Source organism: Kitasatospora sp. NPDC058184, from assembly GCF_042883725.1.
GTDB lineage: Bacteria > Actinomycetota > Actinomycetes > Streptomycetales > Streptomycetaceae > Kitasatospora.
Map to the genome: position 1 here is coordinate 198,673 of NZ_JBHVVE010000002.1, position 55,325 is coordinate 253,997.

50 protein-coding genes (1 of these 50 running past the window's edge) are annotated in these 55,325 nt (G+C 74.2%); 18 read left to right on the plus strand and 32 right to left on the minus strand.

Features of this window, described 5'->3' with window-relative positions; all coding sequences use genetic code 11:
- The 4 genes from allB to ACFVXH_RS04110 form a co-directional block, all read right to left on the minus strand.
- Nucleotides 1–1,193, minus strand: the 5' portion of a protein-coding gene (allB, locus tag ACFVXH_RS04095) for an allantoinase AllB (protein ID WP_387820057.1). It extends 214 nt beyond the left edge of the window; only the first 1,193 of its 1,407 coding nucleotides appear in the window; the start codon lies at nt 1,191–1,193; its stop codon lies beyond the left edge, outside the window.
- A gap of 147 nt (nt 1,194–1,340) precedes the next feature.
- Nucleotides 1,341–2,483 carry a glycerate kinase gene (locus ACFVXH_RS04100; protein WP_380738581.1) on the minus strand — a complete coding sequence of 381 codons (1,143 nt, stop codon included), beginning with the start codon at nt 2,481–2,483 and terminating at the stop codon, nt 1,341–1,343.
- A 441-nt stretch (nt 2,484–2,924) separates the two neighbouring features.
- The gene (locus ACFVXH_RS04105; protein ID WP_375873446.1) at nt 2,925–3,812 is read right to left on the minus strand and encodes a 2-hydroxy-3-oxopropionate reductase; all 888 of its coding nucleotides are present in this window, start codon (nt 3,810–3,812) and stop codon (nt 2,925–2,927) included.
- Nucleotides 3,813–3,919: 107 nt separating this feature from the next.
- Nucleotides 3,920–4,765, minus strand: a complete 846-nt coding sequence (locus ACFVXH_RS04110) for a TIM barrel protein (RefSeq protein ID WP_117492631.1) — start codon at nt 4,763–4,765, stop codon at nt 3,920–3,922.
- Nucleotides 4,766–5,037: 272 nt separating this feature from the next.
- On the opposite strand from ACFVXH_RS04110, the gene ACFVXH_RS04115 reads away from it, so the two are divergent.
- From ACFVXH_RS04115 to ACFVXH_RS04145, 7 genes are all read left to right on the plus strand, one after another.
- Nucleotides 5,038–5,292: a thiamine-binding protein gene (locus ACFVXH_RS04115; RefSeq protein ID WP_063780213.1), complete on the plus strand. Its 255-nt coding sequence runs from the start codon at nt 5,038–5,040 to the stop codon at nt 5,290–5,292.
- Entirely contained in the window at nt 5,289–5,669 is a 381-nt protein-coding gene (locus tag ACFVXH_RS04120; RefSeq protein ID WP_049653753.1) for a helix-turn-helix domain-containing protein, read from the plus strand. The genes ACFVXH_RS04115 and ACFVXH_RS04120 overlap by 4 nt, the downstream gene beginning before the upstream one ends.
- A gap of 248 nt (nt 5,670–5,917) precedes the next feature.
- Nucleotides 5,918–6,421 carry a 2-oxo-4-hydroxy-4-carboxy-5-ureidoimidazoline decarboxylase gene (gene uraD / locus ACFVXH_RS04125; RefSeq protein ID WP_053112152.1) on the plus strand — a complete coding sequence of 168 codons (504 nt, stop codon included), beginning with the start codon at nt 5,918–5,920 and terminating at the stop codon, nt 6,419–6,421.
- Between the two features lie 105 nt (nt 6,422–6,526).
- Nucleotides 6,527–6,862 carry a hydroxyisourate hydrolase gene (uraH, locus tag ACFVXH_RS04130; protein WP_049653752.1) on the plus strand — a complete coding sequence of 112 codons (336 nt, stop codon included), beginning with the start codon at nt 6,527–6,529 and terminating at the stop codon, nt 6,860–6,862.
- Between the two features lie 32 nt (nt 6,863–6,894).
- Nucleotides 6,895–7,815: a factor-independent urate hydroxylase gene (pucL, locus tag ACFVXH_RS04135; RefSeq protein ID WP_074004302.1), complete on the plus strand. Its 921-nt coding sequence runs from the start codon at nt 6,895–6,897 to the stop codon at nt 7,813–7,815.
- A 333-nt stretch (nt 7,816–8,148) separates the two neighbouring features.
- Nucleotides 8,149–9,699, plus strand: a complete 1,551-nt coding sequence (locus ACFVXH_RS04140; RefSeq protein ID WP_387820062.1) for a nucleobase:cation symporter-2 family protein — start codon at nt 8,149–8,151, stop codon at nt 9,697–9,699.
- A gap of 67 nt (nt 9,700–9,766) precedes the next feature.
- Nucleotides 9,767–11,152 carry an 8-oxoguanine deaminase gene (locus ACFVXH_RS04145; protein ID WP_387820064.1) on the plus strand — a complete coding sequence of 462 codons (1,386 nt, stop codon included), beginning with the start codon at nt 9,767–9,769 and terminating at the stop codon, nt 11,150–11,152.
- A gap of 289 nt (nt 11,153–11,441) precedes the next feature.
- Here ACFVXH_RS04145 and ACFVXH_RS04150 read toward each other — a convergent pair whose 3' ends face one another.
- Complete coding sequence (locus ACFVXH_RS04150) at nt 11,442–11,843, minus strand: gamma-glutamylcyclotransferase (RefSeq protein ID WP_074004300.1); 402 nt, start codon at nt 11,841–11,843, stop codon at nt 11,442–11,444.
- A gap of 133 nt (nt 11,844–11,976) precedes the next feature.
- Complete coding sequence (gene aceB / locus ACFVXH_RS04155; RefSeq protein ID WP_387820066.1) at nt 11,977–13,629, minus strand: malate synthase A; 1,653 nt, start codon at nt 13,627–13,629, stop codon at nt 11,977–11,979.
- 202 nt (nt 13,630–13,831) lie between these two features.
- Between aceB and ACFVXH_RS04160 the strand changes: the two genes are divergently transcribed.
- Together ACFVXH_RS04160 and ACFVXH_RS04165 are read left to right on the plus strand one after the other, a co-directional pair.
- The gene (locus ACFVXH_RS04160) at nt 13,832–14,629 is read left to right on the plus strand and encodes an IclR family transcriptional regulator (RefSeq protein WP_380738594.1); all 798 of its coding nucleotides are present in this window, start codon (nt 13,832–13,834) and stop codon (nt 14,627–14,629) included.
- Nucleotides 14,630–14,803: 174 nt separating this feature from the next.
- Nucleotides 14,804–15,586 carry a hypothetical protein gene (locus ACFVXH_RS04165; protein WP_387820068.1) on the plus strand — a complete coding sequence of 261 codons (783 nt, stop codon included), beginning with the start codon at nt 14,804–14,806 and terminating at the stop codon, nt 15,584–15,586.
- A gap of 138 nt (nt 15,587–15,724) precedes the next feature.
- On the opposite strand, the gene ACFVXH_RS04170 is transcribed toward ACFVXH_RS04165, so the two are convergent.
- Nucleotides 15,725–17,023, minus strand: coding sequence for an esterase/lipase family protein (locus tag ACFVXH_RS04170; protein WP_387820070.1), 1,299 nt, complete (start codon nt 17,021–17,023; stop codon nt 15,725–15,727).
- Between the two features lie 210 nt (nt 17,024–17,233).
- Here ACFVXH_RS04170 and ACFVXH_RS04175 point away from each other — a divergent pair, with 210 nt between their 5' ends.
- Entirely contained in the window at nt 17,234–17,563 is a 330-nt protein-coding gene (locus tag ACFVXH_RS04175) for a MoaF N-terminal domain-containing protein (RefSeq protein WP_049658181.1), read from the plus strand.
- A 147-nt stretch (nt 17,564–17,710) separates the two neighbouring features.
- Here ACFVXH_RS04175 and ACFVXH_RS04180 read toward each other — a convergent pair whose 3' ends face one another.
- Together ACFVXH_RS04180 and ACFVXH_RS04185 are read right to left on the minus strand one after the other, a co-directional pair.
- The gene (locus tag ACFVXH_RS04180; RefSeq protein WP_049658183.1) at nt 17,711–18,853 is read right to left on the minus strand and encodes an esterase family protein; all 1,143 of its coding nucleotides are present in this window, start codon (nt 18,851–18,853) and stop codon (nt 17,711–17,713) included.
- A gap of 261 nt (nt 18,854–19,114) precedes the next feature.
- On the minus strand, nt 19,115–19,735 hold the full coding sequence (locus ACFVXH_RS04185; RefSeq protein WP_387820073.1) for a TetR family transcriptional regulator: 621 nt from the start codon (nt 19,733–19,735) through the stop codon (nt 19,115–19,117).
- 137 nt (nt 19,736–19,872) lie between these two features.
- On the opposite strand from ACFVXH_RS04185, the gene ACFVXH_RS04190 reads away from it, so the two are divergent.
- Nucleotides 19,873–20,637 carry an SDR family NAD(P)-dependent oxidoreductase gene (locus ACFVXH_RS04190; RefSeq protein WP_117492648.1) on the plus strand — a complete coding sequence of 255 codons (765 nt, stop codon included), beginning with the start codon at nt 19,873–19,875 and terminating at the stop codon, nt 20,635–20,637.
- A 132-nt stretch (nt 20,638–20,769) separates the two neighbouring features.
- Here ACFVXH_RS04190 and ACFVXH_RS04195 read toward each other — a convergent pair whose 3' ends face one another.
- From ACFVXH_RS04195 to ACFVXH_RS04220, 6 genes are all read right to left on the minus strand, one after another.
- Nucleotides 20,770–21,261, minus strand: a complete 492-nt coding sequence (locus tag ACFVXH_RS04195) for a GNAT family N-acetyltransferase (protein ID WP_387820075.1) — start codon at nt 21,259–21,261, stop codon at nt 20,770–20,772.
- Between the two features lie 127 nt (nt 21,262–21,388).
- Entirely contained in the window at nt 21,389–22,333 is a 945-nt protein-coding gene (locus ACFVXH_RS04200; protein WP_387820077.1) for a phosphotriesterase, read from the minus strand.
- A complete protein-coding gene (locus ACFVXH_RS04205; RefSeq protein ID WP_387820079.1) occupies nt 22,330–22,857 on the minus strand; it encodes a carboxymuconolactone decarboxylase family protein in 528 nt (175 codons plus the stop codon). The genes ACFVXH_RS04200 and ACFVXH_RS04205 overlap by 4 nt, the downstream gene beginning before the upstream one ends.
- 17 nt (nt 22,858–22,874) lie before the next feature.
- Nucleotides 22,875–23,468: a DUF4865 family protein gene (locus ACFVXH_RS04210; protein ID WP_375873433.1), complete on the minus strand. Its 594-nt coding sequence runs from the start codon at nt 23,466–23,468 to the stop codon at nt 22,875–22,877.
- A 122-nt stretch (nt 23,469–23,590) separates the two neighbouring features.
- A complete protein-coding gene (locus tag ACFVXH_RS04215; protein WP_375873432.1) occupies nt 23,591–24,157 on the minus strand; it encodes a TetR/AcrR family transcriptional regulator in 567 nt (188 codons plus the stop codon).
- Between the two features lie 269 nt (nt 24,158–24,426).
- A complete protein-coding gene (locus ACFVXH_RS04220; RefSeq protein WP_375873431.1) occupies nt 24,427–25,446 on the minus strand; it encodes an LLM class flavin-dependent oxidoreductase in 1,020 nt (339 codons plus the stop codon).
- Nucleotides 25,447–25,939: 493 nt separating this feature from the next.
- Between ACFVXH_RS04220 and ACFVXH_RS04225 the strand changes: the two genes are divergently transcribed.
- Nucleotides 25,940–26,932 (plus strand): aldo/keto reductase, encoded by a 993-nt coding sequence (locus ACFVXH_RS04225; RefSeq protein ID WP_049652191.1) that lies wholly within the window; start codon nt 25,940–25,942, stop codon nt 26,930–26,932.
- A 138-nt stretch (nt 26,933–27,070) separates the two neighbouring features.
- Here the strand turns inward: ACFVXH_RS04225 and ACFVXH_RS04230 are convergent, their stop codons facing one another.
- The 6 genes from ACFVXH_RS04230 to ACFVXH_RS04255 form a co-directional block, all read right to left on the minus strand.
- Entirely contained in the window at nt 27,071–28,159 is a 1,089-nt protein-coding gene (locus ACFVXH_RS04230; protein WP_387820082.1) for an LLM class flavin-dependent oxidoreductase, read from the minus strand.
- A 3-nt stretch (nt 28,160–28,162) separates the two neighbouring features.
- A complete protein-coding gene (locus ACFVXH_RS04235; RefSeq protein WP_387820084.1) occupies nt 28,163–29,068 on the minus strand; it encodes an ABC transporter substrate-binding protein in 906 nt (301 codons plus the stop codon).
- 87 nt (nt 29,069–29,155) lie between these two features.
- Nucleotides 29,156–29,932, minus strand: a complete 777-nt coding sequence (locus ACFVXH_RS04240; protein ID WP_387820086.1) for an ABC transporter ATP-binding protein — start codon at nt 29,930–29,932, stop codon at nt 29,156–29,158.
- Complete coding sequence (locus ACFVXH_RS04245; protein ID WP_259316971.1) at nt 29,929–30,795, minus strand: ABC transporter permease; 867 nt, start codon at nt 30,793–30,795, stop codon at nt 29,929–29,931. Before ACFVXH_RS04245 ends, ACFVXH_RS04240 begins: the two co-directional genes overlap by 4 nt.
- Complete coding sequence (locus ACFVXH_RS04250; protein ID WP_387820088.1) at nt 30,792–31,832, minus strand: NrtA/SsuA/CpmA family ABC transporter substrate-binding protein; 1,041 nt, start codon at nt 31,830–31,832, stop codon at nt 30,792–30,794. Before ACFVXH_RS04250 ends, ACFVXH_RS04245 begins: the two co-directional genes overlap by 4 nt.
- A gap of 59 nt (nt 31,833–31,891) precedes the next feature.
- Nucleotides 31,892–33,001 carry an ABC transporter substrate-binding protein gene (locus ACFVXH_RS04255; RefSeq protein WP_387820090.1) on the minus strand — a complete coding sequence of 370 codons (1,110 nt, stop codon included), beginning with the start codon at nt 32,999–33,001 and terminating at the stop codon, nt 31,892–31,894.
- 431 nt (nt 33,002–33,432) lie between these two features.
- On the opposite strand from ACFVXH_RS04255, the gene ACFVXH_RS04260 reads away from it, so the two are divergent.
- Nucleotides 33,433–34,215: an IclR family transcriptional regulator gene (locus ACFVXH_RS04260; RefSeq protein WP_049652177.1), complete on the plus strand. Its 783-nt coding sequence runs from the start codon at nt 33,433–33,435 to the stop codon at nt 34,213–34,215.
- A gap of 205 nt (nt 34,216–34,420) precedes the next feature.
- Here ACFVXH_RS04260 and ACFVXH_RS04265 read toward each other — a convergent pair whose 3' ends face one another.
- The 6 genes from ACFVXH_RS04265 to ACFVXH_RS04290 all read right to left on the minus strand — a co-directional run bounded on the left by ACFVXH_RS04265 (nt 34,421) and on the right by ACFVXH_RS04290 (nt 41,193).
- Nucleotides 34,421–35,356: a winged helix-turn-helix domain-containing protein gene (locus ACFVXH_RS04265; protein ID WP_369808300.1), complete on the minus strand. Its 936-nt coding sequence runs from the start codon at nt 35,354–35,356 to the stop codon at nt 34,421–34,423.
- 504 nt (nt 35,357–35,860) lie between these two features.
- Nucleotides 35,861–36,019, minus strand: a complete 159-nt coding sequence (locus ACFVXH_RS04270; protein WP_375873423.1) for a hypothetical protein — start codon at nt 36,017–36,019, stop codon at nt 35,861–35,863.
- Nucleotides 36,020–36,433: 414 nt separating this feature from the next.
- Nucleotides 36,434–37,108 (minus strand): ATP/GTP-binding protein, encoded by a 675-nt coding sequence (locus tag ACFVXH_RS04275; protein ID WP_079272453.1) that lies wholly within the window; start codon nt 37,106–37,108, stop codon nt 36,434–36,436.
- Entirely contained in the window at nt 37,089–37,736 is a 648-nt protein-coding gene (locus ACFVXH_RS04280; RefSeq protein WP_387820093.1) for a DUF742 domain-containing protein, read from the minus strand. Before ACFVXH_RS04280 ends, ACFVXH_RS04275 begins: the two co-directional genes overlap by 20 nt.
- Before the next feature lie 8 nt (nt 37,737–37,744).
- On the minus strand, nt 37,745–38,164 hold the full coding sequence (locus ACFVXH_RS04285) for a roadblock/LC7 domain-containing protein (protein WP_049652175.1): 420 nt from the start codon (nt 38,162–38,164) through the stop codon (nt 37,745–37,747).
- On the minus strand, nt 38,161–41,193 hold the full coding sequence (locus ACFVXH_RS04290; protein ID WP_387820095.1) for a nitrate- and nitrite sensing domain-containing protein: 3,033 nt from the start codon (nt 41,191–41,193) through the stop codon (nt 38,161–38,163). Before ACFVXH_RS04290 ends, ACFVXH_RS04285 begins: the two co-directional genes overlap by 4 nt.
- A gap of 549 nt (nt 41,194–41,742) precedes the next feature.
- Here ACFVXH_RS04290 and ACFVXH_RS04295 point away from each other — a divergent pair.
- Both ACFVXH_RS04295 and ACFVXH_RS04300 read left to right on the plus strand, forming a co-directional pair.
- Nucleotides 41,743–43,569, plus strand: coding sequence for an AMP-dependent synthetase/ligase (locus ACFVXH_RS04295; RefSeq protein WP_375873420.1), 1,827 nt, complete (start codon nt 41,743–41,745; stop codon nt 43,567–43,569).
- Nucleotides 43,570–43,780: 211 nt separating this feature from the next.
- Nucleotides 43,781–44,962 (plus strand): polysaccharide deacetylase family protein, encoded by a 1,182-nt coding sequence (locus ACFVXH_RS04300; RefSeq protein ID WP_387820575.1) that lies wholly within the window; start codon nt 43,781–43,783, stop codon nt 44,960–44,962.
- Nucleotides 44,963–45,069: 107 nt separating this feature from the next.
- On the opposite strand, the gene ACFVXH_RS04305 is transcribed toward ACFVXH_RS04300, so the two are convergent.
- Nucleotides 45,070–45,462, minus strand: coding sequence for a hypothetical protein (locus ACFVXH_RS04305; protein ID WP_387820096.1), 393 nt, complete (start codon nt 45,460–45,462; stop codon nt 45,070–45,072).
- 370 nt (nt 45,463–45,832) lie between these two features.
- On the opposite strand from ACFVXH_RS04305, the gene ACFVXH_RS04310 reads away from it, so the two are divergent.
- The gene (locus tag ACFVXH_RS04310) at nt 45,833–46,798 is read left to right on the plus strand and encodes a nitroreductase/quinone reductase family protein (protein WP_380738631.1); all 966 of its coding nucleotides are present in this window, start codon (nt 45,833–45,835) and stop codon (nt 46,796–46,798) included.
- Nucleotides 46,799–46,986: 188 nt separating this feature from the next.
- Here the strand turns inward: ACFVXH_RS04310 and ACFVXH_RS04315 are convergent, their stop codons facing one another.
- The 3 genes from ACFVXH_RS04315 to ACFVXH_RS04325 all read right to left on the minus strand — a co-directional run bounded on the left by ACFVXH_RS04315 (nt 46,987) and on the right by ACFVXH_RS04325 (nt 50,490).
- Nucleotides 46,987–47,784 carry an SGNH/GDSL hydrolase family protein gene (locus tag ACFVXH_RS04315; RefSeq protein WP_053112220.1) on the minus strand — a complete coding sequence of 266 codons (798 nt, stop codon included), beginning with the start codon at nt 47,782–47,784 and terminating at the stop codon, nt 46,987–46,989.
- A 562-nt stretch (nt 47,785–48,346) separates the two neighbouring features.
- Nucleotides 48,347–49,003, minus strand: coding sequence for an NUDIX domain-containing protein (locus ACFVXH_RS04320; protein ID WP_181970874.1), 657 nt, complete (start codon nt 49,001–49,003; stop codon nt 48,347–48,349).
- 311 nt (nt 49,004–49,314) lie between these two features.
- On the minus strand, nt 49,315–50,490 hold the full coding sequence (locus ACFVXH_RS04325; RefSeq protein WP_387820099.1) for a hypothetical protein: 1,176 nt from the start codon (nt 50,488–50,490) through the stop codon (nt 49,315–49,317).
- 278 nt (nt 50,491–50,768) lie between these two features.
- On the opposite strand from ACFVXH_RS04325, the gene ACFVXH_RS04330 reads away from it, so the two are divergent.
- Together ACFVXH_RS04330 and ACFVXH_RS04335 are read left to right on the plus strand one after the other, a co-directional pair.
- On the plus strand, nt 50,769–51,938 hold the full coding sequence (locus tag ACFVXH_RS04330; RefSeq protein ID WP_387820101.1) for an exonuclease SbcCD subunit D: 1,170 nt from the start codon (nt 50,769–50,771) through the stop codon (nt 51,936–51,938).
- Complete coding sequence (locus tag ACFVXH_RS04335; RefSeq protein ID WP_387820103.1) at nt 51,935–54,973, plus strand: AAA family ATPase; 3,039 nt, start codon at nt 51,935–51,937, stop codon at nt 54,971–54,973. Before ACFVXH_RS04330 ends, ACFVXH_RS04335 begins: the two co-directional genes overlap by 4 nt.
- Before the next feature lie 31 nt (nt 54,974–55,004).
- Here the strand turns inward: ACFVXH_RS04335 and ACFVXH_RS04340 are convergent, their stop codons facing one another.
- Nucleotides 55,005–55,223 (minus strand): hypothetical protein, encoded by a 219-nt coding sequence (locus ACFVXH_RS04340; protein WP_387820105.1) that lies wholly within the window; start codon nt 55,221–55,223, stop codon nt 55,005–55,007.
- Nucleotides 55,224–55,325: the final 102 nt, after the last annotated feature.

Here is a 55,325-nt window from a genome sequence, read left to right on the forward strand (position 1 = left end):
TCCGGGTCGAAGGCGACCAGGTCCGCGTCGTGGCCGGCGGCGATGGCGCCCTTGGTGCCGGTCAGGCCGACCAGTTCGGCCGGTCCGGCGGACATCCAGCGCACCACGTCGGCCAGGGTGTGGCCGCGGCGGCGGGCCTCGGTCCAGACGGCCGGCAGGCCCAGCTGGAGCGAGGCGATCCCGCCCCAGGCGGCCGCGAAGTCGCCGCTGCCGCCGTACTCGGGCAGCAGCTTGAGGTCGGGGGTGGACGGCGAGTGGTCGGAGACGACGGCGATGAACTCGCCGCGGCCCAGGGCCTCCCAGAGCGCGTCCCGGTTGGACTCGTCGCGGATCGGCGGACAGCACTTGAAGGCGGTGTCGCCGTCCGGCACCTGCTCGGCCGCGAGGGTCAGGTAGTGCGGACAGGTCTCGGCGGTCACCCGTACGCCGTCCTCGCGGGCCTGCCGCAGCAGCGGCAGCACGGCGGCCGAGGAGACGTGCAGGACGTGCACCCGGGCGCCGGTGCGCCGGGCCGTGTCGAGCAGCCGGGCGACGGCCGCGGTCTCCGCGTCGGCGGGCCGGGAAGCCAGGAAGTCCCGGTAGTGGACGCCGGGTTGCTGCGGGGCGGCGGCGAGCACGGCCGGGTCCTCGGCGTGGATGATCGCCAGTGCCCCGATCCTGGCCTGCTCGGCCAGCGCCGCCTCCAGGTCGGCGGCCTCGACGTGCGGGAACTCGTCCACCCCGGAGGGGGCGAGGAAGCTCTTGAAGCCGAACACCCCTGCCTGGTGCAGCGGTTCGAGGTCGGCCAGGTTGCCGGGGACGGCGCCGCCCCAGAAGCCGAGGTCGACCCAGGCCTGGCCGTCGGCGGCCTTCCGCTTGAGCGCCAGCCCCGCCACCGTGGTGGTGGGCGGGATCGAGTTGAGCGGCATGTCGACGATGGTGGTGACGCCGCCGGCCGCGGCGGCCCGGGTGGCGGTGGCGAAGCCCTCCCACTCGGTGCGGCCGGGCTCGTTGACGTGCACGTGGGTGTCGACCAGGCCGGGCAGCAGGGCGGTGTCGCCGAGGTCGACGAGCTCGCCCTCGCGGGCCGCGAGCGAGCCGTACGGGGCCGTCCGGGCGATCCTCCCGTCCTGGATCAGCACGTCCGCGGGGCGCTCGCCGTCGGGCAGGACCGCCCGCCGGGAACGGATCACCGTCGGCTGGCTGAAAGGCATGGGGGACCTCCGGAACCTGGGAGTCGAGGGTGTCGGAACACGGGGGAGGCGAGGGATTGCCGGGAGCCTAGGCCCGCCTTCAACAAAACGTCAATGGAGGAACATCCGAGGGATCACCGCGCGGGAAGGTCGCGCACGCACCGGGGTTCAGTGCGACAGGAGCTCCTCGGCCAGCCGCTCCCCCGCGAGTTCGGCCAGCTCGGCGGCCCTGGTCATGCTCTCCCCCGGCCGCTCGGCCAGGTCGGTCAGGGCGATCGCGGCGGTGAAGCCGGCGGCCCGCCACTCGGGCTCGGAGAGCTCCAGCCGGCCCGCCACCGCGGCCACCCGGACCCCCGCCCGGGCGGCCGCCGCGGCGACTCCGGCCGGGGCCTTGCCGTGGAGCGTCTGGGCGTCCAGACACCCCTCCCCGGTCACGACGAGGCGTGCCCCGCGCACGGCCCCGTCGAAGCCCAGCAGGTCGAGCAGCAGCTCGATGCCGGGGCGCATGGTCGCGCCGAGCAGGGCCAGGGCGGCGAAGCCCACCCCGCCCGCGGCGCCGGCACCGGGCGCCTCCCGGACGTCCCGCCCGGTGGCCTCGGCGACCAGGTCGGCGAACCGGGTCAGCCCCGCCTCCAGCACCACCAGGTCCCCGCCGTCGGCGCCCTTCTGTGGGCCGTAGACGGCGGCGGCGCCGCGCGGCCCGAGCAGCGGGTTGTCCACGTCACAGGCCACCACGACCTCGACCCCGCCCAGCACCTCGGCCAGCGGGCCGGGGTCGATCTCCGCGAGCCGGCGCAACGCGGCACCGCCGGGCGGCAGTTCGGCCCCGCCGGCATCGCGCAGCCGTGCCCCGAGCGCCTGCACCATGCCAGCACCGCCGTCCGTACAGGCGCTGCCGCCGAGGCCCAGCACGATCCGCTTGGCGCCGAGCGAGACCGCCTTGGCGATCAACTGGCCGACTCCGTAGGACCCGGCCGCGAGCGGGGCGGTGCGGCCGCCGGGCAGCCGGGCGAGGCCGGAGGCCTGCGCCAGCTCGACCACGGCGGTGTCGTCCCGGACGGCCAGCGCGGCGTCCACCGGCAGGCCGGTCGGGCCGGCCACCTTGGCCGGGACCCGGCTGAAGCCGGCCGCGAGCGCGGCGGCCAGGGTGCCCTCGCCGCCGTCGGCGACGGGCAGTTCGCGCACCTCGGTGCCGGGCGCGGCGCGCCGGATGCCGGCCGCGATCCGGGCCGCCGCCTCGGCACCCTCCAGGCTGCCCTTGAACTTGTCGGGGGCGACGACCACATGGCCCTGGTGGGGGGTGGGGGGCATGGCGCGCTCCTCGCTTCCGTACGGGTCTGGCGGTGGTTCCGGGACGTGCGTCCGGCTGACGTGCGTCCAGCATGGGCCCGGGTGTTCCGGGTGGCCAGCGCCTCGGCCGGGGCGGCCGGGGAGGCCGAGGCGGCCGTGGTGTCCGGAGCGGCCCGCTCCGGGAGGGTGCGCCCCCTCCCCGCCGTTCCCCTCGTCCCGCTTCCGACGTACGAAGGGCTCCCCTCGGCGGGGAGGGAGCCTGGCGACGCGTACCAGGCACGACCGAAGTGCCCCCAGGGGGACGTACGCGTCACCGGCCTGGATCGACCGACGGGCGGGCGGATGAGCCCCGGCCCGCACGCCGGTCGGGTCCGGCCTCCTGGCGGCGCGGGCACGACCGGATAGGTACACGCCACCAGGAGGAGTTCGGGGCCGGGGGCTCCGCGCGGGAGCCCCCGGCGGTTACGCGACCTCGCGCCCGGAGAGCCGCTCGACGCCGCGCAGCAGCGCCGAGTGGTCGAGCGAGCCGTCGCCGTTGGCCCGGGCGGAGGCGACCAGCTGGGCCACCACGGCGCCGACCGGCAGCGCGGCGCCCACGGCGCGGGCGGCGTCGGTGACGATGCCCATGTCCTTGTGGTGCAGGTCGATCCGGAAGCCGGGGGCGAACTCGCGGTTCAGCATGTTCGCCCGCTTGCGGTTGAGCACGGTGGAGCCGGCCAGGCCGCCGCCGAGCACGTCCAGCGCGGCCGCGAGGTCGACGCCGGCGTTCTCCAGGAACACCACGGCCTCGGCGAGCACCTGGATGTTGACCGCGACGATCAGCTGGTTGGCGGCCTTGACGGTCTGGCCGGCGCCGGCCGGGCCGACGTGGACGACCGTGGTGCCCAGCGCGTCGAACAGCGGCCTGGCCTCGGCGAAGTCCTCGGCCGCACCGCCGACCATGATCGACAGGACGGCCTCGACGGCGCCGGCCTCACCGCCGGAGACCGGGGCGTCCAGGGTGCGGACACCCTTCTCCCTGGCGGCGGCCTCGACCCTGATCGAGGTCTGCGGGGTGATCGAGGACATGTCGATCACCAGGGTGCCGGGCCTGGCGTTCTCCAGCACGCCGCCCTCCCCCAGGACGACCTGCTCGACCTGCGGGTCGGCCGGGACCATGGTGATGACCACCTCGGCGTCCCTGACCGCCTCCGCGATGCTGCCGGCGCCGTGGCCGCCGAGCGCGACCAGGGCGTCGATCGGCGGCCGGGTGAGGTTGAAGCCGGTGACGTGGTGGCCGGCCTTGACCAGGTTGGCGGCCATCGGGCTGCCCATGATGCCGAGGCCGATGAAGGCGATCTTGCGGCTCATCGCGTCGAGTTCCTTACGTGTGCGGGTGGGAGGTCGGGTGGGTCGGCGGTGCGCTGCCCGCCGCTCGAACCGGGCACTGCTCGGCGGCGCGCCGCCGGGCGGCTCCGCTACTGGGCGGCGCGCAGCTCGCGCGGCAGCCACCCGAAGCTGTCGGCGCTGACGCCGCCGGAGGGGCGGTACTCCAGACCGATGGAGCCCGCGTAGCCCGCGGCCGTGAGCCGGGCGAACAGGTCCTCGAAGTCCAGCTCGCCGGTGCCGGGCTCGTTGCGGCCCGGGGTGTCGGCGATCTGCACGTGGCCGATGCGGTCGGCGTGGGTGTCGATGACCGCCGCCAGGTCCTCGCCGTTCCTGGCCAGGTGGTACAGGTCGCAGAGGAACCTGGCGTTCCCCAGGCCGGTGGCGGCGTTGACCCGGTCGACCACCTCGACCGCGGCGGCGGCCGAGACCAGCGGGTAGTCCGGCGACTCGGCCCTGTTCAGGGCCTCGATCAGCAGGACGGCGCCGATCCCGTGCGCGGCCCGCGCGGCGAGCACCAGGTTCTCCAGCGCGAGCGCGTCCTGCTCGGCCGGGTCGACGCCCTCGACCCGGTTGCCGTACAGCGCGTTGAGCGCGGTGGCGCCGAGCGAGGCGGCGAGTTCGGCGGCGACCGGGAGGTTGGCGCGGAAGCGGTCCCGCTCGGCGGGCACCGAGACGGTTCCGCGGGCGCCCTTGCTCAGGTCGTCCAGGAGGTTGAGGCCGGTGAGCCGCACGCCGGCGTCGGTGAACGCCTTGCGCAACGCGTCCAGTTCGGCCTGCGAGGGGTCATGCTCCGCGCCGAAGGGCCACCACAGTTCGGCGGCGGTGAAGCCGGCCGCGGCGGCCGCGGCGGGGCGCTCCAGGAGCGGCAGTTCGCCGAACAGGATCGACAGGTTGACCGTGAAGCCGTGCTTGGCAGCCGCCGTCACGTCGCTCACCTCTCATCTCTCTTCCTTCATCCGCAACTTCCACGATCCGGAAGAGGGATTCTGTGTGGTGGAAGCATCTCCGGCCCGCCGAGCGGGTGTCAAGGGAGTCGCAACATTTTGTTGAAGCAGTCCCGAGGGGCCCTGCCGGGCGCCCCGAGGGCACGCCGGGGCAGTCCCGAGGGCACACCGAGGCCACACCGGCGGCGCGCCGTCCGCGGGGGCCGGACCGTTCGATCCCCCGACCCCTGCCCGCCCGCACCCCCGCTCGCTACAGTGACCCCGTGCGATTGATGGTGGAGTTCACGACAGAACCGTTCGAACTGGACACGTTCCCGGAGCACGCCGCGGCGGCTCGCCGGGTGGTCGACGACGCCGGCCTGGACGTCTCGGTCGGCCCCTTCGGCACCGGTGCCGAGGGCGGGGCCGAGCAGGTCCTCGCCGCGGTGACCAAGCTGCTCAAGGAGACCCTGGACGCCGGGGCGACCCGGATCTCGGTCCAGGTCAGCGTGCTGGGCGAGGAGGACGGTACGCCGTGACCGAGAACGTGGAACACCCGCTCGCCGCGGCGGTGAAGCCGCTGCTGGCCGCGGTCGGCGCGACGCACGTCCCGCTGGACGAGGCGAAGCCCGACGACGTGGTCCTGGAGTGGGAGGGCACCCCGGCCCTGGCCGTCCGACTGCCGCACCTGAGCAGCGCGTTGGACCGGCTGCTCGCCGAGATGACCCGGCAGTTCGACGGCCGCCCGCTGGCCGAGCTCGACCGCCTGGAGAAGCAGCGGGTCGTCGCCCTGCTGGAGGAGCGCGGCGCCTTCACCGTCCGCCACGGCGTGGAGACCGTCGCCTCCGCCCTGGGCGTCAGCCGTTTCACCGTGTACAACTACCTGAACCGCCAGGACGGCGCGAAGTCGTCCTGACACTCCGGCTCGACGCCCTCCGGGGCACGTGCGCGCCCCCGCCCCGGGGGCTTCCGAACGGGTGACCCCGCCGACACGACAGGACCGGATCGGCCTGCGGCGGGGCACACTTGGCGAATCGCACACGAAAGGGCCCGACATCGGGGCCCGGTTCAAAACGTAACCACCAACCGTTCAACAAAGTGTTGACGGCCGGGTGGGGCCGATCTAGCTTTTCCGGGTGGCACCACTCTTCAGGAGGTCCACCCGTGACCAACCACCCCCACACCCTTGACGTCCTGGCCGCGACCGATGCCGCGGCACTGGAAGGGATCCTGCTGGAGGTCTGCTCCAGCCCCCGCTGGGCCGCCGCGGTCGCCGCGGCCCGGCCCTGGTCCGACCGCGACACCCTGCTCGCCGCCAACGCGGCAGCCATGGCGTCACTGACGACCGAGGACCTGCGCGACGCGATGGCCGGCCACGCCCGGATCGGCAGGCCGACGGCCGGCGACGCCGTCTCCGAGCGCGAACAGGCCGGCATCCAGGGCGTGGACCAGGCGGTCCTCGACGCGCTGCACGAGGCCAACGCCGCCTACGAGGCCAAGTTCGGCCACGTTTTCCTGATCTGCGCGACCGGCCGCACCGCGGTCGGCATGCTCGCCGCCCTGCGCGAACGCCACCCCAACGACGCCGCCACCGAGGCGGAGATCGTCCGCGGGGAGCTGCGCAAGATCAACGACATCCGGCTCGACCGCCTGCTCGACGCTTCCTGACGCTCCGCCATATCCCGCTTTCTCTCATCCTCCTTGCCAGAAACTTCCGGCATCCACTGATGCTGACGCACCATCACTTCTGCCATCAGTAAGGTCACTTCACCCATGACTGGCATCTCCACCCACGTGCTCGACACCAGCCTCGGCCGACCGGCCGAAGGCGTCCCGGTCGAGCTCGCACTGCACACCGAGGGTGGCTGGCAGGTGCTCGGCACCTCCGCCACGGACTCCGACGGCCGGGTCAAGGACCTGCCGGCCGTGGAGGCGGGCTCGGTCGTCCGGCTGCTCTTCGACACCGGCGCGTACTCCGCGTCCACGTCCGCCGAGCCGCCGTTCTTCCCCGAGGTCTCGATCGTCTTCACGGTCGCGCCCGAACAGCACCACTACCACGTGCCGTTGCTGCTCAACCCGTTCGGATACTCGGTCTACCGCGGAAGCTAGTGGACCGACCTGGAAAGCTTAGGAGCCACGTCATGGCCCACGTGCTCGGTCAGAACCAGTACGGCAAGGCGGAGAACCGCATCGTCCGGATCCACCGCGACTCCACCCGGCACGAGATCAAGGACCTGAACGTCTCGGTCTCGCTCCGCGGCGAGTTCGAGGACGTCCACCTCACCGGGTCCAACGCCAACTGCCTTCCCACCGACACCACCAAGAACACCGTCTACGCCTTCGCCAAGGAGCACGGCATCGAGTCGGCCGAGGCGTTCGGCATCCTCCTGGCCCGCCACTTCGTCGACGACACCGAGCGCGGCGTCGTGCACAGCGCCCGGATCCGGATCGAGGAGTACTCCTGGGACCGGATCCGGACGCCGGACAGCTCGGCCCGCTTCATCGGCTCGGAGGAGGTCGGCCACTCCTTCGTCCGCAACGGCCAGGAGGTCCGCACCAGCGAGATCGTCTACGACGGGGAGTCCGTCCAGGTCATATCCGGCCTGAAGGACCTGGTCGTCATGAACTCCACCAACTCGGAGTTCTGGGGCTACATCAAGGACGGCTACACCACCCTCCAGGAAGCGTACGACCGCATCCTCGCCACCCAGGTCACCGCCCGCTGGAAGTTCGGCTACAGCGGCCGGGACGGCGAGGCCCAGCCCAACTGGAACCGCTCCTACACCCACGTGAAGCGGCACCTGCTGGAGGCGTTCGCCGAGACCTACTCCTACTCGCTGCAGCAGACCCTGCACGCGATGGGAACCCGGGTCCTCAACAACCGCGCCGAGGTGGACGAGGTCCGCCTCGAACTGCCGAACAAGCACCACTTCCTGGTCGACCTGGAGCCGTTCGGCCTCAAGAACGAGAACGAGGTCTACTTCGCCGCCGACCGCATGTACGGCCTGATCGAGGGCACCGTGCACCGCGAGGGCGTCGTCCCGGTCATCCCGGTCGCCTGACCTCCCCCACCCTCGGCACCCTCAGCACCCGCACCACCAGGTGGACGCCGCCCGGAATCGCCGCATCCCCCGGTCCCCACGGGCCGGACGGCCGGGCGGGCCGCCCCACCGGCCCCATCACCAGGCACCACCCGCACCAGTTAGTTCTTCTCCACCTCCACCCCCACCCACCGGAGTTCGTGTCTGCCTCGCGGCGGCCGGCCCGGGGCACTGGAGAGCCCGGCCGAGGGATCCTTGCACCGCCGTCCCGCCCCCGGTCGTACCAGCACCAGCACCAGCCGCACTCCAGCGCCACGGGCGCGCCGGGAGCCACGGGCACAAGAGGGGCTCGACATGGCACCCAGCAACACCACCAGTACAGACGGCGGTTCCACCCCGGAGAGAACGCAGGACCCGGACGGCACGGACGGCACGCCGGCGAACCGCACCGGCAAGCCGCCCCGGCCCGGAACCCATCCCGTGGACGAGTTGCTGCCCCCGGTGAAGCTGTTCTCCACCGGACTCCAGCACGTCGCCGCGATGTACGCGGGGGTCGTCGCACCCCCGCTCATCGTCGGCGCCGGCGTCGGGCTCTCCCCCGCCGAACTCGCCCTGCTCATCTCGGCCAGCCTGTTCACCGCCGGACTGGCCACCCTCCTCCAGACCCTCGGCATCTGGAAGATCGGCGCGCGGCTGCCGTTCGTGAACGGCGTCTCCTTCGCGGGGGTCGCGCCCATGATCGCCATCGCCAAGGGCTCCATCGAGAAGACGGGAGGACCGAAGGAGGCCCTCCCGGTGATCTTCGGAGCGGTGATCGTCGCGGGGCTCCTGTGCTTCCTCGCGGCACCGTACTTCTGCAAGCTCATCCGGTTCTTCCCCCCGGTCGTCCAGGGCACCGTGATCACCCTCATCGGGGTGTCCCTGCTCCCGGTGGCGGTCAACTGGGCGCGCGGCGGTTCGCCGGGCGCCCCCGGGTACGGCTCCATGCGGGCCGTCGGCCTCGCCGCGATCACCCTCGTCGCGGTGGTGCTCTGCAACCGGCTGCTGCGCGGGTTCTGGCAGCAGCTGTCCCTGCTCATCGGCCTGGCGTTCGGCACCCTGATCGCCTTCCCGCTGGGGCTCGCCGACTTCGGCGCGGTCAAGGACGCGAAGGTCTTCTCGCTCCCCTCCCCGTTCCACTTCGGCGCGCCCGTGTTCGACGCCGCCGCGATCGTCTCGATGTGCATCGTCATGGTGGTCGCGATGACCGAGTCCACCGCCGACATGCTCGCCCTCGGCAGGATCGTCGACCGCGAGGCGGACGAACCCACCCTCGCCGCCGGCCTGCGGGCCGACGGCCTGGCCACCGCGCTCAGCCCCGTCTTCAACGGCTTCGCCGCCAGCGCCTTCGCCCAGAACATCGGGCTGGTGGCGCTGACGAAGATCCGCAGCCGCTTCGTGGTCGCGGCCGGCGGAGGCATCCTGGTCCTGCTGGGGCTGTTCCCCGTGCTGGGCTCGGTCGTCTCCCTGGTGCCGCAGCCCGTCCTCGGCGGCGCCGGGATCGTGCTCTTCGGCACGGTCGCGGCCAGCGGCATCCGCACCCTCGCGGAGGCCGGCATGGAGTCCGGCTCGAACACCATCCTGGTGTCCGTCTCGCTCGGGGTCGGCATCGTCCCGATCGCCGCGCCGACGTTCTACGACTCCTTCCCGGAGGCCGCCCGGACCCTGCTGCACTCGGGGATATCGGCCGGCTGCGTGGTGGCCGTCCTGCTCAACCTGCTCTTCCACCACGTCGGGGCCGCCCGTCGCTCCAGGCCCGGCCAGGGCTCCGACGCGACGGTGCCGGCGGCTCCGACCGCTCCCGCGGTGCCGTCGGTGCCGTCGATGCCGACAGGTCCCACGGTTCCGACGGCGACGCCGTCCTGACCGGCCCCGGGAGGGGCGCGCACCACGGTGCGCACCCCTCCCGGCCCTCCCCCCTAGGAGTCACGCCATGGCAGTCCAGCCCCCGCCCACCGACCAGCGGACCGTGATCGAGAACGTCGCGATCGCCACCGTGGACGCGAACGACACCGAGTACGCCCGCGGCCACGTGGTCCTCCTCGGCAACACCATCGAGGCGGTGGGCGACGGCCCCGCCCCCGCGTGGCTGGACAACGTGGTGCGCCGGATCAACGGCGAGGGCCACCTGGCCGCCCCCGGCCTGGTCAACACCCACCACCACTTCTACCAGTGGATCACCCGCGGCCTGGCCCAGGACGACATCCTGTTCGACTGGCTGGTCGCCCTCTACCCGACCTGGGCGCGGATCGACGAGCGGCTCGTGCACGCCGCGAGCCAGGGCTCCGCCGCCGCGCTGCTCAAGTCCGGCTGCACCACCGCCTCGGACCACCACTACGTCTTCCCGAAGGACGGCGGCGACATCCTCGGCGCCTCCATCGAGGCCGTCCAGGAGCTCGGCCTGCGCTTCACCGCGCTGCGCGGCTCGATGGACCGCTCGAAGAAGGACGGCGGGCTGCCGCCGGACCACGCGGTCGAGGAGCTGGACGACATCCTGGCCGCCTCCGAGAGCGCCGTGGACCGCTACCACGACTCCTCCTTCGGCTCGATGCTGCACATCGCCCTCGCGCCCTGTTCCCCCTTCTCCGTCTCCACCGACCTGCTCCGGCAGTCCGCCGAACTCGCCCGCCGCAAGGGCGTCCGGCTGCACACCCACGGCTCGGAGACGGCCGAGGAGGAGGCGTTCTGCAAGGAGCTGTTCGGCATGGGGCCGACCGACTACTTCGAGTCGGTGGGCTGGCTCGGCGAGGACGTCTGGATGGCGCACTGCGTGCACATGAACGACTCCGACATCGCCAAGTTCGCCGAGACCGGCACCGGCGTCGCCCACTGCCCGTCCTCCAACGCCCGCCTGGCGGCCGGGATCGCGCGGGTGCCCGACATGCTCCGGGCCGGCGTCCCGGTCGGGCTCGGGGTGGACGGCACCGCCTCCAACGAGTCCGGCGAGCTCGGTACGGAGCTGCGCAACGCCCTGCTGATCAACCGGTTGCACGGCTCCCCCGCCGCGCTGACCGGGCGGCAGGCGCTGCGCCTGGGCACCATGGGCGGCGCCCGGGTGCTCGGCCGGCAGGACGAGATCGGCTCGATCGAGGTCGGCAAGCTCGCCGACCTGGCGCTGTGGAAGATCGACGGGGTCATGCACTCGTCCATCGCCGACCCGGTCGCCGCGCTCACCTTCGGCGCGCTGCCGCCACTGTCGGTGCTGTTCGTCAACGGCAACGCGGTGGTCGAGAAGGGGCAGCTGACCACCGTCAACGAGGACCGGATCGCACGCGACTGCGCCCGCGCCGCCCGCGAGCTGGCGGCGCGTCCGGTCTAGGGCCGGTCCGGTCTGAGTCGGTCCGGTCTAGCGCCGGTTCGGTCCGGTCCGGGGCCGGTTCGACGCCCACCCCGTACTCCGGGGGCGCCCAGGGACGGTGCGCCCCCGGGCTCCGCGCACCTCGGGGCGACGGACGGACGACAGTGGCAGACAGATGACAGCTGACAACTTTCGTCATCTGTTATCTGTCAGCTGTTCTCTGTCGTCCGTTCGCCGTCATCGGTGCGCGGACCGCAGCCCCGGACCCACGGCGAGGGTCCGGGGCTGCCGGCGCACCCGGTGGCAGCCGTCAGGCCGTGCGCCCGATCGACGCCAGGTAGGCGCGCCAGCCGCCGTGGTGGGTGATCTCCCGGTGGACGCCGCGCTCCAGCTCGCCCCGGGAGAGCAGCATGGACAGGCACGCGGAGCCGTCCTCCAGCTCGATGACGCCCAGTTCCAGCTCCCGCGGCTCCCCCGGCAGGATGACGTCCCGCAGCCGCTCCAGGGGGATGTCGTACAGCTCGCCCTCGATGGCGGTGTCCGCCTCCGGGTCGGCCAGCAGTCCCGGGCAGACGTCCGTGCCGCCGCTGTGGTCGATGGAGAAGAAGCGGTAACCGGGGGCGGTCCTGGCCGGCCCGATCAGCGAGTCGGCGACCTTCGCGTGGAAGGGACCGCCGACCATTGCCTGGCCGTTGAAGAACATGCGCGCCATGGGTGAACTCCTTACGTGGACAAGACCGTTCCGTACGGCGACGAGAGGACGGGTGGGATTCGTCGCCGTACGGAACGGAGTGGTGGACCGCCGGCGCACCGCAGCCGGGCAGGCTCCGGCGGGCAGGTCGGGATCAGCCCAGCAGCGGGAGCGCGGGGAGGGTCAGAAAGTCCACGAACTCCTCGGCCAGGGCGACCTGTTCGAAGAGCCGGGCGGCCTCCGGCCAGCGGCCGGCGCCGTAGGCCTCCTCGCCCAGCTCGGCGAGGAGTTCGGCCAGCTCCGCGGCGACCAGGGAGCGGACCAGGTCGGCGGTGGCCTTCTCGCCGGTGTCGGAGAGCACGACCCCGTTGTGGATCCACTGCCAGATCTGCGAGCGGGAGATCTCGGCGGTGGCGGCGTCCTCCATCATGTTGAAGATGCCGACGGCCCCGAGCCCGCGCAGCCAGGCCTCGATGTAGCGGATGCCGACCTGGACGGCGTTGTGCAGCCCCGCGCGGGTGCAGGTGCCGCCGGCTCCGGCGATGTCGAGGAGCTGGGCGGCGGTCACCGGCTCGGCCGGGCCGGGGTTGTCCTTCTGGTGGGGCCGCTCGCCGAGCACCGAGTCGAAGGAGGCCCGGGCGACCGGCACCAGGTCGGGGTGGGCGACCCAGGAGCCGTCGAAGCCGTTCCCGGCCTCGCGGTCCTTGTCCGCCTTGACCTTCTCCAGCGCGGCCGCGTTGACCTCCGGGTCGCGGCGGCTCGGGATGAACGCGGCCATGCCGCCGATCGCGTGGGCGCCGCGCCGGTGGCAGGTCCGCACCAGCAGCCGGGTGTAGGCGGCCATGAACGGCGAGGCCATGGTGACGGTGTTGCGGTCCGGCAGGATGTAGTGCTCGCCGGCGTCGCGGAAGTTCTTGACGATCGAGAACAGGTAGTCCCAGCGCCCGGCGTTGAGGCCGGCCGCGTGGTCGCGCAGCTCGTAGAGGATCTCGTCCATCTCGAACGCGGCGGTGATGGTCTCGATCAGCACGGTCGCCCGGATCGTGCCGTGCGGGATGCCGAGGCCGGCCTGGGCGTGGGTGAACACGTCGTTCCACAGCCGGGCCTCGAGGTGGCTCTCGGTCTTCGGCAGGTAGAAGTACGGGCCGGAGTTGGGGTCCTCGGCGCCCTTGGCCAGCAGCCGGGCGGCGTTGTGGAAGAAGTAGAGGCCGAAGTCGACGAACGCGCCGGCCACCGGGGTGCCGTCGACCAGCAGGTGGTTCTCGTCCAGGTGCCAGCCGCGGGGGCGGACCACGACGGTGGCGAGTTCGGCGGCGGGCTTGAGGGTGTACGCCTTGCCGGCCGCGCCGGTGAAGTCGATCCGGCCCTCGAAGGCGTCGGTCAGGTTGACCTGGCCGCCGACCACGTTCTCCCAGGTCGGGGCGGAGGCGTCCTCGAAGTCCGCGAGCCAGATCCGCGCCCCGGAGTTGAGCGCGTTGACGACCATCTTGCGGTCGGTCGGCCCGGTGATCTCGACCCGGCGGTCCCGGAGGGCGCGGGGCGCCTCGGCGACCTTCCAGTCCCCGGCCCGGATGTCGGCGGTGTCGGGGCGGAAGTCCAGCGTGCCGGTGGCGGCGATCTCGGCGCGGCGGGCCTTCCGCCCGGCCAGCAGCTCCTGTCGGCGCCCCTCGAAGGCCTGATGGAGCCCGGCGACGAAGGCGAGCGCCTCCGGAGTGAGCACCTCCTCCGCCCGGGGGACGCGAGGACCGGCGACAGTGACGACCGGAGCGGCGGGCGAGGCGCCGACGGGCCCCTGATCTGCAGCCATGAGCAGGACACTCCTAAGACGGTTGAGCCTGGCGGAGGGAGCTCCGGTGGGAACTTCCTCAGGGAACTTCCTCGATCGGTACCCGCCTGTCGGCGAGTTCGATTCTGTAAGGTGGAGACTAGTTTCCGCGATACAGAATTTCAACGGTTTGTTGAAGAGATCGCCGGGACTCTACTCCTCCCCGACAGTGAAGGAAACGCCGGTGGTTGCGACCCCCGACCCAGCATCGACGACAGGCGCCGACCGCGCGGGCGGCGGCGTGCAGTCCGTCGAACGCGCCTTCCAACTCCTGGAGGCGCTGGCCGACTCCGGCGGCGTGGCCACCCTCAGCGAGCTCTCCACCACGTCCGGCCTCCCGATGCCGACCATCCACCGGTTGGTTCGTACCCTCGTGCAGCAGGGCTATGTCCGCCAGGACACCGCGCGCCGCTACACCCTCGGCCCCCGGCTGATCCGGCTCGGCGAGACGGCCGGCCGGCTGCTCGGCAGCTGGGCCCGCCCGTACCTGGCCGAGCTCATGGAGGCCACCGGCGAGACCGCCAACCTGGCGGTGCTGGAGGGCGGCGAGGTGGTGTACGTCGGCCAGGTGCAGTCGCGCCGCTCGATGCGGATGTTCACCGAGGTCGGCCGACGGGTGCAGCCGCACTGCACCGGCGTCGGCAAGGCGCTGCTCGCCCAGCTGCCGGAGGACGAGGCCCGCGCCGTGCTCGGCCCCAACCCGCTGCCCGCGCACACCGAGTACACGGTCACCGACCCGCAGGAGCTGATGCGCCAGCTCGCCGAGGCGCGCGAGCGCGGCTACGTGGTCGACGACCAGGAGCAGGAGATCGGCGTCCGCTGCATCGCGCTCGCCGTCCCGGGCGCGCCGACGCCCACCGCGCTCTCGGTCTCCGGCCCGGAGGCCCGCATCCGGGCCCTGGAGGAACAGGCCGGAGCCGCCTCGCTGGTGCCGGTGATGCACCAGATCGCGAGCCGGCTGGGCCAGGTCCTCGCTCCCTGACGGAACGTCAACCACCCTTGCCCGCCGACCCGGTTGGCACGGCGTGCCGCGTCATCCGTTCGGGCGGACGACGGGCGGGTTGCCGCCCGGCTCCGGCAGTGGCTCCGCCACCCTGGTGCCGACGCGGCCCGCAACGGCGCGGGCGGCCGGGACGCGAGGGCAGGGTGAGCGGGGATGGAGCAGCAGCACCGGGACGCATGGGAGGGCGCGCGGGGCGGTGGGGTCCGGGGAGGTGAGGTCCGGACCGATGGCGTACGGGCCGGTGGCGTACGGCGCGCCGCGAGGGGCCGGGGGTTCGGCGGGGCCGGGCTGGTCGCGGCCGTGGCGGCGGGGTGCGCGGTGACGGTACTGGCCACCGACCCGGTCTGGGCGCTGCGGCGGCCCGAGCCCCGGCCCGCCGTGGAGGTCGTCGCGGCCGGTCCGCCCTCGCCGTCCACCCTGCCCGCACCGGCGACGCCCACCGCCTCGACCCTGCCGGCCCCGGCCAAGCCCGGAGCCGGGCCCGGGGCCGGGTCCACCGCCGGGTCCGGGACGGCCGAGGCCGCCGCGCGACCGTCCGACTCCGACCTGGAGGTGGTCCGGATCGACCCGGACGCGGCCGCGCCCGGCGGCACCACCACCATCCACGCCTTCGTCGGCAACGGCGGCCCGGATACCACCGCCTCCCCGTTCACGGTCGCGATCACCCTGCCGGAGGGCGTCAGCCCGGAGGGCCCGTTCTTCCCGTCCACCTGCCAGGTGGTGAGCCGTGGCCGCGTCGTGCGGTGCGTGTTCGCGCCCGGGCTGCGGGAGGGGCGCAGCGCGACCGCCCTCATCCCGGTCCGGCTCGCCCCGGACCTGCCGGAGGGCAGGCTGAGCGGCGGCTCGGTCGCGGTGCGCAGCGCGGACGACCGGTACGAGGGCAACAACCGGCAGCCGTTCGACATCACGGTGGCCGGGACGGCCGCCGGTTCCTGAGCCGCGTAGGCCGCGCGGTCCCGTCGGCGGGGTCGGCCCTGCCGACGGGACCGTCCTGCTGGTGGCGGGCGGGGCGCCGCACCCGCCGAGGTGCCGACCAACAGCCCCGTGCGGCAGCCGAGTTGACCGGCTTGAGGCTCAGCCCAGCCAGGCGTTGACCTGGCTCGCCGCGTCCGGTGCCCAGGCGAGCTCCAGGTGGTTCAGGCCGCCGAGCAGCCGGGTGCCGCCGACCGTCGCGATGCCGGTGGTGTCCAGCGCGCTCGCGGTGAAGACCAGCCCGTCGCTCGGCCCGCGGCCCTCGTTGAGCACACCCGGGATGTCGGCGGACCCGCCCGCCAGCAGGTAGGTGCGCACCGCGGCCGGGATGCCGGCCTGCCGGAGCGGGGCGATCAGCGAGCCCGCGTCGATCGCCGCCTGGATGCCCTGGCCGGAGGTGTAGAAGCCCTGGCCGCCGTAGTAGGTGGTCCACCAGTCCTGCGCACTGCTGTCCACCCCGTAGGTGCCGTCCCAGCGGGCGAGCAGCTGGCGCTGGCCCGGGTAGCAGTCGTAGCCGCCGCTCGGCAGCACCCCGAGGCAGGGCTGCGCGGTGTACGTGCCGTAGCAGGTCATGGAGAGGTGCGGGGACGGCGCGTTGGCGGTGCCGCCGCAGGCGGGCCAGGTCACCAGGTCGAAGTCCCAGCCGTGCGCGTACACGTAGTCGAGCCCGCCGTGCGGCCCGCCCAGCGTGACCAGCCGGCGCACGTCGCCCGCGTACGCCCTCCCCCAGGAGGGCTTCACCGAGGACACGTACGCCCGGGCGGCGACCTCGCCCTTGCTCCAGGCCACCACGTCGACCTGGGGGACCCCGAGCCGGGCCCGGATCAGCGCGACCGCGTCGCCGACCGCCTGCGCCTGGAGCAGGTTGTCGCCGTGCTTGTGGGCGAAGCCGATCGCGAAGACCCGGTGGCCGGTGCCGGCCAGGTACTGGGCGAGCCCGGTGGACGGGCAGTTCGCGGCACCGCAGGCGCCGCTCTCCCCCGGGTTCGCCCAGGCCCGGTCGGCGTTGTCGTTGGCGCCGTGGACCAGCAGGACGGGGGTGGCCTGGGCGCCGGTGTCCCAGCCCGCGGCGGAGTAGAGCAGGAACCGGGCGGAGGAGGGCCGACCGGTGCCGAAGTACGTCCGGCGGGCGCCGTCCTGGTCGCCGCGCCCGTCGGCGGGGAACTGCTCGGCGCCGAAGCCGGGGGTGGTGTCGAGGTAGCGCTCGACCTTGGCCCAGCCGTTGCCGGGGGCGGGGAAGGTCGCTTCCAGGGTGAGGGGGGCGGCGGCCACGGCCCGGGCCGTAGCCGCCTGCGCGGCGGTGGGGGTGCCGAGCAGGGCGGCGGCGAGGGTCAGGAGCACGGCGGCGAGGGCGGTGGGGACGCGTCTCGCGGGGCCGGGGCGTGTGGGGGTACGTCTCATGGCCGGACGCTAGGGCCGGCGCGCGGCCCTGCCCATGTGCCGGTCGCACACCCGGGCCGCCGCGTGGTGGCGGACCGTACCGTGGCCTTTGCCTGACCGAGTGCGCCCGGTCGGATAAATTGGAAGCCTGACATCATCCGCCGTGCACAAGAGCGGCGAGCCCGACCGGGTGCTCGCCACGACCTGACAGAGACGAGGACCCGCCCCACCATGACCGCGCCCCTGCCCGCCTTCGCCGGCCGCACCTACCTCTTCCGGGTCGACAACGGCGCGGCCTTCCGCAACACCTACTCGGCCGACGGCACGCGGCTGCGCTGGGAGGGCCTCGGCGAGTCCGCGGGCCAGTGGGAGGACGTGCGCCTGCACGTCGCCGAGGTCGCGCCCTCGATCTACTTCGTCAGCTGGACCGAGCAGAGCGGGATCACCGTCAGCCACGTGATGGACCTCGGCAGGCTGACCGTGCGGGCCTTCTGGACCTTCGAGGGCGAGGGCGGCCGGGTCGGCCAGCTGCACACCGGGACGCTGGAGCGGGTGGCCTGAGCGGCGGGACCGCCGTACGGGGGCCGTACGGCTCCTGAACGTCCGGGCCGACCGCATGGCCGAATGACCGAACCCCCGGTGCCATGGCTCCGGGGGTTCGGTCGTTCGGTCGTTCAGGCCCGTTCGGTCAGGCCCGGCCGGTCAGGCTCATGCCGACTGGTTCGGCACCTTGAGGTGCTGGGACAGCCACTCCAGCGAGGAGGGCAGCAGGGCGCTCCAGGTCTCGAAGTTGTGGCCGCCGTTCTCCAGCATGCTGTACGAGACCTTCATCGGGCTCTGCACCCCGTCGACGAAGGCCTCGGTCTGCTGCCGGTAGTCGCCGTCGCCCTTCTTGGTGCCGGCCAGCAGCACGGACACCTTCGGCTGCGGCAGGTTCTTCAGCCGCCACAGCAGGTTGGCCTCGTCGCGGCGCTGCTTGCTGCCGCCGAAGAGGTCGCCCGTCGTCGGGTCGTCGGCGGCGTCGTAGTAGGCGGAGAGGGCGACGGCGGTCGGGAAGACGTCCGGGTGGCGCATGGCCAGCTTGAGCGCGCAGTAGCCGCCGGTCGAGTTGCCCATGAAGGCCCAGGCCTGCGGGTCGGTGGAGACCCGGTAGCTGGCCTGGATCGCCGAGGGCACGTCCTTGGTGAAGTAGGTGTCGGACTGCGGGCCGTTCGGGACGTCCTCGCACTCGGTGTCCTGGGGCAGCGCGGGCGAGGGGCGCACCAGGACCATGACGGTCGGCTGCATCCGCCCCTCCTGCAGCAGCTTGAGCGCGGCGCCCGGGTAGTTGAAGCGGGTGATCAGGTTCTCGGCGATTCCTGGGAATCCGGTGCTGACGATCACGGCCGGGAACTGCTTCTGGGCGTACTCCGGCTGGAAGTACTGCGGGGGCAGGTAGACGTAGCCCTCGGTGGACAGCCGGCTGGCCGCGCCGTCTATCCGGACCTTGCGGATCTCGCCGGACTGGGCGGGCTCGCGGCCCATCGCGCCACCGCCCTTGACCGCGGCCTGGCCCATCGTCTCCACCATCAGCCGACCGGAGGCGTCCGCCTTGTTGTGGATGACCACCGGGCCGGTGTCGCCGGTGCCCAGCAGGTCGTCCCAACTGCTGTAGAAGGCGAAGTAGTTGTTCGCGACCAGGCCGAGCGCGGCGAGCACCGCGAGCTGGGTGGCGAGCAGCGCGCCGATCCGGCCGAGCACCGACTGCCAGGTCTTCTTCGCGAGTCTGGGCCACAGCCAGACCGTGCCGACCATCATCACGACCGCGATCAGTGCGGTCAGCGCCAGCACCTTGTGGCTCGTCAGACCCATGTCCCGCTTGCTCCCACGCCTCGAACTCCAGTCCCCTCCGCTGGGGACATCCGAGGAGGTCACCCCGGTTCCCCGGCCGGGGCGCGAGGACCAACCCTAACGCCAGCTGGGAGGAAGCTGACCGCGGCTGGGAGGTGACGGGGAGCCGGGCTGACAGATGACAACGTTCAGATAACAGATTTCGAAAGTTGTCATCTGACATCTGTCAGCGGTCGGCCGTCCTCCGTCAGCCGGAGCGGGCGGGGTGGGCTGCGCCCGGGCTCAGCCCACCCGCTCCCAGAGCCGCAGCCCCGCCGTGAGCTCGCGCATGCAGCGCGCGCCGAGGTCCTGCGGGGACCCCGGACCGGCGAGGGGCGCCTCGGAGGAGGCCCACTGCTCCAGGGCCACCCGGATCGCCGCGGTCGCGGCGGCGGCGGCCAGCCGGATCTCCAGCGGATCGGTGCCGTCCGGGCAGCGCTCGGTGAGGGCGACCCGCAGCCGCGCCTCCGAGTCGGCGTGGACCCGCTGCCAGGTGGCGTTCAGCTTCGGGTCGCGCAGCAGGCCGCGGGCCCACCCCATCATCTCCGCCCGCGCCTCGTCGGCCGGGGTCAGCGACGCGACCGCCGCGCGCTCCAGCGCCTCGCGCAGCGGCAGGTCGGCCGGGCTCGCCGCGAAGAGCTCCACCCACTCCTGCCCGCCCGACGCGAGCAGCGGGGCGACGGCGTCCTCCTTGACGGAGAAGTACCGGTAGAAGGTGCGCAGCGAGATGCCCGCGGCGAGGGCGATCTCCTCGGCGGTGGTCGCCTCGGCTCCCCGCTCGGCGAAGAGCGCGGCGGCGGTACGGGCGATCTCCAGTCGGGTGGCCTCACGGCGGCGCTGGGTCAGGGTCGGGCGTCCGGTCACAGGGCCAGCCTACGCGGACGCATGCCAAGGTGGCACGTCACGACGATCTGGCACGTCCAGCCTTTTTGGCACAACGTGCCACTCGGGCGTACCGTGGTTCCCGAGGTCGAGAGACCACGAACGAACGGAGTACCACCATGGAGCGCTTCAGCGGACGGAACGTCCTGATCACCGGCGGCGGCTCGGGCATCGGCCAGGCCACCGTGCACCGGATCCTCGCCGAGGGCGGGAAGGTCGTCGCCGTCGACGTCAACGAGGACGGCCTGAAGAAGACCCTGGACCGCGCCACCGCCGAGGGCACCGCGGACCGCCTGACCATTCAGGTCCTGGACATCTCGGACGAGGCGGCCGTCGTCGCGGGCGTCGCCGAGGCGACCGCCGGCCTGGGCGGCCTGGACGTGCTGGTCAACGCGGCCGGCATCCTCCGCTCCTCGCACACCCACGAGACCAGCCTGGAGTTCTGGAACAAGCTCCTCGCGGTGAACCTGACCGGCACCTTCCTGATGACCCGCGAGGCGCTCCCCGCGCTGCTCGCGGGCGGCCGGGGCGTGGTGGTCAACTTCAGCTCCACCTCCGCGAGCTTCGCCCACCCGTACATGGCCGCGTACGCCGCGACCAAGGGCGGCATCCAGTCCTTCACCCACGCCATCGCCTCGGAGTACTCGAAGCAGGGCCTGCGCGCGGTCTGCGTCGCGCCGGGTAGCATCGACAGCGGCATGACCCACAACCCGGGCCTGCCCGCCGACGCCGACTTCAGCCTGCTGGCCAAGCTCTCCCCCGCCCTCGGCCAGGGCTTCGCCGGCCCGGAGACGGTGGCCGGCGTGATCGCCATGCTCGCCTCCGACGACGGCGCCTTCGTCACCGGCACCGAGCTGCGCATCGACGGCGGCACCCACATGTGACCGGCTGATCGCCCCCTCGGTCCGGTCGAAGGCGGGGCCTGTGCCGTCCCCCGTACGGCGCAGGCCCCGCCTTCGCGTCGCTGTCCCTGTCGCTGTCGGAGCCGGAGCCGGGTGCGGCGGCGGTCGGTCAGGTCACCGCAGGGGCTTCCCGAGCAGGAGTTCCCGGGTGACCCCGTCGGCGAGCAGGTCGCCCGGCTCCGCGAGCGGGGCGAAGCCGTGCCGGCGGTAGAGGGCGAGCGCCGCTTCGTTGCCGGGGAGCACGGCGAGGCGCAGCGTGGTCCCGCCGGTGGCGCGGGCCCAGCGCTCGACCTCCTCGACGAGCCGGTCGGCGACGCCCCGGCCGCGCGCCCGCGGGGCGACCCAGAGCGAGCGCAACTCCCGTACCCCGTCCGGCGATCCGGGCAGGCCGCCGACGAGCCCGACCGGGTCCTCGTCCAGCAGGGCCGCGACGTGGTGGGCGCCCGGGATGCCGAGCCGGTCTCGCCAGCGCTCCTCGCCGCCCCGGTGCCAGTCGGCGAGGCCGGCCTTGCAGGCCTCCGGTGCGTCGGTCAGGGCGGCGAGGCGGAGGTCCCGCCAGAGCTGCCAGTCGGCGGTCGTGAGGGTTCGGAGCGTCAGCGTCACCATGTCCGGCACCGTAGAGGGCCCGACCGGCGGCCGTCAGTCCGTTTCCGGTACCTGCGGGCCCGCGCGCCACCGGCCCCGGCGGTTCGGCGGGGTCCGACGGCCCGGCGGGCGCCCTACGGCGGGTGCCCTACGGCGTGCGCCAGTCGGCGGCGAAGGCGGCGGCCGGATTGGCGGTGAGGAGCAGCTCGGGCAGTTCGGGGCCGTGGCTGCGGGCGAGGCGCGGGGCGAGCTCGGTGAGCAGCCGGACCGGGCCGCCGGCCGCGCGGGCGGTCCGGGTCGTGGTGTCGGCGCCGAGCAGCAGCTGGGCGGCGTGGCCCGCCTCGACCAGGTCGGCGATGACCTCGAAGGCCTGGTGGTCGCCTGCGTGGCCGGCCCGGGAGGGGCTGTCCAGCGCGAGGTACACGCCCTCGGCGGCCAGTCGGCGGTGCAGCGCACGGTCGGGGAGCCGGGTGAGGTGGCCGAGGATGACCCGGTCGGGCCGGACGCCGTGCCGGTGGCACAGCCGGTGCACGACCCCGGGCGGGGCGCCGTCGGCTTCGAGGTGGACGGCGATCGGGGCGCCGGTGGCGTGGTGGGCCTCGGCGGCGGCGGCCATCGTCCACCGGGTGTGGCGACTGTCGGGCCCCGCGTCGGCCGCGACCTTGATCAGCCCGGCCCGGACCCCCTCGGGCGCGCCGGGCAGACCGGTGGTGAGCTCGGCGACGAAACGTTCCGCCAGGTCGGCGTACGGGCCGGGGCGGTCCTCCGCCCCGGCGCCGGTGGCGGAGAAGGAGCCCGGCGCGTAGTGGACCGCCTGGTGCGCGCCGGTGGCGGCGACGATCCGCACGCCGGTCGTACGGGAGAGCGCGGCGAGCGAGTCCGCGCCCCGGCCCAGGCCGAGCGGGGTCCACTGGACGAGGGTGCGGCCGCCGGCGGCGGCGTAGGCGCGCAGGACGTCCTCGGCGGCGGCCGGGTCGTCCAGCTCCTGGCCGGGGAGCAGCGGGCTGCGGATGAAGAGGTGGTCGTGGGCGTCGGTGACGCCGAGGACGGCGGGGTCCAGGTCGCCGAGGACGGTGCGGACGGTGCGGCTCATGCCCCGGCCTCCTCGGTGACGGTCCCGGCGGCGCCCTCGGCGGCCTTGGTGGCCTTGGTGGCCTTGGTGGCCTCGGCACTCTCGGTGCTCTCGGTGCTCTCGGCGAAGGTCGCGGTGCTCTCGGCGAAGGTCGCGGTGGCGACCCGCAGGCCGGCCAGCGCCTTGGGGAGGCCGACGTACGGGGCGAGGTGGACCATGACCTCGGTGATCTCCGCCTCCGTCAGGCCGATCCGCCGGCTGTAGCGGACGTGGTCGGCGAGCTGCGGCTCGACGCCGCCGAGGGCGGTGAGGGCGGCCAGGTTGGCGATCTGGCGGTCGCGCAGGGCGAGGCCGGGGCGCTGGTAGGTGCCGCCGAAGAGGCTGGTGACGATCCAGTCGGGGAAGCCGGGGGCGAGGGCGTCCAGGCCGCCGAGGGTGGCGGCGGCGCCCGGACCGGCCAGGTCGGCGAGCAGGGCGTGGCCGGCCGCGCGGTCGAGCGGGGCCGGGGTGAGGTCGGGGCCGGCGGGGGCGGTCGCGGGGGACATCGGGGCGGTGGGTCCTTTCACCAGTGGCGGCCGGCGGGCAGCCGGTCCAGTTCGGGGCGGGACAGGTGCAGCACCTGGTACCGGACGCCGGGCGCGCCCTCGGGGGCCGGGCCGTGCCAGAGCGCGAAGCTGAGCAGCTCCCAGCGGCTCGGGTCGACGGCCACGGCGGCGGTGTACAGGTCCGGGTGCGCGGGCAGGTCGGCGAGCGCCCGCTCGACGGCCTCGGCCGGGTCGGCGCCTTCCGGCAGCCGTACGGTCGCCCGGGTGGCGGTGCTGGGCTGCTCGGTCCCCTCCCCCGCCACTGACGACGTGCCGCGGGTCAGGCCCGCGCCGAGCCAGTGCCGGACGGCGGGGCGGCCGAAGTCGGCGCTCAGGCCGCGGAAGCCCGGGCCCCAGAGGAAGCCGTTCATGCCCTCGGCGGTGCGCCAGAGGTAGAACGGCGCGTACTGGTTGACGGGCGAGCCCTGCCGACCGCGCTCACGGACCAGGTAGGCCTTGAGGCCGAGGCCCGGGTGCGCGTCGAGCAGGTGGCCCTTGTCGGCGACGCGCTTGCGGATGACACCCATGTCGTAGTCGGCGGGGAGGGTGATCTCGTACTGCATGGCGTGCACGGCGGGGCTCCTCGGGTTCTGGCCGGTCTGACGGCGGGCGTCCTGGTTTTCGGCGGGCGCGTCGGCTCTGGTCGTACGGGTTCGGCCGCGAGGGTTCGGCGGCGCGCCCGGGGCCGTGCGGGTCAGGCCGTGCGGTGTGCCGCGAGCAGGCCGAGGGCGCCGCGGACGGCCCGGTCGAACGGCTCGGCGCTGTCGGCGGCGCGGGCCAGGACGTAGCCGCCCTGGACGACGGCGACCACGGCGGCGGCCGTGTCGGCCGGGTCGAGGCCTGGGGTGAACTCGCCGTCCGCCTGGCCCTGGGCGACCAGTTCGGCGATCCGGCCGCGCAGCCAGTCGAAGGTCTCCTCGACGGGCGCGCGCAGCTGCGGGTCGGCGACGACGTCGGGGTCCTGGGCCATCCGGCCGATCCGGCAGCCGCGCAGGACGTCGCGGTCGCGGTGCAGGTAGGCGGCGATCCGGTCGTAGGCGGTGCCGGGGGCGGCGAGGTCGGCCTCGGCGACGCCCCGCATCTGCTCGGCGCTGCGGCGCAGGGCGGCGGCCGCGAGGTCGGGCTTGCCGGTGAAGTGGTGGTACATGCTGCCCTGGCCGACCCCGGAGCGCTGCTGGATGGCCTTGGGGCTGGTGCCGACGTAGCCGCGCTCCCAGAGGAGGGCCTGGGTGCTCTCGATGAGACGGTCCTGGGTGCTCATGCGAGCCACTGTACATACCAGTAGGTACAGAAGACCAGTGCTGACTCCGCCCGGGCGCCCCGGGGCGCCCGGATCCTCCTCGCGGAACGGTTGAGGGCCGTGCGCCGCCCCCCGGCGGCCACGGCCCCTCGACCGTTCGTCATCCCCCGCACCGCCGAGCGGCATTCCGGCGCGCCTGGTGGCGCGCGTCACGTCACGGACGGTGGCCGGCGTCACGCCGCGCAGGGGGTGCACGGCGCACTGCGCGGGCGGGCGCCGGACGCGGGCGACTACGGCAGCGCGCGGCGGACCTCCGGGGCCACCTCGCTCGCGAACAGCTCCAGTTGCTCGCGCTGCGCCCCCTCGGTGAGTGCGTCCACCCCGATGCCGACCACCTCGTTGCCGAAGGCCTCGTGGTAGCGGTGGATCTTCTCGATCACCTGCTGCGGACTGCCGACCAGGGCCGAACCGCGCTCCAGCGCGTCCTCCAGCGACGTGAACGGCGAGTTGTTGTGCCGGCCGGCGGCCGAGTCGAACAGCGCGTTCCAGTACGGGCGGAAGCCCTCGACCGCGTCCTGCGAGCGCTTGGCGACGTACAGTCCGCCGAAGCTCGCGCCCACCCTGGCCCGCTCCGGGTCGTGCCCGTAGTACTCCCAGCGCTCGCGGTAGTGGTCGACCAGCGCCCGGTACTTCTCCAGCGGGTGGAAGGAGTTGGCGGAGAAGAGCGGGTCGCCGTGGCGGGCCGCGAGGTCGGTGGACCGCGTGCTGGTCGCGCTGCCGTGCCACACCGGGATCGGGTCCTGGAGCGGGCGCGGCCAGACGGTGGCGTCCCGGAGCGGCGGGCGGGTCGAGCCCTCCCAGGTCACCTTCTCCTCGCGCCAGAGCCTGCGCAGCAGAGCGTAGTTCTCGGCGAGCGCCTCCCACTGGCGCTCCTCGGGAAGGCCGAACAGCCCGAAGTGGCGCGGGTCGTTGCCCTTGCCGACGATCAACTCAAGTCGGCCACCGGAGAGTTGGTCGAGCATCGCGTAGTCCTCGGCGACCCGGACCGGGTCGAGGATGCTGAGCACCGTCACCGTGGTGAACAGCCGGATGGTGGAGGTGCGGGCGGCGATCGCGCTGAGCAGCAGGGGCGGGGCCGGGGAGAGGAACGGCTCGCCGTGCCGCTCCCCCACGCCGTAGCCGTCGTAGCCGAGCCGCTCGGCGAGGACCGCCTGGTCGATGACGTTGTGGAGCTTCTGCTCCGGGGTGCGCCGGACGCCGGTGACCGGATCGGGGGCGTTGGCGACGAGGGACGAGACGGTGAACCGCACGGCGGTCTCCTTGAACGCTCGGGAGGGGCTCGGGAGGGGCTCGGGAGGGGCTCGGGAGGGGCTCGGGAGGGGCTCGGGAAGAGTCGGAGGGGCTCGGGAAGAGTCGGAGGGGCTCGAGGACGAGCCCTCGGGAAGGGGTTCGGCGCAGACCGGGCCGGGCTTGACGAGGCCGGTGGAGCCCCGGGAGCCGACGGGCCGCGGAGCACGGGGAGCCGGTACGTGGTCCGGCGCCGCACTCCCACGGGCGGGCACCGGCGGAGCGGCTGACGGGACGGGCGGCGCGCCGCTCAGGCGGCAGGGCACGCGGGTGGCGTCAGCGGACGGTGCTGCGGTGGCGGCGACAACAACAGCGGGCTGCGGCGGCGGTCACGGTCCGGACTGCCATCTCGCCTCCCCCTCGCCTCGCACGCGCACGATCCTCCGCGAGCATAGGCACCGGCCGGGGACGGGGCAAGGGCTTGATCCGCCACGGCCGACTGGCAAGATGTCCGGCATGAGCTACCTCGCCGCGGATGACCGCTATGACTCGATGACCTATCGGAAGGCCGGCCACAGCGGCGTCCAGCTGCCCGCCGTATCGCTCGGGCTCTGGCACAACTTCGGTGACGCCCAGCCGCTGGAGGTGCAGCGGGCGGTGCTCCGCCGGGCCTTCGACCGGGGCGTCACCCACTTCGACCTGGCGAACAACTACGGCCCGCCGTACGGCAGCGCCGAGCGCAACTTCGGCTACCTGTTCGCCCAGGACTTCCGGCCGTACCGGGACGAGCTGTTCATCGCCACCAAGGCCGGCTGGGACATGTGGCCCGGCCCGTACGGCAACGGCGGCAGCCGCAAGTACCTGCTGGCCAGCCTCGACCAGTCGCTGGACCGGATGGGCCTGGACTACGTCGACGTCTTCTACTCGCACCGGTACGACCCGGACACCCCGATCGAGGAGACGATGGGGGCGCTCGACAGCGCGGTGCGCTCGGGCAAGGCGCTGTACGCCGCGATCTCCAACTACCCGGCGGAGCAGCACCGGGAGGCGGTGGCGATCCTGCGCGAGCTGGGGACGCCGGTGCTGATGAACCAGTCGGCGTACTCGATCCTCAACCGGTACGTGGAGGACCACGGCGTGCTGGACGCGGTGGGCGACACCCGGACCAGCCTCATCGCGTACTCGCCGCTGGCCCAGGGGCTGCTGACCGACCGCTACCTGACCGGGGAGGTGCCGGCGGGCTCGCGGATGTCGGTCGGGAAGTTCCTCACCGAGGAGGCGCTGGCCGGGCCGAAGCTGGACCGGCTGCGGGCGCTGGCCAAGGTCGCCGAGGGGCGCGGGCAGACGCTGGCGCAGCTGGCGCTGTGCTGGGTGCTGCGGGACCCGCGGGTGGTCTCGGTGATCATCGGCGCGAGCAGCGTGGCCCAGCTGGACCAGAACCTCGACGCGCTGGCGGGCGGCCCGCTGACGGCTGAGGAGCTGGCGGAGATCGACCGGCTGAGCCGCTGAGCCGAGGCGGCGGCGGTGGAGCGGGAGGCGTTGACTGACGGCTGACGGCTGACGATCGACGGATGACAGCTGACAGATTTCGAAATCTGTCAGCTGTCATCTGTTATCTGTTCGCTGATATCTGTTACTTGTCAGCCGTCAGCTGTTCGCTGCCGGCCGCTTGACGCCCAGAGCGGGCAGAACCGTTTCTGCAACCCGGTGGGCCTCCTCCAGCAGCGGGTTGCCCGACAGGATGAAGGTGTCGACACCCAGCGCCTCGAACTCCTGCAGGCGCTCGATCACCTGGGCCGTCGAGCCGACCACCGCGGTGCCGGGGCCGGGGCGGAACAGGCTCATCCCCGGCCAGAGGTTGGGGTAGGCCTCCAGCTCGCGGGCCCGGGCCGGCACCTTGCCCCCGTGCTGGCGGAACTGCCGCTGCCAGCCGACCCCGTCCTCCCCCTTCGCCCCGCCCAGCTGGCGCGCGTAGGTGGCCTCGCTGGTGACGTCCAGCAGCCGGTCGGCGGCCGCCCAGGCCTCGTCCTCGGTGTCGCGGACGATCAGGTGCAGCCGCAGTCCGATCCGCAGGGTCCGGCCGTGGGCGGCGGCGCGCTCGCGGACCAGGTCCAGCTTCTCCTTGAGCAGGTGCGGCGGCTCGCCCCAGGTCAGGTAGACGTCCACGTGCTCGGCCGCCATCTCGATGCCGGCCGCCGAACTGCCACCGAACCAGAGCGGAATGCCGCCGGGCTGCGCCGGGGCCAGCTCGCGCAGGCTCGCGCCCGCGTTCTTCAGCTCGTAGAACTCGCCCTTGTGGTCGAAGACTTCGCCCGCCGTGAGGCGCTTGACGATCGACCAGTACTCGCCGCTGAGCCGGTAGCGGTCGTCGTGCTCGACGTCCAGGCCGTACTCGCGCAGCTGCGCGGTCGAGCCGTTCACCACGTTGAAGCGCAGTCGGCCGCCGTGCAGGTGGTCGAAGCTGAGCGCCATCTTGGCCAGCAGGGTGGGTGAGACCAGCCCCGGGTGGATGGCCAGCAGCGGCTTGAAGGCCGGGGTGGTGGCGGCGGCGAGCGCGCTGCCGAGCGTCCAGACGTCGTACAGGTCGGTCGCGAGCAGGGCGCCGGTGTAGCCCAACCGCTCCACGCTGCCCGCCAGTTGCTGGAGGTAGCGGAGGTCCACCGGGCGGCGTCCGGCCGGCTCCCAGGGGTAGTGGCCCTCGCGCGGGATGATGTACCAGAGGACTTCGGAGGCCATGGGTCAGACCGCCTTCGCGAGCGCGGCGGCCACCGGGGCCTCCAGCGCGGAGAGGTGGGCGTCGGCGACGGTCAGCTCCCGGTCGATGAAGCCCACACCGTGGAAGATGTCCGCGGCCTCCTGCTGCTCGACGACGAACCCGGCCGTGGCGGGCTCCAGTCGCCAGGGCAGTGCGACCAGCGCGGACTGCCAGTCGGCGGCCGTGCCGCCCAGGTTCTCGGCGGCGATCGCGGCGGCCTCGGCCGGGTTGGCGGCCACCCAGGCGTCCGCCCGGCGCAGCGCGGTCGCGATCGCGGCGACCACCTCGGGGCGCCCGGTCGCGAAGTCCCGACGGGTGAAGAACACCGAGCGGTCGGTGATGACGTCACCGGTGCGGACCAGTTCACGGAACTCCCCGGTGCGGCGGGCCGCGGCGAGTTCGGCGCCCTGGGCGATCCAGCCGGCGATCTCGCCGTCGCGCAGCCGCCGGGCCTGGTCCTCACCGGCCGCCGGGCGCGCCGGGGTGACATCCTCGCCGTACGAGAGCCCCTGGGCGTGCAGGGCCTTGGCGAGCAGGTGGGTCTGCCAGGAACCGACGGAGAGGACGACGGTGCCGCCCTTGAGGTCCGCCACCGTCCGCACCGGACCGGAGTCCAGCACCAGCAGGGCACCGTGGTCCGGGCGGGGCGCCGAGACCGCCGCGTAGACCAGGTCGTGGCCGGCCGCCTGGGCGGTGATCGGCGGAGTGGAACCGGTGCCGCCGAAGTCGATGACGCCCTCGGCGAGCAAGGCGCCGGTGCGGGTGCCGTCCGCGTAGTGGTGGAAGGCGCCGGTCTCGCCGAGCGGGGCCAGCTCCTCGTCCAGGTACGGGAGTCGGGCGAGGTAGTAGAGCGAGGGGTTGCTGGCGTGGACGCCGAGGGTGACGGTCATCTGGTCAACTCCGGTGGTGCGGGCCTGGCTTGTGGGAAGGCAGGCGGGATCGGGGGAAGGTCGGGGAAAGCAGGGGGGTCGCGGACGTCAGTGGACGCCGAGGTCGGCGAGCAGACGGCGGCGCAGGTCGGCGAAGGCGGGATCGGCCGGATCGCGCGGGCTCTCGACGGTGACGGCCTCGTCCCGGGCGAGCAGGCCGTCGCGCAGGACCACGACCCGGTCGGCGAGCCGTACGGCCTCGTCCACGTCGTGGGTGACCAGCAGGACCGCCGGGCGGTGGCGGCGCACCAGGTCGCCGACGAGGTCCTGCATGCGCAGTCGGGTGAGCGCGTCCAGGGCGGCGAACGGTTCGTCCAGCAGCAGGAGTTGCGGCTCGCGGACGAGTGCCCGGGCGAGCGCGACGCGCTGCGCCTCACCGCCGGAGAGGGTGGCCGGCCAGGCCTCGGCGTGCCGCTCCAGGCCGACCTCGGCGAGTGCCTTCAGCCCGGTCTCCCGGGTCGCGGCGCCGCGCGGGAGGCCGACCGTGACATTGGCCAGCACCCGCTTGGACGGCACCAGCCGGGGCTCCTGGAACACCACGGTACGGACCGGCGGGACGAGCACGGTGCCCTCGTCGGCCTGGTCGAGCGCCCCGAGGATGCGCAGCAGCGTGGTCTTGCCGGTTCCGCTGGCGCCGAGCAGGGCGACGAACTCGCCGCGGGCGATGGAGAGGTCGACCCCGTCGAGGACCGCCCGGGTGCCGAACACCCGGCGCAGGCCGCGCAGGTGGACGGCCGGGGCCGTCCGCTCGGTCACCGAGGGAGGAGCGGGCGAACGGGGCGAGGAGGGGGCGAGGGTGGCGGCGGTGGTCGTGTCGGCGGTCATCGGGCCGCTCCCTGGACGGCCTGGCGCCACGGCATCAGCACGCGCTCCAGGACTCGGACGATGCCGTCGGCGGCGAGGCCGAGCAGCCCGTAGATCAGGATGCAGACGGCGAGGACGTCAGTGCGCGAGTAGTTCTGCGCCTGGGCCATCAAGTACCCGATGCCCTCGGTGGAGTTGATCTCCTCGGCGGCGATCAGGGCGATCACGCTGAGCGTCATCGACAGGCGCAGTCCGGACAGCAGCGAGGGCAGCGCACCGGGCAGCACGACGGTGCGCACGATCGCCCAGCGGCCGAGGCCGAAGCTGCGCATCGCCTCGACCAGTTTGCGGTCGGTGCTGCGGACCCCGCCCGAGGCGGACACGTACATCGGGAAGCTGGTGGCGACCCCGATCAGGGCCACCTTCGCGGTCTCCGTGATGCCGAACCACACCATGAACAGCGGGACGAGGGCCAGGAACGGGACGGTCCGCAGGATCTGGATCGCGGAGTCGAGCAACTCCTCGCCGAGCCGGGTGAATCCGGTGACCACGCCGAGCACCAGGCCGGTGGTCGCGCCGAAGAACAGGCCGAGCCCGGCCCGGGTGAGGGAGACGGACAGGGCGTCGGTCAGCTGACCGTTGCCCCACAACTCCCCCACGGCCTGGGCGACCTGGGCGGGCGAGGCGAGCACGTCCTGGGTCAGCGCGCCGGTGGCGGACGCGAGCGCCCAGCCGCCGAGCAGGGCGAGCGGACCGACGGTGCGCAGGGTCACGGCCAGCGCGCGGGGGCGGGGCCGGTGCCGCCGGCTCTGCGGGGCGACTAGGCCGGCGTCGAGGGCGGCCCGGGTGTCCTCGGGGGTGAACTTCTCGGTCACGGTGGTCACTTGGCACCGTCCCCGAGCCTGTTGACGTCGATCAGGTAGGGCTTGACGTCCACCAGCTGCTTGGTGACCTTCTGGTCCGCGAAGAACTGGGCGACCGTCCCGAACCGGGCGGTGTCGGCGTCGGAGATGGCGTCGGCCGGGGTCCCCTGCCTGCTGACGTTCACCGCGACGTCCTTCTCGGCGGGGGTGACGGCGGTCGGGCCGGCGTCGGTGAACACGTTGAGGTAGCCGGCCGGGTCGGCCTTCTCCTTCTCGCCGTTCGCGCGCAGGTAGGTGTAGAACGCCTTGACCACCTCGGGGTGCTTGTCGGCGAAGCCGTTGCGCACCGCCCAGACGGCGTAGTTGTCGGAGCCGACCTCCTGACCGTTGACCAGGAAGTGCGCGCCGGCGTTGGCGATGGCGGGCGTCGAGAAGGTGTTCCAGGTCGCCCAGGCGTCCACCTGGCCGGAGTTGAAGACCCCGGAGGTCTGGTCGGCGCGCAGGTAGACCCGCTCCACCTTGTCGGCCGGGACGCCGTTCTTCGCCAGCGCCTTGAGCAGCAGGTACTCGCTGGTGCCGCCCTGGGAGACGGCGACCTTCCGGCCGACCAGGTCCTGAACGGACTTGACGGGCGAGTCGTTCTTCACCAGGATCCCCTCGCCGACGCCGTCGGGCGCGGTCTGGGCGAACAGCTTGAAGCCGGGCTTCTGGGCGAGCGCGGCGACGGCCGAGGTGATCGAGCCCTGGGCGACGTCCAGCTGGTCGGCGGAGAGGGCCTGGGCGGCGGGGGCGAAGGGTCCGGCGCTGCCGGTCCAGGCGACCTTGGCGTGGACGGCCGCCAGGGCCCGGTCCAGCGAACCGTCCTTCTTGCCGCGGGCGAGGAAGCCGTTGTTGCCGGGGTCGGGCAGGCGGAGCACCACGTCGGCCTTGCCACCGGCCCCGCCGGCGGCGGAGGCCTTGGCCCCGTCGGCGGACGAGCCGCAGGCGGCCAGGGCGGTGGAGGCGAGCAGCGCGGTGGCGGCGAGGGCGAGGCGGGGGGTCTTCACGGGGGTCTCCATGTGAGTGACAGATGACAGCCGACAGCTGACAACTTTTGAAATCTGTTAGCTGAACGCCGTTACCTGAAGTCTGTGATCCGAGCGTTGTCGGCGCCCGCACCCGAACCTGCGGCGCCGCTCGTGTCGGTGCCGGCAGCGACACCCGCACCCTCACCCGCACGCCGCGCACGCAGCAGCTCGCGGGCCGCACGGAGCGGCTCCGGGTCGGCCCACGCCCGGACGTCCACCGGCGCGGTGAGGAAGCCCTGCTCCCCGAGGAACCGTTCCTGCAGCGCCAGCAGCTCCAGCCGCTCCGCCGACAGGTCCAGGTGCAGGGTGCGGTGACTGCCCGGCGCATAGGCCCCGGCGACGCCCTCGGCCCCGGCACCGGTCTCGGCCCGCAGGATCCGGACCACCTCCTCCGGGTGCTCCGCCGCCCAGTCGGCGGCCTCCAGCAGCACCGCGAGGAACCGCGCGACCAGCTCGGGCTGCTCGTCCAGCAGCCGCTGGTGGACGGTGATCGGCCGCGGGGTGCCGTTGTTGACCCGGGCCCGGCGGTCCGGCGCCGCGTCCAGCTCCACGGCCACCTCCGCACCGATCCGGCGGGCCGCCTCGACGGCGAGCGCCCCCTTCACGTACACCGCGTCCACCACCCCGTCCCGCAGGGCGGCCAGCTCCGCGGACCACTGCCCGCCGCCCGGAACGCCGGGGACGTCCACCAGCTCGGCGTCCGCCAGGGTGAGGCCCGCGAGCCCGAGGGCGCCGCGGAGGCCGGCCAACGCCATCGCCCGCCAGAAGTCGATGCCGATGTCATGATGCGGCACCGCCAGCCGCAGTCCGCGCAGCTGCGCCGGTTCGGTCACGCCGCTGCCGGCCCGCACCAGCACCACCTGGCGCTCCTCGATCCAGGTGAGGCCGATCAGCCTGGTCGCCTCGCCGCGCGAACGGGCCCACAGTGCAGGGACGTTGCCGCCCTCCCGGAACAGTCCGGTCAGCGCGTGGGTGTAGTGGTGGTCCGCCGCCACCTCCGGCGGAGCGTCCTGCAAGGAGCGGACGGCGATGCCGTCGGCGGCGAACTCCCGGGCGAGCCACCCCTGGTCGGCGGCGATCCCGGTCGCGGTGGGCACCGGGCAGCGGGTGAACCAGAGGGTGTCGGGAAGCGGGGAGGCGTTCTGGATGCGACTGGACAACGGAGTTGGTCCTCTACGGGGGCTCCGACGACAGCCGGAGGAGCTCGGGATCGATTACCGCACGAAGGCACAGGAAGCCTGGTGCGCAAGGAAGTTGTACGCCACGATGCAGGGAGGAAGGCAGGTGGCGCGGGAGGCGTCGGTCAGCGACAACACGCACGGGAGGGGAGACACCGGTGGGACGTCACGGTGCTTCTCCTTCCGCAGAGTCGGGGCAGGCGCCGCCTGGACCGAGTGGCCGTCCGGCGCGATGCCAGGAGCGTTCCACGGCGGACGAGCCCGAGGCAAGTCTTTGCCACATGATGGGATCGGTTGTTCATCAACGCCATTCCATTGCAACGTCGTCGACACATTCCCGCAGCACCGGCTGCCCTACGCTGAGACCGCCTCCGGCCGCCGGGCCGGAGTTCCGAACCGAAACGCGAGGTGCCATGCCCGGGGCCGCCACCGCCGTCCAGAGTCCGCCGGCCGGTGCGCAGGCCGTCCAGCGCGCGCTCGGACTGCTGCACTGCTTCCATGACAACGGCCCCGACCTGAGCGCCTCGGACCTGGCCCGCCGGATGGGCCTGTCGGTCTCAACCGCGCACCGGCTGGCCCGCACGCTGGTCAGCGCCGGGTTCCTGGAGCAGGACGAGCAGACCGCCCGCTACCGGCTCGGTCCGGCCGTCGCCGAACTCGGCCAGCTCACCTTCCACCAGCGCGGGTTGCACCTCGCCGGGCCCGAGCTGGAGCTGCTGTCCCGGCGCACCAAGGCCACCGCCGACCTGGCGATCCGCAGCGGCGCGCACGCGGTGATCCTGGTCGGCGGATCGGTCCGCCCGGACACCGGACTGGGCCTGCGCCGCCCACTGCACTCCACGGCGCTCGGCAAGGTCCTGCTGGCCTGGCCCCGCCCGGGCGAGACGACGCCCTCGACACTCGGCCCGCTGGCCTCCTTCACCGACCGCACGATCACCGAACCGGCGCTCCTGGAGGAGGAGTTGGCGAAGGTCCGGACGGCCGGGTACGCGCTCAACGACGGCGAGTCGACCGCCGGGGTGCGGACGGTGGCCGTGCCCGTCCTGGACGGCGCCGGGCAGGCGCGGTTCGCGCTGGCGGTCCGTTCGACGCCCGCGCACCTCACCGACGACCGGCTGGACTGGTTCCTCGGCCACGCCCGCGGCTGCGCCGACGCCCTCGCCGTCCTCCTGCTCCCGCCGGACCAGCGCGGCTGACGCTCCCGGCACGCCTTCCACTCCACAGGGACGCGACGAAGCAGCGGGCCGCCCGTCCGTGTCCAGGACGAGTGGTCCGCTGCTTCGACCGGCCGACGCTCAACCGACCGGCGGCAAGAGGCCGTTGGCGACCGGCTGCCAGATCGGGCGCCAGACCGGCCGTCCAGATCCGCCGTCAGATCCGCCGTCAGGCCGGAACCAGCCGTCAGACCGCGGCCGGGGTGTACTTGTAGCCGACCCGGCGGACCGTCACGATGGTGTCCCGGTAGGCCGGTCCGAGCTTGCGGCGCAGCCGGGCGACGTGCACGTCGACCGTCCGCCCGTCCCCGACATGGCCGTAGCCCCAGACCGCGGAGACCAGGTGGTCCCGGGTGTGCACCCGCTGCGGGTGCTCGGTGAGGTGCGCCAGCAGCTCGAACTCCAGGTAGGTGAGGTCGAGCAGCCGCCCGTCGACGTAGGCGTTGCGCCGCTCGGTGTCGACGGCGATGCCGCGCCCGGCCGGGCGGACCGGACGGACCCCCGCCACGGTCTGGCCGGCGGGCCCGCCGGTCGTCGGCTGCGCCCCGTGGGCCGGGTGGGCCCCGGGGAGCGTGTGGGTTCCGGGCTGGGCGGCGGCCCCGACGCCGGCCGGAGCCCCCGGCAGGCCGACGACCTGCGCCGCCGGGCCCTCGGTCGGCACCAGCACCAGGTACCCGACCATCGCGCCGCCGTTCACGCCGCCGAACTGGATTCCGTACTGGGCGAGCAGACCCTGCGGCAGCGCGCCCTGCGGCAGGGTGGCGACGACGGCCGCCCCCTCCGGCAGCGCGGCGAGCAGCGACTGGGGCACCTGCGGGACGGTCACTCCCGGCTGCGCGGCTGCGGGTGCCGGGACGGTCGCCGGACGGGTCGGTCCGACATGGGCCGGGCCGACGTTGGCCGTTCCGGCGTGGGTCGGTCCGGCATAGGGCGGACGGGCCGCCACCCCGGGCCATCGGTCGGACAGCGACGCCGGGGGGACGGACGGTCCCGCGGCCCCGGACGCGCCGGGACCGACCGGCGCGGTGGCGGGGACGGAGGAGACCGGCGGGACGGAGCGGACCGCGCGCAGGTGCGGGGTCGCGGTGGGCAGGGGCAGGGTGGCCGTGGAGGAAGAAGACATGGTGTGCCGCTCATTTCGCGCGTGACGGACGGGGTGGAGTCGTCTGCGCGTCGACCGGGCGTACTGCCTGGGCTGGACCGGAACGAACCGGATCAGCGGGCGGAGGGCCGGGACGCGCTGGGCGAGCCGGGACACGTTTGATCGAACAGGTGCGGCTGCCGGGACGGCCAGAACGGCTCGAGGTCGAGGCGACCCCGCCGGCTGTCCACGGCGCGGCTCCCGCACCGGTTCCACCGTCCGGTCCGTCCACCCGCGCGCATCGCGGGGGCCGACCCGGCCGTTCGGGTACGGCCGACGATGCCGGGGGTGGTGCTGGGGCAGACGATGTTCACTGGTGGTCTCTCCGCTGGGCGGGTCCGGTTGGTCGGCCGCGGGCACGCCGGACGGGCGCTCCGCTACGGCCTGGTCGACGGGTTTCGGCGGTGCGTCGGACGGTGGACCGAGAGGGCCGGGTGGGCCGTCAGCGCCGGGGACGTACCGGGAAGGTCGGGAAGGTCAGGCCGGTCAGCGACAACACGCGCTGCAGATCAGCGCGTGGTCGATGTAGCGGCGGACGGTGAGCGCCGGATCGGCGGCACCGGTCACGGCGACGCCGGGCATGGGGGCACCGGGCAGCGGGGAGCCGGGCACGGCGGTGGTGATGCGTCGTCGGCCGACGGTCATCCTGCTGCCCTCCCCCTCGTTCTCCACACGGCGGCGCACCGTTGACGGTGCCCGCCGACGATGCCTCGCCGGTTCGTCGAAGGCCGTCCGCCGGTTGCAACGCCCGTACGAACGGGGCGTTTCCGGCGCCCCCGACGGCATGGCCGGGCGGCCTTCGTCCACAGAGCCTTCCACGGCCGGGCCGGTCTAGGCAACCTTCGGCGCAGTGATCGTCCACGATGCGGACGGTGGAATGAGACGGCGGGCGGAAGGGGCAGGTCGGCGCGCTGACCTGCCGACTCTTCGCACGCCCGTCGTACGGCGGTCGCCCAGCCGTCCTTCACCCGTTGTCGAGCCGGAGCGCGGGCCGACCCCGGCCGGAGCCGGACCTGCTCCGACCGGACCGAGCCGGGTCCGGCCGGGGCCGAGCCGCCCTCAGGCGCCGACCGGGGCGCGGCGGTGCCGGCCGGCGGCGGCGTGCTCGACCAGCGCGACGAGCAGGTCCTTGCCGTCCTGCCGCAGCCGCGCGTCGCAGAGCACCACCGGGATGTCCGGGTCGAGGTCGAGTGCCTCGCGGACCTCGTCCGGAGAGAACCGCTCGGTGCCCTCGAAGCAGTTCACCGCGACCAGGAACGGGATGCCGCGCTGCTCGAAGAAGTCCACCGACGGGAAGCAGTCGGCCAGCCGCCGGGTGTCCGCGAGCACCAGGGCGCCGAGCGCGCCGCGGGCCAACTCGTCCCAGACGAACCAGAACCGGTCCTGCCCGGGCGTGCCGAACAGGTAGAGCGCGAGGCCCGGCCGCAGATCGATCCGGCCGAAGTCCATCGCGACGGTGGTGGTGCGCTTCGCCTCCACCCCCGAGGTGTCGTCGACCGGGCGGCCCAGCTCGCTGAGCTCCTCCTCGGTCCGCAACGGCCGGATCTCGCTGACCGATCCGACCAGCGTGGTCTTGCCCGCGCCGAAGCCGCCCGCGACCAGGATCTTCACCGCGACGGCCGGACCGCCGCGCCAGCGCGGGTCGTTGGCGTTCGCCGGGTGGGACGCGGTGCCGTCCGGATCGGGCACGGTGCCCTCCGGGCGGGGGCGGGGGTCAGAGCGCACGGAGTCCATTGATCACGTCTCGCAGCAGGCGCTCGTCCGGCAGCTCGGCGAGCGGAACGGGTCGGGTGACGCTGATCAGCTCGGCGTCGTAGAGGTCGCCGAGCAGCACCCGCACCACGCTGACCGGCAGGTCGGTGTAGGAGCCGAGCTCGGCGACGGAGAGCGGCTCGCGGCGGCACAGGGTGAGCAGCGTCTGGTGCTCCGGGTCGAGGACGTGCGCGGGCACGGCCCCCGCGACCGGCCCGGGATCGACGGCGGTGACCAGCGAGATCAGGTCGAACAGCCCCTCCTCGACCGGCCGGGTGCGGCCGCGGGTCATCGAGTAGAGCCGCACCACCGGGCCGGCCTCGTCGTCGAACCAGCGGTCGTCGACCGGGGTGCGCGGCCGGAACAGGTCGACGTCGGGCCCGTCCGGGTCGACCTCGCCGTCCTGGCCGTCATGGCCGTCCGGGCGGTCGACGGCGTCCGAACCGCCACTGCCGGACGGCCCGGCGGGACCGGAGGAACCGCCGGTGCCCGACGAACCGCCGACGCCGGAGGAACCGCCGCTGCCGGACGGCCCGGCCGTACCCACCGGCACCTGGGGGCCGTCCGGCGTCTCCGGGCCGTCCGGCTCATCCGCCTTCGGATCCGCCATCGGACCGCTCATCTCACCGGCGGGGCGGTTTCGGTGCGCGGCTCGGCGGCCATGTGCTCGCCGACCCGCTTGACCAGCAGCGCCATCTCGTACGCGATCTGGCCGATGTCCGCCTCGGCCTCGCTCAGCACGGCCAGGCAGCTGCCGTCGCCGGCGGCCGTGATGAACAGGAAGGCCTCGTCCAGCTCCACCATGGTCTGCCGGACGCCGCCGACCTTGAAGTGCCCGCCGGCGCCCTTCGCCAGGCTGTGGAACCCGGCGGCGACGGCGGCCAGGTGCTCGGCGTCCTCGCGGTCGAGGTCGCGGGAGGCGCCGGTGGCCAGGCCGTCGTTGGAGAGGATCACCGCGTGCCGCAGGGCCGCGACGCGCCCCACCAGGTCGTCCAGGAGCCAGTTGAGGTCCCCTGACGACTGCATCGACGTGGTCATGAATCAGTTCCTTCCGCTGGAGCGGGTGGTGCGTGTGGAGCGGGTGGTGCAGGTGGTGCGGATGAAGCGGGTGGTGCGGGTACGACGGTGTCCGGGGTCCGGCGGACCGGCTGCCCCGGCGGTACCCGCCGGACGAGCGGCGCCCGGCCGATGTCCCGCGGCGCGGGCAGCGCCGCCGGGGCGGGCGCCGGGGCGATCGCCCGCCGGGACCGGTCGGGCGGCTGCCAGGCCGGTACGGCGGTGGGCCGTCCGGTCCCCCGCACGGCACGATCGTCGGGTGTGCCGGGACGATCCGTCAACGGAGCGCCGGTCCGGTCCGTCGGCGCACCGGGGCGGCCCGGGGAGCCGACCGTACGGTCCGCCGGGGCCGTGGCCCCTCGCCCCCGGGTGAAGCCGCGCTGGAAGGAGGCGAAGGTGGCCCTGGCCTCCTCGGGGGAGCGTTCCCGGACCTCCCGGGCCTCCCCGCCGTCCTGGGTGCCTCCGGCCGATCCGTCGCCGGCCGACGCGCCTCCGGCCCCGCCGTCGGCTCCGGTACCGGCTCCGTTGCGGAACCGTTCCTTCAGCTGTTCCGTGAGCTGCTCCCTGAGCTGCGGCGCCAGGTTCGCCTGCCGGACCCGCCGGGGCAGGCCGCCCGCCGTCCGGGGAGCGGCACCCGCGGGCGGAACCGCGACCGGGTCGGTCCGCCCGACGGAGCCGCCGACTCCACTGGCCCCGGCAGCTCCGATGACCCCGGTAGCTCCGCCGGCCTCGGCAGCCGCGACGGCCGCCTCGGCCGCGGCCACCACGACGTCCTCCCGCCGGTGCCGCCCCGGCCCCGGCGCGTCCTCGGGGTCCGCCGCGGGCGCGGGGACCAGCACCGGCCCGCCCTTGCCGCGCGAGACCCGGCGCGGCAGTCCGCCCGCCGTCCGGCCCGCGTCCGGCGCGGAGGGGCGCGGCCCTCCCGTCGCCCCGCGGTGCCTGCCGTCCGCGTCACCACCGGCACCGGCGGAACCGACGGAACCGACCGCGGACGCCGACGAGGGAGCCGACGGGGAAGCACCACCCGACCCGGGCACCGCGACCAGGTCCCGCTGCCCGCGCCGGCCGCCCGCCGCGGGCCGCTGCCCGGCCGTGCCCGGCTCCGGCCGCCCGTCCGGCGCCTCCGCGAGCAGCTCGCGCGGGATCAGCACCACCGCCGTCGTCCCGCCGTACGGGGACGGCCGCAGGTGCACCCGGATGCCGTGCCGGCGGGCCAGCCGGCTGACCACGAACAGGCCCAGCCGGTCGGTGTCGGCGAGGTCGAACTCCTGCTCCACGGCGAGGCGTTCGTTGATCTCGGCGAGCAGCTGCTCGCTCAGCCCGAGGCCGCGGTCGTCGATCTCCAGCGCGAAGCCGTGCGCCACCACCTCGCCCTGGACGGTGACCTGGGTGCTCGGCGGGGAGAACACGGCGGCGTTCTCGACGAGTTCGGCGACCAGGTGGGTGACGTCCGCGACGGCGCTGCCGAGCAGGCCGGTGCCGGGGAACGGCCGGACGATCACCCGGGCGTAGTCCTCGACCTCGCCGACCGCCGCCCGGACCACGTCCACCATCCGGACCGGCTTGCGCCAGGCGCGCCCGGGCGAGCCGCCGGCCAGGATGATCAGGCCCTCGGCGTGCCGGCGCATGCGGGTGGTGAGGTGGTCGACCTTGAAGAGGTCCTCCAGCTCCGCCGGGTCCTCGGTGCGGCGCTCCATGGTGTCGAGCAGGGTGAGCTGGCGGTGCAGTAGCACCTGGCTGCGCCGGGCCAGGTTGACGAACACCGCCGAGACCCCGCGCCGCAGTTCGGCCTGCTCGACGGCGGCCTCGACGGCGGCGCGTTGCACCGCGTTGAAGGCCTGGCCGACCTGGCCGATCTCGGCGTCCCCGAAGTGCAGCTCGGGGGCCTCCGTAGCCACGTCCACCGGCTCGCCGCGGCGCAGCCGCAGCATGACGGACGGCAGCCGGGTGCCGGCCAGCTCGTGGGCCGCGTTGCGCAGGCCGATCAGCTGGCGGGCGAGGCCGCGGCCGATCCGGAACGAGATCATGATCGACAGCACCACGGCGACCAGGCCGATGGCACCGGCGATGCCGCCGCGCCACAGCAGTCCCATCGAGGCGGACCGCGCGCGCTCGTCCAGCCCGGCGGAGATCCGGCTGTTGATCGAGGCGAGGTCGCCGAGCGCCCGGTCGGCGGTCACCCGCCAGGAGTCGCTGTTGAGCGCCTGGACCACCCGCTCGGGGCCGCCGGCGCCGACGAAGTCCGCCTCGGCGCGGGCCAGCGCGCCCCAGGCCTCGCCGCCGCGCAGCGCGACGTAGTCGGACTGGTCGGCGGGGTCGAGTTCGGCGACGTAGACGGTGAACAGCGCCTGCTGGTTGTGCAGGGCGTCCAGCGCGACCTGATACTGCTCGGCGGTGGGCTTGGCGACGCCGGTACGCAGGCCCTCCATCGCCGCGTCCTCCTGCGACAGGTACTCGCGGGCGCGCACCAGCTCGATCAGGATGGTGCCCTGACGCGGGAGTTGGCCGCTCTGCCGGGCGACGTAGGCGGACCGGAAGCCGAACACCGGCTTGACCAGGTCGCTGTACTGGCCCAGCGCGAACTCCCAGTTCAGCGCGGAGCGGCCGACCTGGGCGCGGAGCGGTCCGAGCTGGTCGGCGGCGGCGACGATCTGCACGAAGCGGCCGCGCTGCGGGGCGGAGAGCTTGCCCGCGGAGGTGTCCTTCTTCTGCCGCAGCACGTCCAGGCTGCGGTCGGTGGCGGCCTTGGCCCGCTCGTAGCCGTCCCTGGCGGCCGGCGAGCGCGGGTCGGCCAGGCGCTGGACGGCGGCGCGGCGCTCGTTCTGCAGGTCCCCGGTGTACTGGTCGACCGGGCCCGCGAACTCCTTGTACGTACGGCTGATCCCGAGCTGGTTCCAGACATCCCCGGTGGTGGCGATCGTCGCGTAGGCCCACAGCGCGGCGAGCGCGACGATGGGCACCAGGAGCAGCGCGATGATCTTCGCGCGGATCGAGCTGCTGCGCAGACGCATGGAGTCCTCGGTCGGGAAGTGCCAGGCGCGGACGGGGAGCGGTGGGAACGATAGGAACGGCGGGAGCGGCGGGAACGGTGGAGGGATGGTGTCGAGGCGCCGGTTCAGGGCCGGATCGGGGCCGAGGCGGAGCCGGGTCGGTGGTGGTACGGGGCTGGTACGGGGGGTGGCGCGGGACGGCATGGAGGGTGCCGAGGGCAAGGTCGGAGGAGGGGTTTCCGGCCACAGGTCTGCGAGACTCTACTACGCCCTCACCACTCGTTCGAGGGGCGAACCAGTCCACCGACCGGTCTCGTCCCGCACACGTCAGAAACCGGCCTCCCCCTCCCCCGCTTCACGTCCGGAATGTCCGCCCGTGCCCGGAAATGCGGGATTGACACGAGGCCCCCGCACCCTCAGCGGTTCCTCCTCCGCACCTCCCCGGGGACGACACCACCGGAGGAGGCCGGTGCCGATCTCGTCGTGTCACCGCCACAACCCTGGGCAGTGACAGGGTGATCCGATAGTTTCGGCCCACCCCGTACTACCGGCACCGAACTGGGGAGGACTGTGCGCGAGTTCACCACCCCCGCCCCGGCCGTGCCCGAGGCCTCCGGAGGACTCGCCGACTCCCTCTACGACACCGCCGGGCGCACCCCCGACCTGGTCCAGCTGTCCCGGCGGACCGAGGACGGGCAGTGGCAGGACGTCACCGCCCGGGAGTTCCGGGACCAGGTGCTCGCCCTGGCCAAGGGTCTGCTCACCCACGGCGTGCGCTACGGCGACCGGGTCGCCCTGATGTCCCGCACCCGCTACGAGTGGACGCTGTTCGACTACGCACTCTGGTCGATCGGCGCGATCACCGTGCCGGTCTACCCCACCGCCTCCCCCGAGCAGGTGCGCTGGATCCTCGCCGAGACCCAGGCGGTGGCCTGTCTGGTCGAGGACGAGGACGCCGCGATGACCGTCGGCGCGGTCTGCGACGCGCTGCCCGACCTCACCGGCATCTGGCAGCTGGACCGCGACTGCGTCGCCGCGATCACCGAGGACGGCCTCGGCGTGCCCGACTCCCTGGTGCACCGCCAGCGCCTCGGCGTCGCCGCCGGGAACATCGCCACCGTCGTCTACACCTCGGGCACCACCGGCCGCCCCAAGGGCTGCCTGATCACCCACGCCAACCTGGCCGCCGAGGCGGACGCCCTGCTCGCCGGCTGGGGGGACGTCCTGCGCGACACCGGCGGCGGCCGCCCCGCCACCCTGCTGTTCCTGCCGCTCGCGCACGTCTACGGGCGGGCCGTGCAGATCGCGGCGATCCGCGGCGGCTTCCGGATCGGGCACATCCCCGAGGTCTCCACCGACGCGCTGCTGCCCGCGCTGGAGACCTTCCGCCCGACCTTCCTGCACGCCGTCCCGTACGTCTTCGAGAAGATCTTCCAGCAGGCCCGGCGGGCCGCCGAGGACGCCGGGCGCGGCGAACTCTTCGAGCAGGCCCGGCAGGTGGCCGTCGACTGGGCCGCCGCCCGGGAGCAGAAGGCCTTCGGCCGCGGCCCCGGACCGGGCGCGGCCCTGCGGCTGCGCCACCTCGCGTACGAGCGGACCGTCTACCCGAGGCTGCGGGCGGTGCTCGGCGGCCGGGTGCGCAGCGTGATGTGCGGCGGCTCCACGCTCCGGCGCGAGCTGGGCCTGTTCTTCACCGGCGCCGGCCTCCAGCTGTACGAGGGCTACGGGCTGACCGAGACCACCGCCGCGATCACCGCCAACCCGGCCGGCCGGCAGAAGCTCGGCACGGTCGGACAGCCGGTGCCGGGCGCCTCGGTGGCGATCGCCGACGACGGCGAGGTGTGGGTGCGCGGCGGCTCGGTCTTCGGCGGCTACCTCAACCATCCGCGGTGCACCGCCGAGTCCCTGGTCGACGGGTGGTTCGCGACCGGTGACCTGGGCCGGCTGGACGAGGACGGCTACCTCAGCATCACCGGCCGCAAGAAGGACCTGATCGTCACCAGCAGCGGCAAGAACCTGGCCCCGGCGGCCCTGGAGGAACGGGTCGAGGCGCACCCGCTGGTCTCCCAGTGCCTGGTGGTGGGCGACGACCGCCCGTACGTGGCCGCACTGATCACGCTCGACCCGGCCGCCCTGGCGCACTGGCTGAAGACCCACGGGCGGGAGCAGGCGGACCCGTGGACGGTGCTCGCGGACGAGGAGCTGCACGTGGAGGTCCAGCGTGCGGTGGCGGCCGCGAACACGGCCGTCTCGCGGGCCGAGTCGATCCGCGCGTTCCGGCTGCTGCCACGGGAGTTCAGCCAGGAGCAGGGGCTGCTGACGCCCTCGCTCAAGCTGCGGCGGGCGGCGATCGCCGAGCACTACGCGACGGACATCGAGGAGTTGTACCTGCCCTGAACCGGGGCTGTCCGTCTGGTCCTTGACGTACCGTCTTGTCCCTTGTGCCACAGGCGCGATGACCGCGCAGCGGCGAACTGGTTCATCCGCCGTTCCCTTGACGGCCTTATTGGTCTAGTCCATTGTTGCGACGATCCAGAGTTCCACGGTCCGATTCCGCTCACGCCCTCCCCACGGGCGTACCCCCACCTGCTGGAGTCCTCACGTGTCGATGTCCACACGCCTGTCCGCGCGCCTGTCCGCGCTGGCCGCCTCGGTCGCCCTGCTCACCGGCCTCGCCGCACCGGCGGCCTCGGCCGACGCCGCCCCGGCCGGCGGTCCGAGTGCCCAGGCCGCCCCGGCTGGCGGTCCGAGCGCCCAGGCCGCCCCGACCGTCAACCTCGCCACCAACCCCGGCTTCGAACTGCCCTCCCCCGACCTCGCCGACTGGGGCAGCGTCCCCGGCTGGAGCTGCACCGGCGGACCGGCCGAAGCGGCCGTCACCGCCAACGCCCCGCACACCGGCGCCTCCGCGCTGACCGTCACCCCCGCGAACGCCGACTCCACCGGGGAGTGCGCGCAGACCGTCGCGGTCCAGCCCAACACCACCTACACGGCCTCCGCATGGGTGCGCGGCAACTTCGTCTACCTGGGCGCCACCGGCACCGGCAAGGACGTCGCACCCGCCTGGACGGAGACCACCGGCGGCGGCTGGCAGCGACTGAGCACCCGGTTCACCACCGGCCCGAACGCGCGCAGCATCCGGCTGTACGTCCACGGCTGGTACCAGCAGGGCCCGTTCTCCGTGGACGACGTCCGAGTGGACGGCCCCGCACCCGCCCCGGCCGTCGCCGCCGGCTCCGTCCCCACCAACGACAAGGTCGTCTTCTTCACCGTGGACGACGGCTGGCAGCGCACCCCCGAGGCGGAACGGTTCATCGCCGACCACCGGCTGCCGATCACCGCCTTCCCGCTGCCGATGCCGGCCGCCACCGACCCGGACTTCTTCCGGCGGGTCACCGCCGTACCCGGCTCCTCGGTCCAGGACCACAGCGTCTCCCACACCGACCTCAGCACGCTCCCGCTGGAACGGCAGCAGGTCGAGATCTGCGACGCCCGTGACTCCATGACCCGCATCTTCGGCTCCACGCCGACGTTCTTCCGCCCGCCGTACTTCACCTGGAACGCCGACACCCTGCAGGCCGCCGCCAACTGCGGCATCCGCACCGTGCTCACCGCCGACGCGGACTTCAGCTGGGGCGCCGCCAACATCTGGCACCCGGGCCTGCTGCAGCCGGGCGACGTCGTCCTGATGCACTGGACCGACACCCTCGCCTCCGACCTCCAGCGCGCCCTCGCCGCCGCCGACGCCGCCGGGCTCAAGCCGGCCGGCCTGGTCGACTACCTCCGCTGACGGGCACCGTCCGGGCCTGACGGACGCGCCGCCGCCTCCGAGGGGGCGGCGGCGCGTCGCCGTTCGCTCGGGCGCTCCCGCGCTCCGGCGCTCCGGCGCTCCGGCGCTCAGCCGCCGAAGACGTCTCCCGTCCATCCGGTCAGGCGCGCTTCGAAGTCGGCCGCGGAGGTGATGTCCTGGGCCGGGATCGCACCGCCCGACTCGTGCTCCCCCGCCGTGACCAGCTTCTCCTCCCAGCCAGCGGCCAGGTAGGACACGTCCGCCCAGCCCCCGCAGAAGAGCACCACCTCCAGTTCCGCACCGGTCAGCGGGTCGGCCAGCCGCAGGCCGACCGAGTCCGGATCGACGACCCGGGCACGGTCCGTCTCCAGCGGCTGCGGCCACGGCGCGAGCCAATCGCGCCAGGTGAGCGGACCCACCGTCAGCCGGGCCGCACGCCATCCCGGGGCCCGGGCGGCGATCCGCGCGGCGGCGTCGTCGAGGTCCACCACACGTTCCATGGCGGCTTCCGGTTCCTCTCCGGCGGCGATCGTCCTCGTTGACAGCGTGTCCGCGGCCTGGCTCTAATGGGGGCGTGCAGCGCGGCGTCGGCCACAGAGTAGTGGGCCGGCCGACAGCCGAGCGAGCACCTTTCCGAAGGGACGATGCGCGATGAGCACTCTCTCCGCTTCCCTGATCTGACGCCGGGCGGTCACCGCGCTGCCCGCGTGCGCGAACCGTGCCCCGTGACGGACGTCTACGGACGCCGACGGACGTCTGCGGACATCGCCGGACGCGCGACCAGCCGTATCACCGGCTCCGGCACTCGGCACTCGGCACAGCAGGTGACCGCGACTTCCCCTTTCCTCTCTGGAGATCCACCACACACGCATGCCCATGTCCTTCAACCAGAACGTCATCGAGGAGTTCCGCGCCAACGGCGGGCGGGTCGGCGGCCCGTTCGAGGGCGGCGACCTGCTGTTGCTGACCACCACCGGGGCACGCTCCGGGCGGCCGCACACCGTGTCGCTCGGGTACGTCCGGGCGGAGGGGCTGCTCCTGGTCGTCGCCTCGGCCGCCGGGGCGCCGGAACACCCCCAGTGGTACCGCAACCTCCTCGCCCACCCGGTGGTCCGGGTCGAGATCGGCGCCGAGGCCTTCGACAGCGCAGGATCCGGCGTCGAGGCCTTCGACACCGTCGCCGTGCCCGCCGAAGGCGACCGCCGGGAACGGCTGTTCGCCGCCGTCGTCCGGCAGGCTCCGGGCTACGGCGACTACCAGGCGCACACCGACCGGGAGTTGCCGGTCGTCGCCCTGGAACGACCCGAGCCGCCCTCCGTCAGCCCCGCCCCGGTGGTGCGCAGCCTCGCCGACAAGCTGCTGGAGGCGCACACCTGGCTGCGCGCACAGCTGCGCCACGTACGGGAGGAAGCGCACGCCCACCTCCCGGGCCGACCGGCCCCGCTCGGGCTGCAGCTGCGCCAGCACTGCCTGGCCTTCTGCGACGGGCTGACGCACCACCACACCGGCGAGGACACCGCCGTGTTCCCCGCCCTCGCACGCAGCCACCCGGAGCTGGCCGACGTCCTGGCGCGGCTCGACGAGCAGCACCGGGCCATCGGGCGGATCAAGGAGGAGTTGGTGGCCCTGCTGGCCGGGATCGCGGTCACCGAACCGGAGCGGCTCCGTACGGAGCTGGACCGGATGTCCGCCGAACTGGAGGCGCACCTCGACTTCGAGGAGGCGGAACTCCTGCCGGTCCTCGCCGGCATCCCCTTCCCGCCGACCGGACCGGCCCCGGGCAGGCCCGCGCCGAACGGATCCGCGCCGAACGGATCGGCACCGAACGGCCGCTGAAACGGCGGTGCCGCCGCCCCCTCCCGAAACGTGGGAGGGGACGGCGGCACCGGCATGCCCCAGGACGGGACGGTGCCCGTCGGAGCCCGTCCGTGACGACGGTCCGCCAAAACGGTTCGCTACTGCGGTCCGCCACGACGACCACTGCGGGCCGATCCGGCTCCTACGGCCCTTACGGCCTACCGTCCTCAGGAGGCCGAGAACACCGGCAGGTAGCCGCCGGACTGGCCGGCCGCCTTCGGGTGGTAGCTCTCGTCGACCGGCAGGGTGGCACTGTTCAGCCAGGTGGTCAGCGAGCCGCAGATCTCGTGCTCGGTGAAGACGTTGCGGACGTCGCCGAAGGCGAAGCCGGCGTTGGCGGCCCGCTTGGCGAGGACGCCGTCCAGGGTGTCGGCGGCACTGTTGATGGCGGCGCGAGCCGTGTCGCCGATACCGAAGATGCAGCTGCCGCCGATCTTGTAGATGTGCGGGTAGCCCATCACCACGACGTGGGCGTTGGGGGACTTCGACTTGATCGCCGAGTACACCTTGTCCAGCTGGCCGGGCAGGGTGGTGGTGGCGTAGTTCTTGGCGGTGTTGACGGCGTTGACGCAGTCGGACTCCGAACCGAGGACACAGGTCTGCATGGTGTCGGCGAAACCGGCGTCGTTGCCGCCGACCGAGATGCTGACCAGCGTGGTGCCGGCGTCCAGGGCGGAGATCTGGCTGTTGAGGATGTCACCGGTCTTGGCGCCCGAACAGGCCACGAACTTGAAGGAGGACGGCGCGTGCGCGTTCTTCCAGAGGTACGCGTACGCGTTGGTGCTGCGCTTGCAGCTGCCGCTGTCGCTCAGGTAGCTGCCGGCACCGACGCCGGAGGAGTACGAGTCCCCGAGGGCCACGTAGTTGACACCGGCGGCGTTCGCGGACGACGCGGCGAAGAGCGTCGTCATGGTGAGGCCTGCCGCTACGGCGGCGATGGACAGGGCACGGGCAGGGCGGATCATCGCATCTCCAGTGGGGTGGCGTGGCGAGGGTCACAGAAGTGATACCAGGCGGTAGCCAAACCCGGAAGCGGTCATGCCAAGGATATTGACGGGCCGTCCGACAGCCCGGAGATGAATTGCCGCCGACAATCCGGGATTTCGCCCAGGTCAGCGGGGGTACGCGGTGACGCGCGTAGCGCAGCGCGCGTAGACCGGCAACTTGCGGAAGTTCTGTGCACGGTAAGCGGGGGGCTGCCGCCCGGTTACCGCCGAGTCAGATTCGAAGCGGGTGCCGAGGGGCACAGGGGGGGCTGACGGAACACCTCAAGGCACGTCAGAAGGTGGGCGGAACAGGGCATCGGCGGAAGCGGTGAAATTCACCGGTGAGCCTGATCGGACCCGTGCGGCTGATCGGACGCGTGCGGCTGACGGTTGACGTCCGCCATGGCCGCGCCTGCCGCGCCTGCCGTACGTGCCGCGCGATGTGGCAGCGCGTCAAGGCAGCACGGCGGGACACCACGCCAGGGCAGCGCATCAGGGCGCCCCGCCGGGAGGTCGCGCAGGAGTACGGCGACGCGCGTGGTCAGCCGTGCACGCCGGGGCGGCCACCACCGAGGTGCACGGCACCCGGGTAGACGGCGCCCGGGGAGACCGTGCAGCCCTCGACCGGCAGCTCCTCGATCGCCTCGTTCGCGGCCGCGGGCACGCCGAGCCAGCGCGCGGCGGTGGCGACCGCCGCGCGGGCCTGACGCAGCCCGGGCGCGCCCCAGCCGAGCAGCTCGACGGCGAGGCCCGGCGCGACCAGCAGTCGCCGGTAGTGCCGGCCCGAGGCCGGGTCGGCCACGCTCGGGCCGACCGCCCGCAGCGCCGCCGCCATCCGGACCCGCGCGCACTCGTGCCCGCCGTTCGCCGAACCGACCCGGTCGTAGAGGTAGCCGAGGTAGTACGGCCGGCCGATCACGGCCTGCGCCTCCTCGGCGGCCTCCCGGGCCAGGGCGGCCGCCGGATCACCGCCGTCCTCCGGCTCCAGCGACCCACCGGGCAGCGAGCAGATCCCGTCCCGGGGGTTCACCAGCGTCAGCACCCGCCCGTCCGGTGCGAACAGCCACCCCCAGGACTGCTTGACCGGCAGCCCCTCCGGCACCTGCTCGCCCGGCCGCCACGGCCAGCCCGCGGTGGGACGCCGCCGCACCTTCCCGAGCAGTTCGGCGATCTCCGCGCTGTACTCGATCGGGCTCATGCTCTCGCCCCGCGGCGCTCGGCGGGGGTGCTCGCCCCTGCGCACCCCCTGGCACCGAGCTCGCTCCGCTCGCTCATCCGTCCCCCTCTCGCTGTCGGGCTTCGCCGGACCGGCGGTGCGCGGGGAGGACCTGCAGGGCGCGGTACGGAGCGGCCGGAGCGGCGGCGTGGGGCACCGCACGCTCCTGCTGTTGATCTTCTCCGAATCTTCCCCGAACAGGCGGTCGATGAACAGTCCCCAGCGCCGCATGGTGGACGCGGAGGCGGTGAACGCGGCGAACGCGGTGGACGCGGAGGCGACGAGCCCCCCGATCACCCCAGCGGCCCACCCCCTTCCCCGGCGCCCCGGAAGCCGGGCAGCGGGAACCCGGGCCGAGGGTCCACCCCGGGCGGGAACGGCATCCCACGCGCGGCATCGTCGGCCAGCTCGTCGAACACCTCGTGCGCCGTCATCGGCCGCAGCCGCCCGCCGGTCAACGCCCAGCCGAGCACCGGCGGCCGGAGCCCGGCGTCGTCGGCCGGGGAGGCCGGGCCCCTAGCCGGGGCGGACCGGCCGTCGGCCTGACCGGCGGCCCGGACACCCGCCGACGGATCGCCGTGCAGCAGCAACGCCCCCTCCCCGCCCAGGGCGACGCCCGCCGCGAGCGTGACGCAGAACGCCTCGGCGTCCCGCCCGGCCGGGTACAGCCGCCCCTCCTCCACGCAGACGTCCACCGCCGAGGTGAGCTCCTCGCCGTCCTCCGGGCCGTGGCAGCGCAGCGTCAGCAGGTGGCACCCCTCCCCCGCGCCCTCGGCGAGCGCCAGGTAGACGGACGTCACGTACCGCATCACGGCCGCCATCCGGAACTGCCCGTCCGGGTCCTCGCCGACGGCGTCCAGCAGGGCCGCGCAGGCCACGGACATCCGCACCCGCGCCCGGTGGTCGTCCAGCAGCACCGGGAGCAGCTCGGCCAGCCGCTCCCCCGCGTAGACGAACGGCTCCCCCGCCAGCTCGGGATCGCCCGCGTAGGCGACCCGGGCGGCGGGCATCCGAGGATCGAGGCCGAGCGCCTCGCAGTAGTCCTCGAAGTCGCCCGCCTCCAGGACCCGCAGGTGCACCTCCAGCCCCTGCCGGTGCAGGGCCGTGAGCTGCTCCTCCGCCCGCCGCAGGTAGGCCTGGTGCCCGAGCCCGCCGAACAGCCCGTACCGCGTAAGCCCGGCGAAGTCCCCGGCGTCGACGGCCAGGGCCACCGCCACCGGCTGGGGCGGCGGCGCGCCCCGGACCCGCCCGCCGAGCCCGACCGCCCGCGCACCGTCCCCTCCCGCACGGGCCCCCGGCGGCCGGCCGCCCCCGGGCGGCGCCGCCCCGCCGGGCCCGGCGGCCGACACCCCGCCGACACCGCCGCCCGGCCTCCGCCCGGCCATCACCAGCACCCGCCGCCGCCCCCGCGACGGACGCCCCGCCGCAGCGCCCAGCGCCTCGCACACCGACTCCCGCACGACAGTCATGACTCCTCCTTCTCGCTCGCCCGACTCCGGACCTCGTCGGCCGCCCCGACCGGGGGTGGCCGACGCCGAGGAACATACACAGAGCCACTGACAATTCACCCCAAGTAATCGAACAAGCTCAGCGCCACCCTCACCGGCACCGCACGGCACCCGCGGCCCGCCGTCCCCCCGGGACTCCCGGGACCCCCGGGACCCCCGGGACCCCCGGGACCCCCGGGGTGTGTGGTTTCCACCGGGCCGGGCGGGATTGTCAGTGCTGCGCGTTAGGGTCGGGGACCATGCGACTGCTGCATACCTCCGACTGGCATCTCGGGCGCTCGTTCCACCGGGAGAGCCTGCACGACGCCCAGCGCGCCTTCCTGGACCACCTGGTGGAAGTGGTCCGGTCCGAGGGCGTGGACGCCGTGCTGGTCGCGGGGGACGTGTACGACCGGGCGCTGCCCGGGCTGGAAGCGATCGCGCTGTTCGACGACGTGCTGCACCGGCTGGCGGACCTCGGGGTGCCGACGGTCTTCATCAGCGGCAACCACGACTCGGCCCGCCGCCTCGGCGTCGGGGCGGGGCTGATCGGGCGGGCCGGCATCCACCTGCGGACCGACCCGGGCGAGTGCGCCGAGCCCGTCCTGCTGGCGGACGAGCACGGCCCGGTGGCGGTGTACGGGCTCCCCTACCTGGAGCCGACGCTGGTGCGCGAGCGGTTCGGGCTGGCCAAGGGCGGGCACGCGGCGGTGCTCGGCGCCGCGATGGACCAGGTCCGGGCGGATCTCGCGGCGCGCCCGTCCGGCACCCGGGCGGTGGTGCTGGCGCACGCCTTCGTCACCGGCGGCGCGCCGAGCGACAGCGAACGGGACATCGCGGTCGGCGGCGTGGCCTCCGTACCCGCGTCGGTCTTCGACGGGGTGCACTACGCGGCGCTCGGCCACCTGCACGGCTGCCAGACGCTCGCCCCGCACCTGCGCTACAGCGGCTCCCCGCTCGCCTACTCCTTCTCCGAGGTGAAGCAGCGCAAGACCATGTGGCTGGTCGACCTGGCCGCCGACGGCTCGGTGACGGCCGAACGCGTCCCCTGCCCCGAGCCGCGCCGGCTGGCGACGCTGCGCGGCACCCTCGACGCGCTGCTCACCGAGGAGGGGTACGCCGAGCACGAGCAGTCCTGGGTGCAGGCCACGCTCACCGACGCGGCCCGGCCGAGCGAGCCGATGGAGCGGTTGCGCCGCCGCTTCCCGCACACCCTCCAGCTGCTGTTCGACCCCGAGCGGAGCGAGGCCGAGCCCTCGCAGTCGTACGCGGCGCGGGTCAGCGGCCGCGGGGACCTGGAGATCGCGGAGGGCTTCCTGCGGCACGTCCGCCCCGGTGCCGAGCCGGAGCCGGACGAGCTCGGCTGGCTGCGCGAGGGCTTCGAGCACGTCCGGGAGACCACCGACCGGAAGGCGGACCTGCCCCGATGAGGCTGCACAAGCTCACCGTCACCGCCTTCGGCCCGTTCGCGGGCAGCGAGACGGTGGACTTCGACGCGCTCGCCGCCGGCGGGCTGTTCCTGCTGCGCGGCGCCACGGGCGCGGGCAAGACCAGCGTGCTGGACGCGGTCTGCTTCGCCCTGTACGGCGAGACGCCGGGCGCGCGCCGGGCCAACCGGCTGCGCAGCGACCACGCCGACCCGAAGCGGCTGACCTCGGTGGAGCTGGAGCTGACCCTCGGCGGGCGGCGGCTCCAGGTCACCCGGCTGCCGGAGCAGCGCCGGCCGAAGAAGGTCGGCACCGGCACCACCGTGGAGCGGGCGCAGACCCTGCTGCGCGAGTGGGTCGCCGACACGGGCGACGGCACGCCCGGCTGGCGGGGGCTCAGCAAGTCGCATCAGGAGGCCGGGGAGGAGATCCACCGGCTGGTCGGCATGAACCGGGAGCAGTTCTGCCAGGTGGTGCTACTGCCGCAGGGCGACTTCGCCCGCTTCCTCAAGGCCGACTCGGAGGAGCGCGGCAAGCTGCTGCGGCGGCTGTTCGACACCGAGCGGTTCCAGTACGTGGAGGCCTGGCTGGCCGAGCAGCGGCGCGGCCAGGAGGCCGCCGTCCAGGCCGGCCGGCGGCGGCTGCGGGACCTCGCCAGCAAGGCCGAGCAGGCGGCCGGTCCGGACGCCGAGCCCGCCGCGGGCTGGGTGCCGGCCGAGGACGACGCCGCCGGCCTGGCCGCCGGGGTGCTGGGCTGGGCGGCGGTCCTGCGCGGCGGCGCGGCCGAGCAGCTCGCTGTCGCCGAGGCCGCGCTCGCGGGTGCCGGGGCGGCCCAGCGCGCCGCCCAGGAGCGGCGCGAGGCCGCCGAGGAGCTGGCCGGCCGGCAGCGCCGGCACCGGGAGGCAGTGGGCCTGGCCGAGCGGCTGGCCGGCTTCGAGCCCGCCGCGGCCGCGGACCGACAGCGGCTGGCCGCCGCGCAGGAGGCCGTCGGGGTGGAGTCGGCGCTGCGGCTGCGGGAGAGCGCGGCCGAGGCGCTCGGTCGCGCCCGGCTGGCGGAGCGCCGGCACCGCGAGGCGCTGGCCGGCTCCGGTGGCGAGGGCCGGGAGCTCGCCGGGGCGGACACCGCCGGGCTGGCCGAGGCCGAGCTGCGGCTGCGGGCCGAGGTGGTCCGGCTGGAGGCGGCCACGACGGAGGAGCGGCGTTGCGCCGAACTCGCCCGCGAGCAGCGCTCCCTGACGGAGGACCGGCGCGCCGCCGAGGAGCTGGCCGAGGAGGCCGAGGACTGGCTCGCCGAGTTCGAGGACGGGCTGGCCCGCCTGGAGCAGCAGCACACCGAGGCCCGGTCGGAGACCTCGAGGGTCGAGCAACTGGACGGGCAGCGCGCCGAGTTGACCGTCCGCTTGGGCGCGGCCCGGGAGCGCGACGGCCTGCGCGCCGAGATCGCCGCGGCGGAGCCCCGGGTGGTCGCCCTGCGCACCGCCGCGCTGGACGCCCGCGAGCACAGCCTGGACCTGCGGGACCGCCGGCTCAGCGGCATGGCCGCCGAGCTGGCCGAGCAGCTGCGGGCGGGCCGGGCCTGCCGGGTCTGCGGCTCACCCGAGCATCCGGCGCCCGCCGAGGCCGCGCCCGGCAGCCGGGTCGGCGCCGAGGACGAGGAGCGGGCGCGCCGGGCGCAGGCCGCCGCCGAGCGGGTCTGGACGGAGGCCGACCAGGCGCTCACCGCGCTGCGGGTGCGCGAGGCCACCGCGTCCGGCGCGGCCGGGCCGGACGGTACGGAGGCGCTCGCGCAGGCCCTCGCCGGGCTGGAGCGCGAGCACCGCGAGGCGCGGCACGCGGCGGAGTCGCTCGGCCGGGTCGAGCAGGAGATCGCCCGGCTGTCTCAGGACCGTGCCCGCCGGGTCGACGAGCTGCACGAGGCCAAGGAGCGCGCGGCCGTCCTCTCCGACCGGCTGCTGGCGCTCGACACCGAGCAGCAGGCGCTGACCGCCCGGGTTGCGGCCGCCCGGGGCGAGGCGGCCTCGGTCGCCGACCGGGCCACGGCCCTCACCCGGCTCACCGAGGCGGTCGCCACGGCCGCGGTCGCCGCCCGGGCGTACGCGGAGGCGGCGGCCCGGCTCGGCGAGGCCGAGGAGGAGCTGGGCAAGGCCGCCGCCGCGGCGGGCTTCCCGGACGCCGCGGCGGCGCTGGCGGTGCTGCTGCCGCGCGAGGAGCGCGAGCGGCTGGAGGCCCGGCTGGAGCGGCACCGCGCGGAGACCGCCGCCGTCCGCCGCGAGCTGGCGCTGCCGGAGCTGGCCGAGGCCGCGGTCCGTCCGCCGGTGGACCTGCCCGCCGTGGCGGCCGCGCTCGGCACCGCGACCGACCGGCTCGGCCGGGCGCACGCCGCCCACGCGGCCGCCCGAGAGCGCTGCGGGGCGCTGGCCGCGATCGGGCGGCAGCTGACCGGGCTCGCCGCCGAACTGGCCCCGGCGCTGGACAGGTACGGGCGGATCAACCGGCTCGCCGCGCTCGCGGCCGGCACCTCGGCCGACAACCGGCTGCGGATGCGCCTGGAGTCGTACGTCCTGGCGGCCCGGCTGGAGCAGGTCGCGGCGGCGGCCAGCGACCGGCTGGTCCGGATGTCCGGCGGGCGCTACACCCTGGTGCACAGCGACGACCGGGGCACCGGGACCAAGCGCTCGGGCCTGGCCCTGCGGGTGGTCGACGCCTGGACGGGCACCGAGCGGGACACCGCGACCCTCTCCGGCGGCGAGAGCTTCTTCGCCTCGCTCTCCCTCGCCCTGGGCCTGGCCGACGTGGTCACCGACGAGGCGGGCGGCATGCCGCTGGACACCCTCTTCATCGACGAGGGCTTCGGCACCCTCGACGAGCACGCCCTGGAGGAGGTCATGGACGTCCTGGACGGACTGCGCGAGCGGGACCGCGCGGTCGGCATCGTCAGCCACGTCGCCGACCTGCGCAGCCGCATCCCCGCCCAGTTGCTGGTCCGCAAGGGGCGGCACGGCTCGACCCTGGCGCTGGCCGGGCGGGAGGACGCGTAGGGCCTGAACCCCCGGACCCTGGTCCGGAGGTTCAGCCCGAGCAGGCGATCCGCTGCGCCTGCTGCCAGGCGCACACCGGGCAGAGGGTGCTGCCCGGCTGGTCGGCGGGCAGTTCGGTCGGCTCGCCGCACAGGACGCAGTCGGCGCGCGGCCCGGCCGCCCGCGGGTCGTGCCACAGCGCCGCCTCCGCTCCGCCGTCGGGCGCGAGTTCGCAGACGCCCGCTTCCTGGTTCGCACCGGTGTCGCTCATACCGACTTCCTACTCCGCGCCGCCGCCCTGCCGCAACACGCCGCAGGTGACCGGGCCGCCGCCCGCCCCTCTCTCCCTCCGCCCCGCCCCGCCTCGCCTCGC

What these genes read in the sequence shown, in the direction of transcription:
- ACFVXH_RS04100 (WP_380738581.1), bottom strand. Translation starts at nt 2,483, where the DNA reads ATGCCCCCCACCCCCCACCAGGGCCATGTGGTCGTCGCCCCCGACAAG.
- ACFVXH_RS04105 (WP_375873446.1), bottom strand. Translation starts at nt 3,812, where the DNA reads ATGAGCCGCAAGATCGCCTTCATCGGCCTCGGCATCATGGGCAGCCCG.
- uraH (WP_049653752.1), top strand. Translation starts at nt 6,527, where the DNA reads ATGACTGGCATCTCCACCCACGTGCTCGACACCAGCCTCGGCCGACCG.
- pucL (WP_074004302.1), top strand. Translation starts at nt 6,895, where the DNA reads ATGGCCCACGTGCTCGGTCAGAACCAGTACGGCAAGGCGGAGAACCGC.
- ACFVXH_RS04140 (WP_387820062.1), top strand. Translation starts at nt 8,149, where the DNA reads ATGGCACCCAGCAACACCACCAGTACAGACGGCGGTTCCACCCCGGAG.
- ACFVXH_RS04145 (WP_387820064.1), top strand. Translation starts at nt 9,767, where the DNA reads ATGGCAGTCCAGCCCCCGCCCACCGACCAGCGGACCGTGATCGAGAAC.
- ACFVXH_RS04150 (WP_074004300.1), bottom strand. Translation starts at nt 11,843, where the DNA reads ATGGCGCGCATGTTCTTCAACGGCCAGGCAATGGTCGGCGGTCCCTTC.
- aceB (WP_387820066.1), bottom strand. Translation starts at nt 13,629, where the DNA reads ATGGCTGCAGATCAGGGGCCCGTCGGCGCCTCGCCCGCCGCTCCGGTC.
- ACFVXH_RS04165 (WP_387820068.1), top strand. Translation starts at nt 14,804, where the DNA reads ATGGAGCAGCAGCACCGGGACGCATGGGAGGGCGCGCGGGGCGGTGGG.
- ACFVXH_RS04170 (WP_387820070.1), bottom strand. Translation starts at nt 17,023, where the DNA reads ATGAGACGTACCCCCACACGCCCCGGCCCCGCGAGACGCGTCCCCACC.
- ACFVXH_RS04175 (WP_049658181.1), top strand. Translation starts at nt 17,234, where the DNA reads ATGACCGCGCCCCTGCCCGCCTTCGCCGGCCGCACCTACCTCTTCCGG.
- ACFVXH_RS04180 (WP_049658183.1), bottom strand. Translation starts at nt 18,853, where the DNA reads ATGGGTCTGACGAGCCACAAGGTGCTGGCGCTGACCGCACTGATCGCG.
- ACFVXH_RS04190 (WP_117492648.1), top strand. Translation starts at nt 19,873, where the DNA reads ATGGAGCGCTTCAGCGGACGGAACGTCCTGATCACCGGCGGCGGCTCG.
- ACFVXH_RS04195 (WP_387820075.1), bottom strand. Translation starts at nt 21,261, where the DNA reads ATGGTGACGCTGACGCTCCGAACCCTCACGACCGCCGACTGGCAGCTC.
- ACFVXH_RS04200 (WP_387820077.1), bottom strand. Translation starts at nt 22,333, where the DNA reads ATGAGCCGCACCGTCCGCACCGTCCTCGGCGACCTGGACCCCGCCGTC.
- ACFVXH_RS04205 (WP_387820079.1), bottom strand. Translation starts at nt 22,857, where the DNA reads ATGTCCCCCGCGACCGCCCCCGCCGGCCCCGACCTCACCCCGGCCCCG.
- ACFVXH_RS04215 (WP_375873432.1), bottom strand. Translation starts at nt 24,157, where the DNA reads ATGAGCACCCAGGACCGTCTCATCGAGAGCACCCAGGCCCTCCTCTGG.
- ACFVXH_RS04225 (WP_049652191.1), top strand. Translation starts at nt 25,940, where the DNA reads ATGAGCTACCTCGCCGCGGATGACCGCTATGACTCGATGACCTATCGG.
- ACFVXH_RS04230 (WP_387820082.1), bottom strand. Translation starts at nt 28,159, where the DNA reads ATGGCCTCCGAAGTCCTCTGGTACATCATCCCGCGCGAGGGCCACTAC.
- ACFVXH_RS04235 (WP_387820084.1), bottom strand. Translation starts at nt 29,068, where the DNA reads ATGACCGTCACCCTCGGCGTCCACGCCAGCAACCCCTCGCTCTACTAC.
- ACFVXH_RS04240 (WP_387820086.1), bottom strand. Translation starts at nt 29,932, where the DNA reads ATGACCGCCGACACGACCACCGCCGCCACCCTCGCCCCCTCCTCGCCC.
- ACFVXH_RS04250 (WP_387820088.1), bottom strand. Translation starts at nt 31,832, where the DNA reads ATGGAGACCCCCGTGAAGACCCCCCGCCTCGCCCTCGCCGCCACCGCG.
- ACFVXH_RS04260 (WP_049652177.1), top strand. Translation starts at nt 33,433, where the DNA reads ATGCCCGGGGCCGCCACCGCCGTCCAGAGTCCGCCGGCCGGTGCGCAG.
- ACFVXH_RS04265 (WP_369808300.1), bottom strand. Translation starts at nt 35,356, where the DNA reads ATGTCTTCTTCCTCCACGGCCACCCTGCCCCTGCCCACCGCGACCCCG.
- ACFVXH_RS04270 (WP_375873423.1), bottom strand. Translation starts at nt 36,019, where the DNA reads ATGACCGTCGGCCGACGACGCATCACCACCGCCGTGCCCGGCTCCCCG.
- ACFVXH_RS04275 (WP_079272453.1), bottom strand. Translation starts at nt 37,108, where the DNA reads ATGGACTCCGTGCGCTCTGACCCCCGCCCCCGCCCGGAGGGCACCGTG.
- ACFVXH_RS04280 (WP_387820093.1), bottom strand. Translation starts at nt 37,736, where the DNA reads ATGGCGGATCCGAAGGCGGATGAGCCGGACGGCCCGGAGACGCCGGAC.
- ACFVXH_RS04285 (WP_049652175.1), bottom strand. Translation starts at nt 38,164, where the DNA reads ATGACCACGTCGATGCAGTCGTCAGGGGACCTCAACTGGCTCCTGGAC.
- ACFVXH_RS04290 (WP_387820095.1), bottom strand. Translation starts at nt 41,193, where the DNA reads ATGCGTCTGCGCAGCAGCTCGATCCGCGCGAAGATCATCGCGCTGCTC.
- ACFVXH_RS04300 (WP_387820575.1), top strand. Translation starts at nt 43,781, where the DNA reads ATGTCCACACGCCTGTCCGCGCGCCTGTCCGCGCTGGCCGCCTCGGTC.
- ACFVXH_RS04305 (WP_387820096.1), bottom strand. Translation starts at nt 45,462, where the DNA reads ATGGAACGTGTGGTGGACCTCGACGACGCCGCCGCGCGGATCGCCGCC.
- ACFVXH_RS04310 (WP_380738631.1), top strand. Translation starts at nt 45,833, where the DNA reads ATGCCCATGTCCTTCAACCAGAACGTCATCGAGGAGTTCCGCGCCAAC.
- ACFVXH_RS04315 (WP_053112220.1), bottom strand. Translation starts at nt 47,784, where the DNA reads ATGATCCGCCCTGCCCGTGCCCTGTCCATCGCCGCCGTAGCGGCAGGC.
- ACFVXH_RS04320 (WP_181970874.1), bottom strand. Translation starts at nt 49,003, where the DNA reads ATGAGCCCGATCGAGTACAGCGCGGAGATCGCCGAACTGCTCGGGAAG.
- ACFVXH_RS04325 (WP_387820099.1), bottom strand. Translation starts at nt 50,490, where the DNA reads ATGACTGTCGTGCGGGAGTCGGTGTGCGAGGCGCTGGGCGCTGCGGCG.
- ACFVXH_RS04330 (WP_387820101.1), top strand. Translation starts at nt 50,769, where the DNA reads ATGCGACTGCTGCATACCTCCGACTGGCATCTCGGGCGCTCGTTCCAC.
- ACFVXH_RS04335 (WP_387820103.1), top strand. Translation starts at nt 51,935, where the DNA reads ATGAGGCTGCACAAGCTCACCGTCACCGCCTTCGGCCCGTTCGCGGGC.
- ACFVXH_RS04340 (WP_387820105.1), bottom strand. Translation starts at nt 55,223, where the DNA reads ATGAGCGACACCGGTGCGAACCAGGAAGCGGGCGTCTGCGAACTCGCG.